This is a genomic window from Streptomyces sp. NPDC089919 (genome assembly GCF_040684615.1).
Taxonomy (GTDB): domain Bacteria; phylum Actinomycetota; class Actinomycetes; order Streptomycetales; family Streptomycetaceae; genus Streptomyces.
The window spans coordinates 1-56,597 of sequence record NZ_JBFBGK010000030.1 but is presented as its reverse complement, the minus strand read 5'-3'; the positions used below and the strand labels follow the sequence as shown (position 1 = coordinate 56,597).

The window sequence follows — 56,597 nt, the reverse complement described above, 5'->3', positions numbered from 1 at the left end:
CTGGGTCATCGGCAGCCCGTGGCAGGGCCGGGGCATCGCCACCGAGGCCGCCCGGGCCCTGACCGACCGGCTGCGGGAACAGGGCGTGGCGGAGATCCGGGCCCATGTCCACCCCGACCACCACGCCTCCGCGGCCGTCGCCCGGGCCGCCGGGCTCAGCCCCACCGCCCACCGGCAGGACGGCGAGATCCGGTGGGCGTGGACCGCGGCGGGGTGACCGGGGTGGCTTTGGTGGGGTGGCCGCGCCAGGGTGGCCGCGGCCGGGTGGCCTCGGCCCCGTGCTCCGTAGGGACCTGAGGCCAGGTCAGGCGCGGGTACTCAGAGGCGTCTGAGTACCCGCGCGCTCCCGGCCGGCCGGCGGCGGGCGGCAGGCTGGGGGCATGAACCAGAGCCGACTCAGCCCCGCCGCCCTCCTCCTGCTCGCCCTCGTGCCCGTCGCCGCCTGGGCCGGCTGGCTCGGCTGGGACCAGCAGCGCGACCTGCACCCCGACGGCTCCGTCTCCGGCCCCTACGAGGCCTGGCAGGTCATCGGGCTGGTGCTGACCTTGATCGGCTCCGTGTCCTGGGCGGCGTACCGGCGCCACTCCGTGGAGGCGGTGCTCGGTACGTCCGTCGCGCTCGGCGCCGCGGCCTGGTACGACTGGTCGGACGACGCCAGCGGGCTGTTCGTCGTGGGCGTCGGCATGATCGGGATGGCCACGCTGGCGGCGACCACCGGGCTCTGCGCCTTGATCGGGTGCGTACGACGCGGCGCCTGACCCGAGGGCGCGCACGGCACGAGGACGGACACATGACCGCGAAGGGGACCGGGGGACCGGCCGACGCCCTCAGGGCCGAACTGGCGGGGCGGGCCGACCCCGTCCGGGCCGCGCAGCAGCGCGCCTACCTGCACAGCGACCTGCACCACCTGGGGCTCTCCGTCCCGGACGTCCGCCGGTGCGTGACCGGCACCCGCAAGGCCCTCGGCGCCCTGCCGGCCGCGCAGGTCACGGGCCTCGCCCGGGAGCTGTGGGGCCCGCCGCCGGGCGCCGCGGGTCCGGTCTTCGAGCACCGGCTGGCCGCCGTGGAGCTGCTGGTGCAGTACGTGCGCGCGCTGCGCACCGAGGACCTGCACCAGGTCGAGGAACTGCTGCGGGAATGCCGCACCTGGGCCCTGATCGACCCGCTCGCCGTGCACTGCGCCGGAGCCGTCGCCCTGCGCGAGGAGGCCGCGGGCGCCGTACTGGACCGGTGGGTCGCGGACCCCGACTTCTGGCTCCGCCGCTCCGCCCTGCTGGCCCTGCTGCCCGGCATCCGGGCCGACCGCCCCGACCTCGCCCGGCTCACCCGCTACGCCGACGCCCTCGTCGAGGAGAAGGAGTTCTTCCTCCGCAAGGCCCTGGGCTGGACCCTGCGCGAACTCTCCACCCGCGACCCGCAGTTCGTCCTCGGCTGGGTGGCCGAGAACGACGCTCGCATCGCCCCGCTCACCCGCCGCGAAGCCCTGCGCCGCATCCAGGCGGCGTGACCACGCCCGGTCAGAGGGCGATCAACCCGGCCGCCGTCTCCCGGAATCCGCAGGCCTCGAAGTAGAAGGGCCCCAGCCCGGCCTCGAAGTCCACGTGCAGCCAGGCGCACCCGGCCGCCCGGGCCCCTTCGACGGCCGCCCCGACGAGCCCGGCCCCGATCCCCCGGGACCGGTGGCCGCGGGCCACGACCGTGTCCAGCACGAAGGCGTGACTCCCGCCGTCCCAGGCGACGTTGACGAACCCGACCAGCACCCCGTCGGTCCGCGCGCACACCCATCCCAGACTGTGCCGCTCGACCCGGGCCCGCCAGCCGCCCGGCCGCACCGGAGGCCCGAAGCCGTCGGCGTGCAGGACGTCCAGGGCCTCGTCCTCGAAGGCGCCGCGCCACTCGTACGTGATCGTCATCCGGCGATCGTAGGGCCGGCACGATCCTCCCGGCGCGGGAGTTTCGCCGCCGCGAACAGCAGCGCGGCGGCCAGGGTGGCGGAGGCGACCACGAAGGCCGCCGGAGCGGCACCGGCCTGGATGATCCCGGCCCGGTCCGCGGCCTCGTCGTTCGCGGCCAGGACGAAGGCGCCCGCGGTCGCCAGCCCGACCGCCCCGCCCAACTGCCGCAACGTCTGCCGCAGTACGGAGGCGTCGGCCCGCTTGTGCGCCGGGACCACCCGCATCAGCTCGGCGCTCAGCGCCGGCACCGGCATGCCCATCCCGAGCCCCGCCAGCACCATCCCGGGCACCTGCCAGGGGTACCCGCGCGAGGAGAGCGCGGCCGTCCACAGCACCGCGCCCAGGGTCGCGATCGCCAGTCCGAGCAGCACCGGCAGCCGGATCGACCGGGAGCGGTCCAGCAGGTACCCGGACAGGAACGTGCCCGTCGCCAGCGCCGCGACCAGGGGCAGCAGCGCGAGCCCGGTGCCGAGCACCGACAGCCCGACCGCCTGCCGCAGGAAGAGGGTGCCGTGCACCAGCACGATCAGCTGGGGCGCCTGCACCAGGAACGTGACCGCCACCGCCACCGCGTACGGCCAGATGCCCAACAGCCGCAGGTCGACCAACGGCTGACGGGACCTCAGCACCAACCGCACCGCCACCGCCAGCGCCACCGCCCCGGCCGTCAGCGCCGTCCAGGTCCGCAGGTCGGCCGGGCCCCAGTCGCCGCACCGGTAGAGACCGAAGACCAGCACGGCCAAGGCGAGGACCACGAGCAGCGGTTGGATGGCCGTGAGTGGCCCGCGCTCCGCCGCCCGGTCCCGCTGCACCCCCGACACCACCCACAACGTCACCGCAGCGACCGGGACGTTCACGAGGAAGACCGCGCGCCAGCCCAGGAACTCGGTCAGCACCGCCCCCACCACGGGCCCGGCGACGAAGAACACCTGCGCCAGCCCCGCGTAGACCGCCAGTGCCCGGCCCCGCTCGTGGTCCTCGTACAGCTCGGTGATCACCGTCGTCGCCACCGGGATCATCAGCGCGGCGCCCGCGCCCTGGACGGCCCGGACGGCCAGCACGAACGGCTCGGCGGCGGCCCCGGCCGGGGCGAGCCCGCAGACCCCGGACGCCACGGCGAAGAGCACCGTCCCGGCCCGGAAGGTGGCCGGCAGCCCGAACCGGCGGGCCGCCATCCCGCCCACCGGCGCGAAGGCGGACAGCGCCAGGATGTACACCAGCACCACCCCGTGCATCACCCACGTCGTCAGCCCCAGGCCGCGGGCCATCGGGGCGAGGGCGACCGCGACCACGGTCTGGTCCAGCATCACCATCCCGCCCGCACACGCCATGGCCGCCAGGACGTACCGGCGCCCCGACGGGTGCCTCACCGTGGTCGCGCCGGGGCCGCGGGCCCGAAGCGGACCACCGCCGTGCGGCCGGGACTGGACAGGGTGCCGGCCGCCGGGCCGGTCAGCAGCAGGGCGTCATGGCGTCCCAGTAGCACGCTCCGGCCGCCGGCACCGCCCCCGGAGCCGCCCCCGGCACCGGCCGGTGCCACCTCGGCGGCACCCTCCAGGGCCACCACCAGCAGCACCTCGTCCGCGGCCGCGGCCAGCGCCAGCGACCCGCGGACCACGGCCGTCCCGGCGCGCACCGCGCCCCGCCGGTACATCACGTTGAAGTTCACCACCGGCCCGCCCAGCAGCCGGCACTCCGTCGGCGCGTCACCGGGCAGGTCCAGCGGCACGTACCGCTCGTCGACCAGCCGCCGCGCCCCGGCCACCGTCAGCTCGAGACCGTCGCCGGCCACCACCGTGAGCGTGCGGTCCACGCCCGGGAAGACGGAGTACGGGCCGTCGGACCCGACCTCGGCCAGGCTCACCCGCCAGCCGAAGTCACCGGTCCCGGCGTCCTCGGGCCAGGCGGCGACCTCCCGCGTCACGCCGCCGCCGTTCTTCCACGGCACGGCCGCCCGCCCTTCGGCCCGCAGCACCCGCGCCCGGCCGCCGTCCGGTCCCGCACTCCACTGTTCTCCCATGCGCCCCATCCTGCCCGAGCGGGACGCCTGGGCCCGGCGGCCCGGCCTCAGCGCGCGAAGGTGAACTTCTGGACGGCCCGCAGGTCGCGGTTCCAGAAGGTGGCCAGCGGGTTCGGGCCGACGTCCACGAAGGGGGCCCCGGTCGGCATCGGCAGGGCGATGGGCCGTCCCGACTCGGCGCCGGTGTCGGGGTCGAGGAGGCTGACGGACAGGGAGGTGACCTGGTCCAGCTGCTCGCCGACCCGCCACAACAGCACGCCCGCATACGCCTTTTCACCCGGGGCGAGGAGGGCGGGCGAGGCCGGCTTCGACTCCATGGGTCCGCCGAACGGGTGGCTGCCGTCGCCGAACACCACCTCCGGGTAGCGGTACAGGGTGCAGCTCCGGCCCCCGGCGTTGGTGGCGGTGAGGATCAGGTGCTTGACCGAGTCCATCCGCTCCACCGACGTGGTGATCCTGACGGCGGTGGGGTCGCAGGGCTCGTGCCCGGGCTTCGGCCCGCCCGCGGACGGGTCGTTGCCGGGTGCGCGGGAGGGCCCTGTGCCATCGCCCGACCGCGCGGTACCGGTCGGCGCCGGGGTGCCCGTCGCTTCCGGCGCCGCGCTCGGACCGGGCGCCCCCGGCGTGGCCGCGCCGGCCGACCCGGAGGGCGTGCCGCCCGCCTTGTCGTCCGCGCCGTCGGCATCACAGGCGGCGGTCGACAGCAGCGCGGCGGTCACCGCGATCCCGAGGATGTACGTCTTCCAACTGCCGCGGTGCGTACGCATGATGGCCCCCGTGTGCCTGCGTGGCTCGAATGGTGTGGCGGAACGTACGGTCGTTGTGCCCAGACCGCACGCCCCAACCCACCTCCCGGGCCCACCCGTTACGCACTCAGGACGCGTAGGTCATGGTTCCGTCTTATGGGGGCTCCCCGAGGTGAGGTCAGCGAGCCCTGAGCTCCGGCGGGTGGGAAGCCAGCCAGTGCCGGGCGATCTCCTCGCGGGTGGCGAGCCAGGCCCCGCCGCGCCGGGCGACGTGGTCGAGGAAACCGTCGAGCGCCCGGATCCGCCCGGGCCGCCCGCTGATCCGGCAGTGCAGCCCGACGCTCATCATCCGGGGCCGGTCGGCGCCCTCGGCGTACAGGGTCTCGAAGGTGTCGACCAGGTACCCGAGCATGTCGTCGGCGGTCGTGAAGCCCTGCACGATCAGGAACTTGAAGTCGTTGGCGTCCAGCGCGTACGGCAGCACCAGGTGGGGCCGGCCGGCCGCCTCGACGTAGTACGGCAGGTCGTCGGAGTAGTCGTCGCTGTCGTAGAGGAAGCCGCCCTCCTCGGCGACCAGCCGCCGGGTGCGGGGACTGGTCCGGCCGGTGTACCAGCCGACCGGCCGGCGTCCGGTGAGCCGTTCGACGGTCGCTACCGTACGCCGGACGTGGTCGCGCTCCACGTCCTCGGGCACGTGCCGGTAGTCGATCCAGCGCCAGCCGTGACCCGCCACCTCCCACCCGGCTTCGCCCATCGCCCGCGCGGCCTGCGGGTTCCGCTCCAGCGCCTGGCCGACGGCGTACACCGTCAGCGGGGCCCGGTGGGCGGTCAGCGTGCGGTGGACGCGCCAGAAGCCGGCCCGCGCGCCGTAGGCGAACATCGACTCGACGTTCAGGTCCCGGCCGCCCACCACCGGCGGTGCGCCCACGATCTCGTGGAGGTACCCCTCGGAGGCCGGATCGCCCTCGAGGACGCTCTGCTCGCCGCCCTCCTCGTAGTTGAGGACGAGGCTCACGGCGACCCGGGCGCCGCCGGGCCAGGCGGCGTGCGGCGGCCGGCCGCCGTGGCCGACGAGATCACGCTGGTGCTCGGACACGGCGGCACCCTACCGGCGGGAGCGCCGTGGGCCGCCGTGACGGGGCCGTGGGCCGGAACCCGAGCCTCGCCATCCCGCCATCAAATTTACTGTTCAACCAACACCCCCCGATGCAAGGATGATCTTCATGACGACTACGCGTGTGATCATCCAGCGGGCCATCGGCGGTTCCGACGTACTCGAACTGGCCGAGGTGCCCCTTCTGGCGCCCGGCCCCGGCGAGGCGCTGGTCCGGGTGCGGGCCACCGGCATGAACCCGGCCGACTGGAAGGTCCGCGTCGGCAAGGTCGACTTCTTCGGCCCGCCGCCCTACGTCCTCGGCCACGAGTTCAGCGGCACCGTGGAGCGGCTCGGCGAGGGCGTCGACCGGTTCGCGGAGGGCGAGGAGGTCTACGGCTGGACCGTGCCGCCGCACGGCAGCCACGCCGACCACGTCGTCGTCCCCGCGGACCGGATCGCCCCCAAACCCCGCACCCTCGACCACGTCGGCGCCGCGGCCCTGCCCATCTCGGGCTTCACCGCCTACCAGGCCCTGGTCACCCTCGCCGACGTGGGCCCCGGCCACCGGGTCCTGGTCCACGGCGCGGCCGGCGGCGTCGGCCACCTCGCGGTCCAGATCGCCAAGGCCCGGGGCGCGTACGTCATCGGCACGGCCAGCGCCGCCAAGCACGACTACCTGCGCGGCCTCGGCGCGGACGAGCTGATCGACTACACGACCGCCGACTTCGGCGAACTCCGCGACATCGACGCCGTGGTGGACACCATCAGCCACGACTACGGCCCGCGCTCCCTGGCCACCCTCAAGCCCGGCGGCATCCTGGTGGACGTGGTCGGCGTCGGCGTCGACCGCACCGAGGTCACCACCCGCGCCGCCGAACTAGGCGTCCGCTTCGTGGAGTTCTCCCTGGAACCGACCCCCACCGTCCTCACCGACTTCGCCACCCTCATCGACACCCACACCATCCACCCCACCATCTCCCAAACCCTCCCCCTGACCGACGCCGCACAAGCCCACGACCTGAGCGAAACGGGCCGCGTCAGGGGCAAGATCGTGCTGGTGCCGTAGGACGGGGGCGACTGGGGGCCGTCGTGGCACCCCTCGGTGACGGCACGGGACGCGGACCGCTTCGGGGGGTGTCATGCCGTGCAACCCCGTCTGTCAGTGGAGCTCGCCATTATGGGGACATGACCGACTCGAACCTGACCACGGGCAGTATCTGGCGGCTCCACCGCGGGGACCAGGAGATCGCGCAGTTGACGGTGAACGGGGCCGACATGCCCTGGACCCACGGTGAGGTCAGGCCACTGCCCGGTTTCGAAGAACTCCGTCCGCTGTTTGCCGAGCAGGAGCGGGCCGTGGCAGACGAAGACTGGGTACAGGCCGATGCCTGCTACACCCGGATCCGCAGTGCGCTGAGCATGACCTTTCCCGACGGCAGCCCGGTCGCCGAGTTCATGCTGCACATCCACGAGGACGGCACCGCCGGCTGGCGCTGGCACGACGAGCCCTTCGAGGCGGCGGCATCGTGACCCGGTGGCTCCGCTGCTTCTGGGACGAGGAAGCCATCTGGTTCTACTTCGAGCTCAACAGCGAAGGGGACGTGATCCGGCAAGTCGAGCTCCAAGAGCCCGGAGGCACGGCCTTGCCGGCTGCCTCGCTGGCCGAGTCGGAAGAAGCCCAGAAAGACGGCCGGTTGGCCGCATACGAGAGCGTCTACGGTATGACCGCGGACCTGCCCTTCTCCGACTGGGAAGGGCACGATCCGAAGTGGCTGTCGGCGGATGAGTTCGAGATCGTCTGGTCGATGGCGCGTCGACAGCTTCGGGGCCGGTAACGGCAGCTGCCTCCCGAATCGCCGGTTGGCCGGGAGAGAGGGGACGGCGGTCCGGCCTACGTCCCCATCGCCTCGCGGAGCCGGGCCACGGTCGCATCCGCCGCAGCCCGCAGCTGCTCGTCCTCAGCCTGACAGGCCGTCGCCCGGAGGAGCACGACGGCCGCCTGGAGGTCGCCGACGTGAACCGGTACGGCGGAGAGTGCCGCGAGCGCGGCGGCCGCCTGTTCGGCGGGCGCGGACGGGGACGGGGGGATGAGCTGGGCGACACCTCGGCCGAGGCCGCGGTCGCGTGCAGGAGCTGTCACCCGGGAAGTGTCCTGCGTACGAGCCGAAGCACCCAAATCCGCCGCCGTACGAGCGACTACCCCCGCCGCACTTCGATGTGAGCACAGGCACCGGCTTCGCGGAGTTCGCCGACCAGCGCGGTGGCCATGCCATCCGACTTTGGGGTGAGCGGGGCGTCGAGCGTTGCCGCGGGCTACCTCCAACGCCACCGCAGGAACGAGGAGGGCGGCGCAGCCAGTGAGTAGGCCGATCAAGGCCCACGCATCCCAGCCCGGGCTTGCGGCACCGTCAGAACCAGTCGCCCCAACCGAAGGTGATCAGGTACGCGCGCTGGAGTGCGTGTCGGCCGTGGTCGCCGTCCACATACGTCCAGGTCAATGCCGCGCTGAACCAGAGCAGGAAGCCGCCGCTGACCACGGCCAGGGCGATCGGCTCGCCGAACCAGCCGAGAAGAGCCAACGCGAAGGCCGTGATGGCCGCGCCGAGGTGGGCGCCCCGCAGATCGAGCCGTGCAGCCCTGCGGGCAGCGCGACGGCGGGCGCGCTCCGCGGCCCAGCGCTCCTCCCGGACGGATTGCGGTTCGTTCTCGTCGAAGGTCACGTCTTGCCCCTGGTGAAGACGGCGGTCATTCGCCGCGCGGTCGCCAGGCGGCCGCCTGGCGTACAGAACTGGATGAGGCCCACACCCAAGCACCGAGTCCGATAGCAGCCACGGCGAGCGTGCACTCGGCCAGCAGGCTGTCGGTGATGTACGAGGCTCCGCCCGCGGTCTTCGGGAAGGCCAGCCAGACACCGATCGTGCAGCCGGCCAGGCCCGCCAGGGCAAAGGGCACGAAGATCGTGAAGGCGGCCGTGGACCAGTAGACGCGGTGGTTGCCGGCCAGACTGGTCAGCGGGGCGAGGGCACGCCCTTGGCGCAGGAACTCCGCCAGGGAGCTAAGGGCTGCAGCCGCTCCCAGGACCGTGATGCCGCACAGGCCGAAGAGCGTAATCCAGCGGCCTTGGAGCCCGTTCACCGAGGCTGCGGTGAGCCATTCGCCGCCGATCGTGTCGACGTCCGCACCGAAGGGGAGCAGGCGATAGGCGAGTTGCTTGGTGTCGGCGACCGAGAGGTCCCCGCCGCTCCGGGAGACCAGCGCGGTCTGGGTGAGGCCGCCCTCGGCGGCCCGCTGGTCGACGGGATCGGCCTGCTCGACGGTCACCTTGCCCCCCGGACCCCCGTACCAGCCGAGCAGTTCACGCAGGCGCGGGTCGTCCGGCACCCCGTCCAGGACAGTGGGGGAGCCGGGGCAGCCGACGCGCAGAGTCCGGAGGACGGGGCACCGGCCCCGCAGGGTCACGGTGCCCTCCTCGGGGGAGACCGTCAGAGCAACCATCTGCGTGTCCGACGGAAGGGCCCGGGTGAACTCCGCAAGCTGCACCGCGGTCGCCGTCCGAGGCCGTACGACCAGCGCACTCTCGCCGATCCGCTCCACAGTCGCCTCGGCGGCGCGGGCCGCTTCCCCGAACTGCCCCTGCCAGGCCACGACCTGGAGCAGGAGCCCCAGCGCGACCACCACGCCCGCCGTCATCCGGGCCACCGGGCCAGGATGGGCAGCCGCCCGGCGCCCGGCCACCAGCAGCCCAGGCCTGCCCCAACGGTGGCCGGCCCGCCCGAGGACACGTCCGAGCGCGGCGGTGACCACGGCGATCGCCGCGGGGAGCGTGGCCAAGGTGCCGGCCACCCCGACCCAGTTCGTCATCACGTACCCGGTCGTACCCGGCTCCAAGAGATCCGGCCCCCGCACCGCGATCAGCAGCAACACCGGGCAGGCCACCGCCCACCGCAGAGGTGACCTGCGCACCCCCCGCGGCCGGTTGCCCCCAGCACGCCGCCGACGCCCGAAGCGGTCGGAGAGCACCACGACGGCCAACACCGCGAACACCGCAGCCAACACCGCCGACACCAGCGCCCACCACCGGTCGGCAAGATCCGAGGCCACGACCACATGCCCGGTCCAGGGCAGCCGCAGATCGACAGCACATGAGAGCGCGACGGCGCCCAGGGCCACGAGAGCGCCGACGGCCGCCGGCGCCAAGGCCTCGCCGAGGACGACCCAAGCACGGTCACGTCGTGTGCCGCCCAGCACCTCGATCAGCGCGGTACGCCGGTCCCGCTGATGCGCCCCGGAGCGCGCCGCCACCGTCAAGAGCACGAACGCCGGCAGCAGGAGCAGCAGCAGCGGCATGACCTGGAAGGTCCACTCCGCCTTTGCATAATCCGTCTGCCCCAAGAAGTAGGAGACGGGCCCGTTCTCGGGCCCGTACCCCACGATCGGCTTCCCACCCTGCCCGGCCGGCACACGGGCCGGCCGGACATAAGCCAGCAACTCGTCGGGCGACTGGAGGGCCGAGCGCTCGATCGTCCCGACCACACGCCCATACCGCGCAGCGAGGCCGTCCGCCGTGTGCTCGCGCAGCGCGGGGGAGAGGACCGCCTCACCAGGCCCCGGCCACGCCCGCACGCCAGGAGGCAACGGCGCATCCGCCGTCAGCGGCACGATGAACTGCAACGTAAACGGACCGCTCCCGGCCACCGAGTCGTTGGCAACGCTCCACAACGCACGGGCCGGCCGACCGGGCGCGTCCTCCTTCAACACGGGCGTGCGGGCGAAGCCGCGCGCCGCCTGCCCCTCGTACGTCGCATGAACGGCGACCAGCGAAGCCAAGCCCACCGCCACCGCCACAGTCGCCAACAGCAGGGCGACGAACCGGATCCGGCCCGCCTCGGCCCGCCGCCCGGCCTGCCGGCCCGTCCTCAACAACTGCCGACTCAGACCACGCGCGCTCATCGCAGAGCCCCCACCGAACCGCCGGCAGGCCGCAGCCCCCCGTCGGACAGCTCCAGCACCCGGTCCGCACGCCGCGCCACCGCCGGATCGTGCGTGACCACCAGCAGCCCGCACCCGTGGCGGGCGGGCATGCCGAACAACACGTCCGCGACCCTCTCCCGAGTCTCCGCATCCAATGCACCGGTCGGCTCGTCCGCCAACAACAAAGCCGGCGAATTGATCAGCGCCCGGGCCACCGCGGTCCGCTGCCGCTCACCACCCGACAACTCCTCACTGGACTCCGCCTCCGGCACACCCAGTTCGGTCAGCAACTCCCTGGCACGCGCATACGCCTCCCGCCGCCCGACACCCGCCAACAGCGCGGCCAGGGCGACATTGTCGACGGGGGACAGCTCGGGCAACAGCTCCCCGAACTGGAAGACCATGCCGATGCTGTCACTGCGGTGGCGCGCCAACGCCTTCGCCCGCAGCCGCAACACGTCCGCCCCGGCGACCTGCACCGTTCCGCCCTGCGGACGCACCAGACCCATGACACAGGACAGCAACGTGCTCTTCCCCGACCCGCTGGGCCCCGTCACCGCCACCGACTCACCGGCCCGCAGATCCAGCTCCAACGACCTGAACAACACACGGCCCGCGATCGCGTGCTCCAAGCCCTCGATCCCCAGCACCGACTCACCCACGGCGCACCCACCCCCAACAGCCGGGCATCACGCCCCCCGGCCCACAGTTCCCACCCCGGCACGACACAGGGGCGGCACGCAGAGCGCACCGCCCCTGTCAGAAGTCAATCACCCAGACCGGCCCGCCGATCAGCGCCGACGGCAAGCCGAGCACGCATCGGGCCGGAAGCCGACGGCCACGCCCGGATTCAGCCCCCGGACACGATCCCGCAGGGGCAGCCGTGCAGCCACAAGAGTGGCCAGCGGCGAAGAGGCAGTAGCCGCCGCGGCATTGCCCGGAGGCCAGCCCGATCCGTGGGCGCAGACCGTACCCCCGCCGTCAACCCCTCCCACCGCGAGGCGATCGCATCACCGCCCCAGGTCGGCGGGGAGCACCAGCTGCCGCGCTCCCCCCCCCAGCCCGTCGATGCCGCACCGCGTCGGCTCGGCCATCGCGGTGCTTCCGGCGCGCGTCGTCCGATGCCTCCCGGACCGCCGACGGGAACCCACCGCCCAAGCGCCGCGGTCGGGCCCCGACCACAGCGATGTCACTCCCGGCTGAGCCCTGATCGGCTGAAGAGCTGACAAGCCTCCTGAGATGCCCCCCGCCTACCTGGGATCGTCGCTTTCCCACGGATAGACGAAGCGGCCGGGCTGGACGCCCCGGGTGTTGAGCACTCTGCTCAGCTCGGACTCGTCCGAAGCATCGGCGGACTCGATGAGGCTGCACCAACCCACCCGCAACCACTCGGAGGAAATGTGGCAACTCCCACCTTCTGCCCGACGTCTGCTGTCCGACGACGGATTCAGCCGCGTAGTCCGCCTCGTGGTGCGGTGCGCGGCAACGACGGCATCGACGAAGCGCTCGCGGCACGGATCGTCGACGAGGCCCTGCAGTTCGTGACGGCCGCCCCTACGGCCACGAGTCGGCGCCTGCGCCCCCCTCCGAAGCCGTGGACATGGCTGGCACGCGCTCATCCTCCACAAGGCCATGTACCGCTCCCTGTGTGCGGAGCTCGGCGGACCACCTCCGCTCCCGCGGAGAGCACCCGTACTCGCTGGCGGTGCAGTTGCGGCCCTCCGGACCACCTCCGCTCGCGCGGAGAGCACGACTCGTCCTGGGCCTGTGCAGACCTGGCCAACGGACCAGCTCCGCTCGCGCGGAGAGCACACCGGCTACGCCTTCATCGCCCTCGACCCCACCGGACCACCTCCGCTCGCGCGGAGAGCACAGGGTGTTGTTCGGGTCCTGCTGAAGCGCGGACGGACCACCTCCGCTCGCGCGGAGAGCACGCGCGCATGCAGACCATGACCAACCCGAAGGGCGGACCACCTCCGCTCGCGCGGAGAGCACGTGGCCACCCTGACCGACTCCGCGACCGGAACGGACCACCTCCGCTCGCGCGGAGAGCACGCCTTCGGTAGGTAGAGGGTGGCGTGGTCGACCGGATCACCTCCGCTCGCGCGGAGAGCACGCGGTGGCGCGCGCGTTGGCCCGCCACGAGTTCGGACCACCTCCGCTCGCGCGGCGAGCACCCAAGCTGGCCCGCCGTGAGCGCCTTGAACTGCGGACCACCTCCGCTCGCGCGGAGAGCACGCGATCACCTGGTCCAACATCTGGATCGGGCTCGGACCACCTCCGCTCGCGCGGAGAGCACAAGTCGGGGGACGCGACTGAAGCAGTCGACGCCGGACCACCTCCGCTCGCGCGGAGAGCACTCCACCGACTTCCCGAAGCGATAGCGATCGGTCGGACCACCTCCGCTCGCGCGGAGAGCACCCGACCGACCTCCCCGGACAGGTCGCCGAGACCGGACCACCTCCGCTCGCGCGGAGAGCACCTGATGGCGAGGCCGCGCACGTACTCGGGGTTCGGACCACCTCCGCTCGCGCGGAGAGCACCACCTGCGGGCCCCGCTGATGCTTGCCCTCGTCGGACCACCTCCGCTCGCGCGGAGAGCACGGCGCCACGCTGCCCTGCTGGTCCGAGACCGCCGGACCACCTCCGCTCGCGCGGAGAGCACGGCTCCGGCAGCCCGACGCTGTTCGTCGGGGACGGACCACCTCCGCTCGCGCGGAGAGCACGTCTGGAGGAAGTGGGCCAGCGTGTCGGTCACCGGACCACCTCCGCTCGCGCGGAGAGCACGGCGGGGTCTTCGGCGGGTAGGTCGGCGGAAGCGGACCACCTCCGCTCGCGCGGAGAGCACGTCTTGGCCTTGTCCTTCCGGCTGGCCTCCGGCGGACCACCTCCGCTCGCGCGGAGAGCACGTAGCGGCGCTCGCGCCGGAACGTGCCGAGGGTGGACCACCTCCGCTCGCGCGGAGAGCACTTCCGCCGGTAGAACAGGCCGGTGTACGTGGACGGACCACCTCCGCTCGCGCGGAGAGCACCTGCGTCTGAGCCTCCAGCGCGGCGCGTTCGGCGGACCACCTCCGCTCGCGCGGAGAGCACACTTCCCCACTGGCAGGCCGGCTTCCCCACTGCGGACCACCTCCGCTCGCGCGGAGAGCACGATCGCGGTGCGCGTGGCGGTCAGGAAGCGGCCGGACCACCTCCGCTCGCGCGGAGAGCACAGGTGGAGACAACGGGGCCCAGGTGCCCTACGCGGACCACCTCCGCTCGCGCGGAGAGCACACCATCCAGGCCGTCGCGCTCAGGAGCAAGGGCGGACCACCTCCGCTCGCGCGGAGAGCACGCTGGGGAACCCGGCAGGTCGCCGACTATCGGCGGACCACCTCCGCTCGCGCGGAGAGCACGGGCTGGTGCCGCCGGGTGAGCCCGGGCGGTGCGGACCACCTCCGCTCGCGCGGAGAGCACTACGCCCGTCCCAGAATGCCGAGCCGTGAAGAAGGACCACCTCCGCTCGCGCGGAGAGCACGATCCCCTTGCGCTTGACGGGGCGTACCAGTCCGGACCACCTCCGCTCGCGCGGAGAGCACAGGGTGGCCCCCTGCTCGACCGCGCGGTAGGCCGGACCACCTCCGCTCGCGCGGAGAGCACTGGTCACCGGCGACCGTGCTGGAGACGAACATCGGACCACCTCCGCTCGCGCGGAGAGCACGGTTGCCGAGGCTGACGGCGAGGTTGTTGCGGCGGACCACCTCCGCTCGCGCGGAGAGCACTCCGAGGTCGTCCCAGAACCGATCCGTGCCGACGGACCACCTCCGCTCGCGCGGAGAGCACCCTTCGCGACCTGCGACGTCAAAGCGGGTTTGCTATTTCATTGCCGTCGAAGTTGTACGCGATCAAGGTCAGGCCGTCGAAGTCGATAGGGTGGCGCTTTCTCGTGCCTGCGGTTTGGAGGGTGAAGCCCTGTTCGGTGTCGCTGGGGTGGATGAGGACGGCGATGCCGTCGCCGATGGATTGGGAGACGGCGGTCCATAGTTCGTTGCGAACGCGGGCGGAGAGGGTGCCGACGTACAGCTCGGGGGTGACTTCCAGGAGCCAGCGGGTGAGGGCTCCGCGGACGTGGGCCGGCACGGCGGAGGCAGAGATGACGGTCATTGCGGGCACGGGTGGGCGTCTCCGGTCTCAGGCCCGGATGCGGCGCCGTGGTTGAGGCCGCCGGGTACCGCTCCGGCCACCGGGTCCCACAGGTCCACCAGCTGCTCCGAGGGGTCTGGCACGTCGCGGGAGCGGTCCTTCGACGGGTCCAGGAGGTCTTGGATGTCGGCGACGATGCGGGGCAGCAGCTTGAACAGGCGCAGGCCGTCACGGAACGACCGGCGGGCCTCGCCTTCCGGGTTGTGGGACGCGTGCAGGCTGAAGGCGAGCGGGATGGTGAGCTCGGCTTTGTACAGGTCGGCGACGTCGTAGACGAAGGCCTGCTGGTTGCCGCTGTGCACGAAGCCGAGTGCCGGCGAGCAGCCCAGCGCCACGATGGCCGCGTGGACGATGCCGTAGAGGCAGGTGTTCGCCGAGGAGAGGGCGAGATTGACGGGGTCCTGACTGTCCCAGGCAGCGGGATCGTACGTGCGGCGGAAGCGCCCGATGCGGTACTGCTTGGCGAGGAGCTGGTACTGGGCCTTGACGCGGTGGCCCTCGAGGCCGCGCAGCGTTGCCAGGTTGCTGCCCGCCGGTGCCGTGCCGGTGCCGAAGCGCTTCTCGTACATGGCCTTCGCGACCGCGAGACGTGCCTGGTCGTCGGCCCAGGCCCTGGCCTGGCGTTCGAGCCAGACGGTGCTCAGGGAGTCCGGCTGCGCGGCCGCGTAGGTGCGTACGCCGCCGGCACCTGTCACCACCACGGTCGTTCCGTGCCGGGCGAGCGTGGTGAGGGCTCTGGCAGTGATGGAGGTGCCGGGGCCCAGGAGTACGCAACTCAACGCAGCCGTGGGCAGGTAGACGGTCTGGGTGCCGTGGCGCTCGCTGGTGACCTCGGCGAGGACTCCCGTGTCGTCCTGTTGGACGCGGACGATGTCCAGGTAGAGGAAGGACAGGGAGTCCGCGACGCGCGGCAGCATGGCGACGGTGGGGGCGGCGAGCCGGCGCCGGGCCCCGGACGGGGTCGCCACGGCGCCGGCTGCCGGCCGGTCGGGTCGGGCCATGGGGTTCACCGTCGGGGCGGGGCGATGGTGAGGAGCCCGCAGCCGTAGGCCTTGCCCCGTCCGATGCCGTCGAGGAGTTTGGTGCGGAGCTCGTCGGCGTCGACGATGGTGGCCGTTCCGTCGAACTGTGTGCGGGCGTGCTGGAAGCGCTGCGGTGTACCCGGTCCTGATGCGGCGCGCTGGACGAGTGCGGTGTCCAGGGGCCGGGAGCTGACCGTCTGGGGTTGCAGGCCGGCGGCAGCTGCCTGGCGGACCCACCATTCGTCCGCTGCCGCGCCGCTCAGCGGTACGGCCGCGGGCAGGTCGTACAGGGCGCGGGTGGTCCGGCCGGGCTTGCGCACGGGGCTGGCCACGCACCGGTACTGGACGGTCAGGCCGGGGCGCAGGGCGTCCAGGAGTGCGTCGAGGGGCTTGGAGGCGCTCTGGCCGTAGCCGGCGGGCAGCTTGGCCAGGTCGGGGCGTTCGCTGCTCTGGATCAGCAATTGTGAGCCGGTGGGGGAGTCCTCGGTGCGGTACAGGACGTGGAAGCGGGCCCGCGGGTCGGGGCCGGCGTGCTCGGGGAAGAGGGACATGATGCGGCGGTGCATGCCGGTCGCGCTGCCGTGGTCGCGGCGGACCTCGTGCGCGCGCGGGTCCGGGATGATGCGGGTGAGCCAGGCGGGCACGTTCTTACTCCTGGATGGTGTTCTGGTTCTCGTGCAGGTAGGTGCTCAGGGCGTGCAGGTGCGCCGCTCCGAGGCCGTCCTCGAACTGCCGGGCGGGCAGGGGGAGCGTGCGGCGGTACAGGGGCCGGCTGCGATAGCTGCGCTGCGTCTGTCCGAAGGAGAGGGGCCGGTCGTTGACCGTGCTCGTCGCAGGCAGGCCGTCGTCTTCCTGTTCGGTACCTCCGTCCGGCAGGCGCAGGCCGTCCAGAGGCGCGCTGGACAGGAACGTGACGGGCGTCGTCGCCGAGTCGTCGCCCCCGTGGTCCGGGCGTGGGGCCGCGATGGGCAGAGCGACCAGGTGCGTCAACGCCTGGCTGGTCCGGCCCAGTAGAAGCGGCCCCTCGGGAGGGCAGGAGCGCCGGCCCAGGTACAGCGGCCACCGGGGCCGGCGCAGCGCGGTGGCGCAGGCCTCCAGCAGCCGGGCATCGGCTTCGTCTCCTGCCCGGCCCGTGACGGCGCAGGTGAAGACGGCGTCGGCGAGGTAGGTGCGGTGGCTGAGGAGGGTCGTGGTGGAGCCGCTGCGTTTCTTGCCCTCGGCGGTGGTGACGGTGCTTGTGGCCGGCAGGCCGCCGCCGACGGTGTGCAGGTCCCGCAGCAGGACACCGGGCCGGTCCACGCGCACCGTCAGCGACAACTGCGCCAGGTCCTCGATGCTCTCGCCGCGGGCGCGCCCCAGGGCGCCGGCCAGCAGGCCGACGACCCCGGAGAGGGTGGGGAACGCCGCGGTGTCGCGGTCGTTGAAATGACTGCGCTCGCCCCAGGACTGCATGGGCCCGGCCAGCCGCAGCAGGAGCCCCGGCTGCGTGGTTGCGGGCGCCGACACGGCAGGGCTGGAGGTCATGCCGAGACCCCGTCGGCGCCGGCCGCGAACGCCGTGGTGAGGGCGGAGTCCACCAGTTCGTCGTAGGAGTCGAAGTGGCTGCCCAGGCCCTCCAGGTCCTTGGTGTCGATGCTCGCCCACCCGGCTCCGAGGATGTGCCGCTCCCCGAGCAGCTTGTTCGCAACCCGCGCGTATTCGGTCAGGGCCGTACGGGAAGGCGCTGCGAAGCCGCCGCGGTCCGCCGCCCGCACCGGCGCTTCGAACGCGGTCGCGAACGACAGCGGCCGGTCTGCCCGGACGGCCAGGTGGACGAGATCGGGGATGGTGTGCGGCGCCGTGGAGTTCTTCTTCGCCTGCGGGAGGGACCGGATGACGGCGTGCACGAACGCCGCTACCAGCTCCCGCGCAGCCTTCACGTCCCCGCCGATGTTCGCCGCCAGGTCCTCGAGGTCGATGGTGGCGAACCGGTAGAACGTCCCGGCGCTGAACTCGGCGTGCCCCATGTGGCCGCTGCCCGTGGCGTCACCCCACAGCTGGGTGATGTCGTCCACCGCCGAGAAGTAGTCGGTCTCCACGTCCGTCTCGTGCGTGGTGAGCGCATGGGCCACCTGCACCGCCCCGTCGACGCCCGCATCGTCGATCTCGGCCAGCATCCGCCCGAACACGTTGATCACGCCGTTGCGCGTCCGGAGGATCGCCTCGACCCGCTGCCCGGGCAGGACGCTCTTGTCGGTGGGCTTCTTGATGTCCTTGGCGCTCTCCAGCGTCGCCCGGTGCTCCTCGGCGAGCGCGGCCAGTTCGGCGACCGCGGCTTCCGGTACGTAGACCAGGGCGTTGGTCAGGACCTTGTTGGGGACCACGACCGGGGCGGCCTTGTCGCCGGCGGCACGGTCCCTTTCCTTGGCCAGTTCGAACTTGATCCCGCTGGCCGCCGCCAGGTGCGCACCCGCGCGCTCGGCCAGCGCCGGCGGCCAGCCCCGGCCGGCCAGGTCCTGGGAGACGCGCTCACCGATCCGGCGCGTACGCAACGCGGCCTGGCCGATCAACGCCTCGAAGTCCGCGCGCGCGGCGCGCTTCCACGACTGGCTGCTGACGCGGGTCCGCAGCGCGTTCCCGTAGAGCACGGTCTTGACGGAGTTGGTGTCGTCGCGGTTCAGGTTGGCGAACGGGACGCTCTGAAGAATGTGGATGTCGATGAAACGGGCGGCTGCGGACATGCTCGGTGGATCTCCCTCTACATACGAGTGGTGACTACATGCGAGTGGTGAACGAAGCGCCGGGCTCGGCGCGGGCCGGTCCCTCCACGGGAACCGGTCGGAAAGGGGGCGGCGCGGGCCGGTCAGGACACGGCAGGCGCGCCCTGTACCTGGGCTGCCTGGCTTGCCTGGTCTTCCTGGTCGCGCTGGTCGGCATCGGCGCGGCGTTGCCTGTCCCGCAGCCGGTAGTAGTCCTGCAGCCAGCGGCGCGCGATACGGGGCTTGGAACGCCGCCAGAAGATCAGATCCCCGAGGAGCTGGCCCCAGTCGACCTCCACGTCCAGGTCCCGCAGGTAGCGCACCGTCCCGGGCAGGTGACGGTGCAGGCCCGGCACGCTCTGCCGGGTCAGGAGGTTCAGCCGGCTCTCCGCCGTGCCCTCCCGCATCTCCCGCTCCCGGCCCGGCCCGGACGCGACCGCGACGGCGAACGCCGCGCCCAGACTCGTCCCGTAGCGGCCGGCGCTGACAGGGCTGCCGACGGGCTCCTGGACCTGGTCGCTACCGGACGCCGCTACGGATGCCACCGACGGCTCCGCGTCTGAGTCGGAGCCGGGAGCGCCGGCAGGGTCGGGGGAGGGGGTGGCCCCTTCCTCTGCCTCCTCAGGGAGGTCCTGGCTCCGCCGGGTGGTCGCGGCGATCATCGACGCCACGGCGTAGTAGGCCCACTCCGTGTCCTCGGTCATCGGCTCGCCCTCGGGCAGCCACCGGGCCACCAGCCGGTCCATAGCCCGCAGCCTCTTGTCGTTGACCGGGCGTCCCAGCCCGCCGCGTAACGCTGCCCGCGCCCCGGGATCGGCCGCGCACAGCGAGGCGACGTGGGTGGTGAACGCCCGCCGCCGGTCCTGCCCCTGTAGGCCGTAGGGCACGGCCTCTTCCTTTGTACTGGTCATCGAACTCTCTGTGCTCCTTGATTCTTGTTCCATGGGTCGTTGCCGGTCACGAGACGTCGGCGCCCTCGAGCGGTACCTGCTGTCCGCTCCGCGGGGAGGGCGTCTTACGGGGCCGGCCGTACAGGTCGAGGCGGGCCTCGAAGACGGCCTTGGCTCCTCGCTGCGTGCCGGTGACCGGCCCGGTGACCGTGTCGAACGCCTCCTCGGCCAGCCGCAGGAACGCCCGCCGGGCCGCGACCGCGTCGAACCCGGCGTCGTCACGGGTCCCGGAACGGTCCAACAGGTGGAAGCGGTGCCAGAACTCGTCCGCCGCCTGCGGCCAGTACCGGGCGGCCGCCTGAGCCGCCCAGGCATCTCCGTTGGCCTTCGCATCCCGGGTGTAGTCCGCGAACGCCCGCCGGACTGCCTTGTCCAGGCGCCACCCGAACATCTCGCCCAACTGCCGTGCCCGGGCGATGGCGGGGGCCGCTCGCGCCGCCTCCCGCTCGGTGAACCCGAGGACCGGGGGAGTGGAGGCGTCGATGAACTGGGTGTCCTTGGCCTGTCCGTCCTGCTCGAACCCCAGGGCCCGCACCCGCAGGTCCTCACCGACCTCATGGGCCTCGAGGAACACCATCGGCCGCTGCGGCTGGGAGGATCCGGCAGGCTCCTTCAACAACAGCGCGTCCAGGTCCCGCCACAGCGCCCGACGCGAGTCCGCCGGCCGCGGATAACGGTTGCCCTGCTGGCTGGTCTGCCAGATCAGGTAGTCGTCGGCACGGGGTAGGCGCCCGGACCGGTAGGCCCACGTGATGAACGCGTCACTGACCAGCGCCCCGTCCGTGTCCGGGTCGGGTACGAGCAGCAGGGCGTGCTGGGAGCAGGCCGTCAGCCGCGAACACGGCCCGGACGGCGGCCGTTGAGCCGCGTCGGGGTCGGGGAGCGCATCCCACTCCCACGGGCACAGGTCATCGGCACGGCGGACGACGGCCGGCGGACGGACCAGGCCGGCGAGCAGCGTCTCGAAGAGGGTGTCGCCCTCGGGGTGGTAGGACATGGCCGTCCGCAGCGGGCCGGCCGTGACGTTCGAGCCCTTCACTCCGGCCACCTCGCGGGCGGAGCAGCGGCCCGAAGGTCCGTAGTAGTGCCACACCAGCAGGTTCAGTGCGGCCTCGGACGCGGTCGGCAGGTGCGGTGAGACATCGCTGCCGTGGCGGCCGAACCAGGCGTGGTTGTTCCCGGAAGGCCTGGTGACGATCAGTTTGTTCACGCCCGCGGTCTTGGCCGGATCACACTCTGCGCGCAGCCGGGGGTCCTGCATCCACGGCCGGCCGCCCTCAGCGTCGTAGAGGAAGAACCGGTCCCGGTACCCCTCCAGATAACCGGCCACCTTCTCAGCCGGCAGGCGGCCCTTGTCGAGGGCCACCAGCCGCCGCTCGCCCCAGTCTCCCGGGCCCGCTTCGTCCAAGCCCGCCACCCGTAACGTCAGGGCGTACAGGATCCGCAGCAGCGCCGAGTGCGCAGGTGGCGAGGCCACCGCGAGGCCGGCGATGAGATGGCTCTCGACGAACAGCTCCCTCAGCCCGACCCGGTCGGGTAAGCGGCCCCGGTCATCCACGGCGGCGACGGTCCAGGTCACCGGGATCCACGGTTCGTCGATCAAGTTGTACGTGCCCATTGACAGAGCGCTCCTGAGTGCGACACACAATTGGTTCGGGCTTCCTTGCAGACGCGAGGGTGATCCGACGGCCGCTTGGAACGACAGGCCGCCCAGCCCTGATCTACTCGCGCAAGCGGGTGGGCACCGCCTCCGCGCGGCCGGTGACCGCCAGCGCGCCACCGACCGCGCGGAGTGGCACCACGCTAGGCCGCCAGATCTGGAAGACGGCAGCTTGTAACCGGCCACAGTTGAGAGCGGAGTCATGGCCTCTCCAGCCCCACCTCCGACAACAGCACCACCCGTCCCCCCAACTGCCCACTCCACACCCCCTCCCCAGCCGGGCGCATCCTGACCAGCGTCAACTCCCGCAGCAGCGGCTTGTCCCGCCAGCCCGCCGGGGGAGCCTCCGCCTCACCCGTGCCCTGCAGCCACCCGCCCGGGACCGGCGCGACGCGCAACATCACCGCCGCCACCTCGTCCCGGGACGGTCGGCCGCCCGGCACCGCCACCTCACCGCCCGGATCCAGCGAGAACACCCCGCCAGGCTGCTCGTACAGACACACCACACGGCCGCTGTCCGCCCCGAGGCGCGTGGTGAGCAACTCCTGCGTGACACCCGCCTCGCGCAGGCTGAGCCGCTGCAGGTCACCCCCGACATCCTCCGGCGAACAGATCGTGACCAGTGCGGCCAGCTGTGACTCCGCCATCGCCCCGGCTTGCCGGACCACGTCCATCCGCATGAGCTCCCGGCCCGCCGCCGCATCGAGCCCGACCGTGAAGTCCGCCGTGTACACGGCATCCACCAGCCGCTGCACACCGTCCGGTACCTCGATGCCCTCGCCGGCCTCCGCGGCGAGCAGCAGGGCCGTACGCCGCAACAACCCCGGGTCGTACACCGTCCCCCAGCTCCGCGGTACTGCCGTCACACGGTCACCGTCCACCGGCTCCAGTACCACCAGCCGGGGCCGGTCCTCCGGCCATGCCCAGGGCGGCCGCCCCTGCGGGCCACGGGCATGTCGCCGGCCACGTCCGGCCCGCTGCAGCAACTGGGCGAGAGGCGCCAGATCACTCACCACGAGATCGAAATCGAGGTCGAGGGACTGCTCCACGACCTGGGTCGCCACCAGCACCGAAGCCGGCCGCACCGCCGCCCCCTCGCGGCCCGGCTTCCCGTACGCTGCCTTGCACTCACCGGTGATCCGGGCCCGGACGTCCGCCGGGAATCGCGAGTGCAACAGCCGGAGCCCACCGGCCTGCGCCGCCAGCTCGGGAAACGCCGCTTGCAGGTCCCGGAACGTCTGCTGCGCCTCGGCCACCGTCGTACAACACACCAGAGCGCAGCCACCCTGCTCCACGACCGGCAGCAACTCTTGCCGCAGAGCCTCCCGCCGCCCGCCCGCAGCGACCGCCCCATCGGGCGACGCGCAATCCCATGCCACCCGCCGCAGCGCGACATCAAGCTGTCGAGGACGCTCACTGACCACCGCCCGCGGCTGCGACACCTCGCCCGTCCGCGCCGGCACGAACAGCCACCCCGGATACCGCGGCTGCACCCCGCACGCCTCGGGGAAGCCCGCTCCCCGGCGGTACGCGTTGACCAGCGAACTCGCCGACTCCCCGGTCAGCGTGGCCGACAGCAACACCACCGGTGTTCCGAAGGCCCCCAGCCACTCCAGCAGGCGCACGAGCAGGAAGTGCATCCAGGGTCCGTACGCATGAGCCTCGTCCACCACGAAGACCTTGTCCGACAAACCGAACAGGCGGAGCACGTTGAACGGCAACGGCAGCACCCCGGACAGGACCTGATCGATCGTCCCCACACCCAGCGGCGCCAGCAGACCGCGATGCCGCCCTCGCAGCCAGACCCCGGCCTCCAGCGCGGTCGCCGGATCAGAGCTGGTCCCACCCCCACCACTGGCGGCGGCCTCACCCACATAGACAGGGCTCAACCACGCCATCGAATGCAACAGGGACATGGCCCGACTGCCGCCCACAGCGGCCTCCACCCACTGCCGCAACCGCGGGAACATCGCATCCGCCGTCGCCATCGTCGGCAACGCCACGAACACCCCGCGCGCGCCACTCGCACGCCCCAACACCGAGGCACTGTGCAGCGCGGCCTCCGTCTTCCCGTCTCCCGTCGGCGCCGTGACCAGCACCAGCCCGGCACCACCGCTCTCCACGAGCTTCGGCAACTGCTCGGCGAGGTCCGCCTGAAGGGGGTTCGGAGAGAACGGGAACACCTCTTCGAACGCGCCCTCCCCGAACTCGGCCCGACCCAATTGAGCCGCAGCCACCGCACCCGGAGCAGCCTCACACGCCCGCCGCCAGTGCTCGTCAAGGTCCGCCGCCGTCCCCTGCCACCCCACTGCCGGCAGCAACGGCCCGATGAAATCCACCTGACTGGCCAACCAGTCGGCGACGATCACCAGCCCCGCAACCACCACCGCGAGCTCCGCCGGCAGACCTCCGGCAGGCACCTCCCGCGCTCCCGTGACCCGACGGAGCTCGGCAAAATGCACCCGCCGCTGCTCGGCCCAGCCCGCGCCCCCCAGACCCGGCTGGTAGACACCCGCAGCGGCAGCCTCACGAGGCTGCAACACCCGCCCGAAGCATCCGTGGTGCCCGCCCAACATCTGCGCCACCTGATGGCTCACGCCCAGTCGCATGATCCGGTGCTCGCCGTACCCCGCCTCGGCCAACAACCCCGCCAACGCCCAATGCGTCGCCATCTCATGCCGAAGGCCCCGTTCCCCCTCAGCCCCTGGAGCAGACCCATACCGAGGCTCCGCCCGCACAGCACGGAACGCCTCCGGCACCTGGGCCTGGAACGGCGGACTGATCTTCCCCAGATCATGCAGACCGGCCCAGAAACACACCATCGCCCGCGCCTCAACAGCGGGAAGCCCCAAGCAATCACCCACACGGGCGCGCACCGACTCCGACAGCAACACATCCCACAAGGCACCGAAAACGGCCGCGGTGTCGATCAGATGGCAGACCACAGGATAGGGACGCGGAAGCCCATGCTCCTTGCCCCACATCCGGGCATCGAGCCGGGCTAATCCAGAACCAGCAGACTCAGAACTCGTCATGCCCCATCGATAGCACCCCCCACTGACAATGCCCCTGACCAGCAGATTCCCTCTGCCACTCGCCCGTCGCCGAGCTATCCCCATCCCTGCCGGCCCCCGACAGCCAGCCTGCCACGGCTCCCAAACGATCCTTCGGCACCACGACCGGGCCGACCGTGCGGCGGGCCCCGACCGGACCACCTCCGCTCGCGCGGAGACCACGACGCCTCGTGGGCCGCCTTGAGGTGGCCGGCGGAACACCTCCGCTCGCGCGGAGAGCACTCGGGCCCAGAACGCGGGGCTTCTTCCCGCCCCGGACCACCTCCGCTCGCGCGGAGAGCACACGGACTGGCGTGCGGTGCCGGCGGCGGCGACCGGACCACCTCCGCTCGCGCGGAGAGCACGACTCGCGACACCGGTCCCCCGTAGCCCAGACCGGACCACCTCCGCTCGCGCGGAGAGCACTCGGCCGAGTTGAGCAGCGCGGCGTTCGCCACCGGACCACCTCCGCTCGCGCGGAGAGCACAGCCAGCGTCGTGATTTCACCTCGCTCACCCGCGGACCACCTCCGCTCGCGCGGAGAGCACCCCCGTGCCCCCCGTGCCCCCCGGATTTTCGCCGGACCACCTCCGCTCGCGCGGAGAGCACGCCACACCCCGTTCGGGGACGCAGGCTGGGCCCGGACCACCTCCGCTCGCGCGGAGAGCACTCAAGCAGGTCTCCTACGCGGACCCGCGGATCCGGACCACCTCCGCTCGCGCGGAGAGCACCACCCGGGCAACATCGCGGCCCAGGCGGCCTACGGACCACCTCCGCTCGCGCGGAGAGCACCTTCTGACCCCAGCCCGGTAACAGTTGATCCGCGGACCACCTCCGCTCGCGCGGAGAGCACTCCTGCTGTACGCGTCGCTTCTCGGGGTTGGCCGGACCACCTCCGCTCGCGCGGAGAGCACGCCCGGCCGCACCTTCGAGGAGAAGGACACGGCGGACCACCTCCGCTCGCGCGGAGAGCACGTGGCCGAGGACGCGCTCGCATGCGGTGAGGGCGGACCACCTCCGCTCGCGCGGAGAGCACTCTTGCCCTGAATCGCCCTGGTCTGCGAGCCGCGGACCACCTCCGCTCGCGCGGAGAGCACCCAATTGCCTGCACGATATCGACCGATGAACCCGGACCACCTCCGCTCGCGCGGAGAGCACGGGGATCAGCGCTGCATCGCCCCCCGGGGGCTCGGACCACCTCCGCTCGCGCGGAGAGCACCGCTTGTAGACCGCGCCGCGCACAGCAAGGAGCGGACCACCTCCGCTCGCGCGGAGAGCACTCGTGCTCATGCCGGGCCAGGTTCTCGGCAAGCGGACCACCTCCGCTCGCGCGGAGAGCACCGCTGCCTCGTTGGCCTTTGCCGCGTCCGGCCCCGGACCACCTCCGCTCGCGCGGAGAGCACCCCTTCATGACCTGCGCTTCAATGAGCCCTTTGCCGATTCATTGCCTTGCCTGAGTGCGTCACAGCGTCAGGTTACCCCTGGGCTTCCAGCGGTCTGTGTGCGTTGAGGTAGGAGCTGGGATGGCTCGCCGTTGGTCGTGGTCCGGTGTTGGACGGGTCTGCCGTGGCGGACGGGGGGCAACAGCTGGGTATCGGCCTCGCAGGACCGCGCCGTGGAGTTCGCAAACGCCCGGGGTGTGTGGGCGTTTGGCAGTTCGCGAATGATGGCGCGGATCGCGGCCCGGTCGCGGACTCCCCCCTGAATGGCGTGATCACTCCCACCCCATCGCGCAGCCCAGAGCACCCGCTGACCCCTCGACCGACCCGGAACCGCAGCTTCGACTACTCATCAAGGCTCTTGAACTGCGAGGCCGCTCCTCCGAACCGGAATCCACCGATGAGGAACAGGACGCGACTGCTCGAAATGACACGCCTTGGATCGAGCGGAACCAGGCGATCGGCCGAAACCCGGTCACGGCGGCGCCCCGGGCAGCCGCGGACGAGTGAGGACCCCGGCGCAAAAGCAACCAGGGGCACTCCGCCGTCCGGCTGTCAGTCCCCCTCTCTACTCTCTGGCCCCTCCTCACCCGAAGAGCGGTGAGCCCAGCGAAGGGAACAGCCAGTGCCCCGTACAACCCAACGCCGCCTTAGCGTTGACCTGCAGGAACTAGTCGACCACATGCCTGCCAGAGCGGCGGAGAAGGGGCTGAAGCCGCTGCCCGCAGTACCGGAAGGAGCGAGTACCCAGGTACTCCTCACGGATGACGTGGTCAACGCAGCAGAGTTCCTGGACCTCGCCAGCGAGCTCCAGGCGCGGATCCTGTACTTCGACAGCACCACCTTCACCGCGGAGGGGTTCGCCGTCCTCGATGAGGAACTGGATCCCGGCATCGACAAAATGAACCTGACGGCTCAAGACCGACGCGAGCTTGGACTGCTCCGCGGCGACGCACACACCCGAGACGGGCAGATTTCCGAGGTGGAGATGTGCTTCGTGGCCGCAGGCATGAACCACCGTTGGGTCAAGGAAGCCCCCTGGCACGCTGACCTGCAGGCCCGCTGGAGCGGGTTCCTCGAGGACCTTCACCTCTCTGCAGCCATGCGGGCTCAGGACGCCCACACCCGTGCCAAGGCCGAAGCAGGACGCATCGCAGCCCTACTCGCCGAGCGACCGGATTTCCGGGCCGCGACGAAGCGGTCCCGCTTCTACGGGATCGCCGACGAGGCGTACCCGCCCCCCTCCACAGGCAACGCCGAGCAGCTACACCAGCACCGGATCACCATCGACCGGGCAACAGACCAGGCCATGGCCCTGGTCGACACAACAGCCCACCGGATCTACACCGGCTACGAACGGGATTTCGACGCGTTGACCGACGAGATCACACAACAGGACGTCCTTGCCGCCGCTGGCACCGTGGCCGCACGCAACCTGCTCCTCCGCGAGTACCTCACACGGAAATCGGGCGGATACCCGCCACCGAAGAGGTTCATGGAACTGCTGATGCTCCATCCGCAGCTCCGACGCCCACGGCAGACCCAGACGGCGCTCGCCTGACCACAGTCATCGGCTCTGATCCATGTGCCCGTACCAGTGACGCACGCACAAGAAGCCGGCGGCGGAGAGGCGGCACCCACGCAGCGCGGTCCGCGAGCAACCCACCCCGCCAACGCGGACCGTACCCCCGCCGTCGACCCCTCCCGACACGAGGCGACCGCACCACCGCCCAGGGCCGGCGGGGCGCACCAGCTGCCGCGCTCCCCTTCAACCCGCCAAGGTCACTCCGCGTCGGCGCGGCCATCGCGGTGCCACATGCGCGCTTCGTCAGATGTCTCCCGCTCCGCCCAGCGGACCCACCGCCTGAGCTCCGCGGGCGGGCCGGCCGAGCACGGAGACGGAGGCAGACAGACGGACGCCTAACTCGTCCAGCGCATGGTGATCTGCACCCGGTGTGCGCGCGGAGGCGGGGTCAGTACTGGTCAGCCGGGTCCTTGCGGGTGATCGGTCGACACTTCGGGTCCCCCTGGGAATGCGCATGCTGGTTCGGGCGGGCCCCGGATACCGAGTCAGGCACGATGACGCGGGCCGGCCCGAAGACCACCCGCTGGCAGTAGCAACAGATACGCACGGCCTCAATGCGCCCTCTGCCAACAGAGCACCGGGTCATGGCGCACCCCGACCCCGCCCGCACAACGGGCGCAGTGCACGACGGCGCAGCCGAGCACCCGCCGCAATGAACCCGGCCCCTGGCAGAGCAGGCACCGCACCGCGGTGACACGGCAGACGCCCCCTGGATGCGCCGCCGAGCACTGGACGTCGAGCCCCAACCCGACGACGAACAGACTGACCGCCTCATCCTCCATCCGGGCCAAACTCCGCCACCCACTCACCGGGCGGCCCGCAGGGCGCTGGGCGGAGCTGTGAACTCTTTGTGGTCGTCCCCGCGTACGTACGCCACCTGCGCACCGTCCTCGACGAGTACAGCCTGCACGGTGCCCTCGCCGAGAGAGCGGGTGTCGACAACGCGGCGGTGCAGCAGCACGTGGTCGATCGAGGTGAACTTGAGCAGCGATTTGTCCATGGGCGGCGCTCCCCGTGATCGTCAGCGACTGGTAGAGAACCCTGCCGGTCGCTTCCCGGCCGATCCGCTGCCGCGTCCTATAGGGCCGCCCTATATTCGAGGGATGGAGCCTGAGCTGGACGTCTGGGCACACCCACACCTGCGCGCCGCCGCGGCGAACGAGGACTGGCCGGCACTGTTGCGCACCTGGCGGAAACTCACCCGCAGCAACCAAAGCAGGCTCGGGGCGCTGATCGGGCTGGCGCAGCCGGACATCTCCGCGATCGAAAACGGTCGGCGCACCGTGACCTCGGTCGAGGTGCGCCAGCGCATCATCGACGGCCTCGGCGTCCCGCTTGAACTCCTCGGGTGCCTCCAACGCGAGGACCTGCCTCTGCCCTCGCTCGTGCTGCCCGGGGTCGTCTCCGAGGCGGACACGGAGCGGCTGAGCGCAGTGCGGCGTGGCGGTGTCCGCCTCGACGTCGCTTCCATGGACGCCATGGACGCACTCCTCGCCGCGCACCGCCGTGCCGAGGACACTGTGGGCTCCCGGACGATCGCACCGCTGGTCCAAGCGCAGTTTGAGGAGGTGGCCGCCCTCTACGGGCAGGCGCGCGGCCCACTGGCGGACCGAGTGGTGAAACTCCTCGCCGAGTACGCCCAGTTTCTCGCTTGGATGGCGCAGGATCAGGACAACGGCCCGGCGGCGCTCGGATGGTTCGACCGCTCCTACGACTGGGCGTTGGAGTCCGGGTACGGCGACATGGCCGCCACGACCATGAGCATGAAAGCTCATCTCGCGTGGTCACAGGAGAACGGGCGGCGCTGCGTGCGGCTCGGCGAGGCAGCGGCCTCAACCCCGGGAGCGAGCGAGGCTACGCAGGCCATGGCCGTGCAGATGGCCGGCCGCGGCCATGCGCTGGAGGGCGACGCGGACGGCGCGTACCGCAGGCTGGACCAGGCTCAGCAGATCATCGCCGCCGCGACCGACGCCCCGCCCTGGCTGTACTTCTACGGAGAGGCCTGGTTCGCGGCGCAGCGCGGCATGGCCGAGGTGCACCTGAAGCATTGGACCAGCGCCGTCGAGAACCTGACCGTGGGGCTGGAGGGCTTCGACCGGTCCTACCGCAGAGACCGAGCCTGGTACGGATCCTGCCTGGCCCACGCGTATGCCGGGGCCGGGGAGGCGGAGGCCGCTCTCACCACAGCGTTGAGCATCGTCCACGACGCATCCGAAGTCGGCCGCCCGCACGCCTGGGCTGAGCTGCACAAGGTCGCTGGGTTGCTCCTGCGGCGCGGAGCGTCAGAAGGGCGGCAGCTGGTGGACTCGCTGGCTGCGATGGACTGAGAAAGCGCAAAGTGCCCCTCCCGGCCGCAGGTCGAGAAGGGCCGTTGCCGTTCTGGAGGGCCCGTACGACTGAGATCCCCAGCCGGTTTTGATCAGGCTGGTGGACTGCGTGGCCAGGTCAAGCGTGTCGAGCAGTGAGGTCTGGCCGGTGGCCGGCATGTGCGAGTGCCACCCCGTGATGCCGAAACCGGTGGACGTGAGGGGTAGAGGCCTGTGAGATAGCAAGCGGGCCCCGGATCCGACACCCACTGCTCCGATCCAGGGCCTGGCGGTACAGCTCATACCACCTCCGCTCGCGCGGAGGACACACGATCCCGGCCGCCCACGGGCCCTTCCCTGATGGACCCCCTCCGCTCGCGCGGAGACCACCAACTCGCGGAACGACACCATCTCTGGCCCTCCGGAACACCTCCGCTCGCGCGGAGACCACGTGTCCAGGAGGTCCTCCGCATTCGGGCCGAGCGGAACACCTCCGCTCGCGCGGAGACCACATCCGGCCCGAGCTGCACATGAGGGACACGAGCGGAACACGTCCGCTCGCGCGGAGACCACCCCAGCCTCGGGCTGGCGATGGACGCAGCGATCGGAACACCTCTGCTCGCGCGGAGACCACGCCGTACCCGCGTCTCCGACCTCCAGCTCCTCTGGAACACCTCCGCTCGCGCGGAGACCACGCCGGTTACCCAGAGCAGGGCCGCCTGGACTCCGGAACACCTCCGCTCGCGCGGAGACCACACCGGCAACACCCGCAAGGCTCTGGCCGGAGCCGGAGCACCTCCGCTCGCGCGGAGACCACCTGGGTACGGCGGTGATCCTGTCCCTCGTAGCCGGAACACCTCCGCTCGCGCGGAGACCACATGATCAGGGGGGATGCCCCTCCGGGGTGATCTGGAACACCTCCGCTCGCGCGGAGACCACCCCGGCCCCCACCCACGGGCCCGCCTGATCACCGGAACACCTCCGCTCGCGCGGAGACCACAATCTGCGGGGGCTGACCTTGCCGGGGACTCCCGGAACACCTCCGCTCGCGCGGAGACCACGAGTCCGGCCAGGAAGCCGGCGTCTGGGGCGGCGGAACACCTCCGCTCGCGCGGAGACCACGGCCTTGCCGGTGCTGTGCCGGCTGATGCGGCCGGAACACCTCCGCTCGCGCGGAGACCACATCGCGTCCGGTGACCGGGAGGCCGCGGAGTCCGGAACACCTCCGCTCGCGCGGAGACCACTCTTCGGTCATCACCTGCCGGACGGGGAAGGGCGGAACACCTCCGCTCGCGCGGAGACCACCCGCCCCGCACCCCGTAGGAGGTTGCTGTGTACGGAACACCTCCGCTCGCGCGGAGACCACGGTGATCCGCTACAACCTGGCCGCCCTGTGCTCGGAACACCTCCGCTCGCGCGGAGACCACTTGGGGTCGCCGAACAGCCTGGCGAGGAGACCCGGAACACCTCCGCTCGCGCGGAGACCACGGCCCCGTGGATTCTCCGCGGGGCCCCGACGACGGAACACCTCCGCTCGCGCGGAGACCACTGAACCCACTCGACCCGGACTACTGGACGAACCGGAACACCTCCGCTCGCGCGGAGACCACGACAACCAGGCCAACGTCGACGGCAACCGCTACGGAACACCTCCGCTCGCGCGGAGACCACTTCGGGTTGATGTAGGTGGTGCCCTCCGTCGCCGGAACACCTCCGCTCGCGCGGAGACCACACTTCGTGACCTGCGCTTCAGTGAGCCCTTTGCCGATACATTGCCTTGACTGAGCACGTCACGTCGCCAGGTTACTCGGCCGGAGGGGCAGGTGGGATCGGCCGGGCTGCGGCTCAGCAGCGAGGCTATCCGCCCGGCAGCACCGCGCCATGGAGTTCGCGTACGCCCGGGGTATGGGGGTGTCGTTCGGACAGTTCGCGGATGATGGCGCGGATCGCGGGCCGGTCGCGGACCTCGCCAGGGCTGGCCCGGTAGGCGTCCAGGAGGGATCGGGTGGTTTGTTCGGGACGGTTCCATGCCCACCAGGCGCGGGCCATGTCGGTGTTCATGCGGGCCTTGCGTTCGGCGGTGTTGAACTGGCCGGCACGCAGGTTCTTGCCCGCCTCCAGGGCGGCGCCGGCGTCGCCGAGGGCCCAGTGGACGCCGACGGCGTAGAGGTCCACGGCGGCCGGGGTGACGGGGAAGAGGCGCCCGGCCGGCACCGCCTGCGGAAGGCGGCGGGCGGCACGGCATGCCTCCTCGATCATCGCGAGGGCGTCGGACCGCTGTCCGCCGCGGGCGGCGGTATAGGCGAGGGTGCACAGCATCTGCGCGTAAGCGGCCGTTGCCGCGTCGGTGCGAAGGCCGGTGGTTTCGACGTCGCCGGCGGCCCCGGTCATCAGGCGTTGAGCGGCGGCGTTCTGGTCCTGATGGCGCAAGACGATGGCGAGTTCGCGGGCGGCGGCCGCGGCGGCCAGGGGGGAGCCAGAGACCTCGGCCCAGGTGCGAGCCCGGTCGGCGGTGATACGGGCGCGGTCGTAGGCGCCGAGCTTGCTCAGGACGGCGGAGGTCAGGCTGTAGACGGAGGACAGGCGTGCCTGGTCAAGGTCGCGCCGGGAACGGGCGGCGTGGTGCGAGTCGGCGATAAGACCGGGCAGCTCCGTCAGGAGGCTGCTGTGGACGCCCCTGTCGTAGAGGTCGCGGGCGGCGACAAGGCGTCCGTCCAGCGGACCGGCTCCGGTCGGTGACGGAGTGGCGGCCAACGCTTCGTCCAGACCTGCCAGGAGGCCGGCCGGGCCAGCGGCCACCGTGGCGGTGAGCAGCGTACGGCGGCGCATCTGGTCCTCCTCGGCCTCACGCGAACTGGCCGTCACTCTAGTGGCCGCGGGCAGTGGAACCAGAGAAGCGGCGAGGACGTGTTGGGGGAGGCCTACCGCGAGGGCTGCCCGGTAGAGGAGCTGGAGGTCGGAGACGCGGGTACGGCGTTCCAGGCGCGAGACGGTGGCAGGGGAACAGCCCAGGCGGTCCCCCAGTGCGGCCAGCGTCCACGAGCGGTGTTGCCGGCCGAGGCGGATGAGCGCACCGGGGCGCCGCTGATCGGTGAGCAGGCGTGCTTGCCTGCTGTTCCAGAGCGGGTCAACGGGCACATGTCCCTCCCACACCGCAGCACATGGGACCTCAACGGTAGGCCGGTGTACGGGGTAGGTCGAGACTCCTTTCACGATGTGCAACGTGCTTGCAAAGCAAGCAGGTTGACAGCTGATCGCGGCAAGGTACTGGTGCTATGGAGGAGGCGCTCCGATCCTCGGCGCCCCGTCCAAGGGAGGCACCATGGCAACCACCCTCGCATCCTCGGTCAACGACCCACTGCCCTCGAGCCGCTCCGTCCGGGACGTCGTACCGGCGGACCTGTGGGACAAGCAGGCCGGGCTGCTGATGCGCGACTACCCCTACGACTCGGTGATGGCCGCGCGAGTGCTCGGGCAGGGGTACGCGTACCTGCTGACCGCGATGGCGCACCGGGGCGAGCAACTGGGGCTCGCGCCGAGTGCCCTGGTGGATATCGGTGTGCACATGATCATCCTGGACACCGTGGCCTACGCCGAGCTGTGCGAGCGGTACAACGGCGGGCACTTCCTGCACCACGTGCCGGACATCGAGTTCAAGAACGACGGCTCCGTACTGAAGACCGCGCACCGCGTGGCGGCCGACGGCTGGGAGCTCGATCTGCCGCTGTGGTCGGACGCTGCCCAGTGCGGACCCTGCCACCCCGGCAACGACTCGCACTGACGGATTTCGGCCGGGTCCGGGTCGCCCAGGATGACTCGCACCCGGCCGGGTGAGATTGCGCCGAACCGGCCCGCGGCGGGAGACCGGCCGCCAGGATGAGGCGGGTGACCACCACCACCTCAGACCTCTGGCACCACTACGGCCGCACTCGCGCCGCAACGGACCGTGCTGTTCCCGACAGTTTCTACTGGATCTGGAGCCAGGACGGCGGTCCCGGTACGGAAGTCCTCGGTGACCTGGCCGGCCGGCGAGTGTGCGATCTGGGAGCGGGGGCTGCCCGGCACGCGGCCCACCTGGCGGTCCATCACGGTCCGGAGCGCGTCGCCGCGGTGGACGGCTCACCAACCCAGCACGCCATGGCGACCGATCTGTACGGCGGCAGGGTGCTGGCTCTGGAACTGGTCGCCGCTGAGGTCGTGGAACATCTGCGCGGGGCTCGCGGCAGGTACGACGTGATGTACAGCGTTTTCGGCGCCGTCGACTTCACTGATCCCGAGGAACTGCTGCCAGCCGCTGCGGCGGCGCTGCGACCTGGCGGACGACTGGTGTTCTCCACGCTCGCCCACTACCTCACCGGGGCACCCGCCGAGCCCGACGTCACGGCGGCGGACCTGCCGGCCAAGACCTCGGAGGGGGAGCCGGCGACGATGCGCCGATGGGTCCTGCAGGAGCAGGTGTGGACCAAGCTGCTCGCCGAAGCAGGATTCACCGCGATCACGGTGGAGCGCCTGCCTGCTCGAGGCGTCGGGCCGCGTACGGCGGACACACTCCTCGTCACGGCCGAGACGTCGGACAGGGAGTGACGACCACCCACGGTGGTGCCCTTTCATCCGCACGAATGACCCCAAGGATCTACCTCTTTGCGTGCTGCTCCAGGCGCGGCGTCAGCGCTCGAGGTTCGGGACGTAGCAGTTTCTGCGTGCGATCACGTGCCGCGGCGTGCTGAGGGGTTGGTCGCGGCGAACCGTGCCGCGCGCAACGTATGGAAGGAGCGACCAGCGGAGCCCCCGCCGCCCGGCCTGGCGGGCGACCGGCGGCGGCCCCGGATCGCGTCTAGGGTCCGTCCGGCGGATCTTGTGACTGTCCGACGATGTGATCGTTGTTCTGGTCGTGGGGCGGGGAGATCTGACCAATGACGAGTGGATGCGGCTTGAGCCGCATCTGCCGACGTCCGGTGGTCGTGGTGGCCGGTGGTGCGACCACCGTGCGGTGATCAACGGGATTTTGCTCCGGGTCCGCACGGGAGCGCCGTGGCGGGACCTGCCCGATCGCTTCGGGAGCTGGAAGACCGTCTACGGGCGACATCGACGGTGGTCTGCGGACGGGGCCTGGGACCGGATCCTCCAGGCGGTCCTGGCCGACGCCGATGCCAGCGGTCGGATGGACTGGAGCATGGTCAGCGTCGACTCGATCTCGTACCGGGCCCACCAGCACGCGGCTGGAGCCCCGCGAAGGACACCGCGAGTCCCGAAAAAGATCAACGCCTCGGCAGCACCGCGCTGACGAAGGACCGGGACGCTCCCGGGGCGGCCTGACCTGCAGAAGCCACCTCGCCGGCGCAGGCGGACGGCGTCCGCTGGCTCTGCTGATCACGCCCGGCCAGTGGGGTGACAGCCCGCAGCGGATCCCGGTTCTCGACCGGATCCGGGTCAAGCGGCCAGGTGGCGGGCACCCGCGGACCCGTCCCGATCACCTGGGCGGGGATAAGACCGATAGCTCTCGCCGGAACCGGCGCTACCTGCGCAGACGCCAGATCAAGCACACCATCCCCGCGCCGAAGGACCAGCGGGCCAACCGACGGCGCCGAGGCAGCCGCGGCGGCAAGCCGGCCGGGTTCGACAAGGAGATGTACAAGCGCCGCAACGAGGTCGAGCACACGATCGACCAGCTCAAGCACGCCAGGGCCGTGGCCACGCGCTACGACAAGCGTGCCTACGTCTTCACGGGCACCGTGACCGTGGCCTCGATCCGCTGATGGCTCAAGGCCTGATGGTCTAGTGCATCAGCGGGCGTCCAGCTCTTCGGCACGCTGTGTGAGTTCCGCCGCGATGTCGTCCCAGTCGGGACCGTGAAACGACAGGCTGAGGGCGGCCTCCCGCAGAAGAGCTGGCTGGTCCGGCCGTTGCAGCAGCACGAGCCGATAGGCGAGGTTGCGAATCCGAACCGGGAGCTGGCCGTCGACCACGTTCGGGGAGAGCTCTCGCAGCATCGAGAGGATCGCGTCCGCATCAGCGAAGGTCAGCTCTTCAATGAAGTAGTGCTCGTCGTGTTCTCGACTGCACGCCGGTGTCGGACGGTACTCATCTCCGTAGAGACATCGGGCGTGCTCGGTCAGCGTGCTGTGCATGCGCTGCAGCCTACGACGTCGGGATCCGCCGGACAGAACCTGGTGACCTGAGTCGGAGGTTCGCTGCCAGTTCGGCATGAGTCGTCCAACCCGAAGATTCCGCCGGTGTCGGTCGCTGATCCCCAGAGGGCGGTGCTGGAGGGCTGGTTACGGCGCCGCACGACGGTTCAGGCTCTGGCCCTGCGGTCGCGGATCGTGCTGGGGTGAGCCGAAGGCCACTCGATCATGGAGGTGTCCCGGTGGCTGCGGATCGCTGCGGACACCGTTCGCACCTGGCGTCGACGCTTCATCGAGCGGGGCTTGGACGGCTTGTGTGACGACCCGCGGCCGGGTGTCCCCCGGAAGATCACCGACGCCGAGGTGGAACGAGTCATCGTCAAGACGCTCTAGGAGACCCCGAAGAACGCGACCCACTGGTCGACCAGGTCGATGGCCGCGGCCACAGGCATGTCGCAATCGACGGTCTCAAGGATCTGGCGGGCATTCGCCCCGAACGCCGCAGCCACGACTACGTCCGGGCCGGCACCACCACCCTCTTCGCAGCCCTTGAGGTCGCCACCGGCAAGGTGATCGGCTCCCTCCACCGCCGCCACCGGGTAGCGGAGTTCAGGAAGTTCCTCGCCAAGCTCGACAAGGAAGTCCAGGCCGATCTCCAGGTTCATCTGATCCTGGACAACTACGCCACCCCCAAGACACCCGACAACAAGCGGTGGCTGCTGGCCCATCGCCGGTTCCGCCTGCACTTCACCCCCACCAGCGCGTCCTGGCTGAACCTCGTCGAGCGGTGGTTCACCGAACTCACACAGAAGAAGCTCAAGCGCGGCGTCCACCGCTCCGTCCAAGCCCTCGAACGCGACATCCGAGCCTGGCTCGCCGACTGGGACGAAGACAGCCGACGAGATCCTCGACAAGGTCGCCGCCTACTGCCGACGAATCTCCGACTCAGATCACTAGGCCTGCGCCGGTGGACCACCGCTCACGCGGAGTCACGAGCGCCGCACCACCTCCGCTCGCGCGGAGACCACAGGAACTGGACGTCCGGCATGCGCCTGGCGAGCGGACCACCTCCGCTCGCGCGGAGACCACGTGAGCGTGCAGTGGCAGGCCCAGGATCGCGGCGGACCACCTCCGCTCGCGCGGAGACCACGGTTCCGGCCGGCCGGCGGCGGGCCCGCCGCCCGGGCCACCTACGCTCGCGCGGAGACCACCGCATCTCACCTGGTAGCGACGATGCTGGCCACGGACCACCTCCGCTCGCGCGGAGACCACTACCAGGACCGGCCGACCAGCAGCTCGCCTGGCGGAACACCTCCGCTCGCGCGGAGACCACAACCTCGGCGTGCTGCTCGTGGCCTACTCCTACGGAACACCTCCGCTCGCGCGGAGACCACCGGCGACCGAGTTCGAGGTCCGATACGTAGGACGGAACACCTCCGCTCGCGCGGAGACCACAGCATAGGCGCGGGCAATCGTCGCCGGCTTCGCGGAACACCTCCGCTCGCGCGGAGACCACACCCCCAGGGATTCGACCTCGCCGACGGCCGCCGGAACACCTCCGCTCGCGCGGAGACCACGCTCATGCGGCGGTCTCCGTGAGGTAGCCGGCCGGAACACCTCCGCTCGCGCGGAGACCACACCGGTACGGAACTCCCAGGAATGCCGCGGCCCGGAACACCTCCGCTCGCGCGGAGACCACGTCAGGTACTCCTCGTATGCGGGGAGTTGCGCCGGAACACCTCCGCTCGCGCGGAGACCACGAAGGCTCATTGGCCCAACTTCCGTCCCAGGGCGGAACACCTCCGCTCGCGCGGAGACCACCGGACCCGCTAGGCCACGTGGTCCCGTCCCCACGGAACACCTCCGCTCGCGCGGAGACCACGCCGAAGCCGACTGGATCAACACCCTGCACGCCGGAACACCTCCGCTCGCGCGGAGACCACGGGTCCCCGGTGACCGCCGGGGCTGAATGATCCGGAACACCTCCGCTCGCGCGGAGACCACCGCGTGGACGTTCCGATGTCGTACCAGGTGAACGGAACACCTCCGCTCGCGCGGAGACCACGGGAGCTACCCTCTCCCCCCGGGCGGGCCCACCGGAACACCTCCGCTCGCGCGGAGACCACCCTTCGGGACCTGGGCTTTAGTCAACCCTTTGCCGATTCATTGCCTTGAATGAGGGCGTCATGGCGCCAGGCTACCGTGACCATTCATATGGAAATTCACTCAGGACCGCCTCTGCTTTCGGCCTCTCAGTTCGTCCACTCGAACATCGGAGGCGTGGGACTGTATGCGGGCGGCCGCCGCTCGACATCGAAGGATTGACCACAGCGTGACCGAGGGCCCCCGATAGGGAATGGCGGCCCGGGGTGCCCAGCCAGTTGCCTATCTGGACGGATGGGCCACCAGCCGACCCGGACCCACGATGGGCCCGTGGCGCTGGAAAGCACGTGGCCTCTCCTGCGACTGCTGAGCAGCAGCGACCTGTATTGGTACGGGTACGTGGGACAGCGCCGCCATGCCCTCCGGAACACCTCCGCTCGCGCGGACACGACCCTTCACGGGCTGTGCTTGGGTGCCTGCCTTGCCGTTTCATCGCCCTGCGTGAGGGGCCGGTCCTCCGGCTACCCCGCGGCCGTTTCTCGGGGAGGGTGCTCCGGGGCGCCTCCCTCTGCTCGGTGGTGGTTTGGGACGGCGGGTGTTGAGGGAGTGGGGCGTCGGATGTGGGCGTCGGACGCCGGGTGGCCTTGTACCACGTCCGTGGGGGATTGGGGGTGGCCTTGGGTGGGTCCGGGGTGTTCGGGTGGGGTGGTCGGTACCGTGGGTGGGACGGGTGCGTTGGGCGGGGAGGGGTGGGGCGGATGTCCACCACGGTGATCGGGTTCCGGCTCGGCTGGGATGCCAAGGGGCGGCAGGCCACGGTGCTGCTCACGCAGGGCGGGGTGCTGCACCAGAGCAGTGGGCAGCTCGGGCTCGCGCCGCGGCCCACCCGGCCGCACGCCCCGGCCGCCCCGGACCCGCATCCGGTGCCGCGGCAGGCCGCGACCCTGCGCAAGCTGTACGCCGAGCTGATCCACCGCGGGTACACCCGGGAGCTGATCGCGCCCGCCTGCGTCCGCCTCGACGTGGACGAACACCCGCTCCACCCGCGCCCGTACGGTGACCACGCGCCGCGTGCGCACCCGGAGTTGATCCGGGACTTCACCGGGGCCGCCCCGGCCGGTCACGGCTCGCTCGAGGAGGCGCTGACCGACTTCTACACGGCCATCGGACTCGCTCCCCGCCCGCGTGCGGCCCGGCCGGGCGGTGCGCCGCCGGCGGTGCGCGAGGGCCAGCGGGCGCTGGCCGAGGGCCGGGCGCTGACCGGGCGGCTGCGGCGGGGGGCCGGCTGGACCGTGACCGCCACCGGTGTGCGGCTGCACGTCGGACCGGCGGGGGAGAACCTCACCCCGCGCGAGGTGGCCGACCTGCAAGCCGCCCTCTCCGCCTGGCTCCGCCATCAGCGGCAGCCCGAACCGATCCGGGACTGACCGTAGTTCGCCGTACCGGTACGAGAACGGGGCCGCGGCCCGAGATCGGCTGCGGCCCCGCTGGGTTCGGATCCCGGGTCAGTGCAGGGCCGGGATCACGTCCTGCGTCTCGTCGACCGGCGTCGCCGGCGCCCGGTGCCGGGCCAGGGTGGGCGGCGGTTCCTCGTCCGTGCAGGCGGTGTTGCGGGCCGGCAGGGCCAGGGTGGTCAGGTAGTCGTTGACCAGGGCGCTCACGCAGGCGCTGCGGTTGTAGCCGGTGTGGCCCTCGGCGTCGAAGGTCAGGAGCCGGCCGTTCTCCAGGGTGCCGGCGAGGGCCACGGCGTCCTGGTAGGGGGTGTCGGGGTCACCGGTGGTGCCCAGGACCAGGATCGGCGCGGAGCCCGCCGCGCGGTACGAGCCCTCGTACCGGCTCGGCCGCTCGGACGGCCACTGGACGCAGGTGGGGGCGTGGTTGTGGTCGTAGGTCGGCGGTCCGAAGCCGATCGCCGGACCCAGCAGCGGAGCGGTGGCGACCTCGGCGCTGACCAGGGCGCCCATCAGCAGCCGGCTCGTGGGGTAGACGCGGTCGGCGCACTCCACCGCCATGTTGACGTTGAGGAAGTCGAAGGAGGCGGGGGAGGGCGGCGAGAGCAGGAACGAAGTCCGGTGCTCCTGGGCCGCCTTCAGGGCCTCGCCGAAGGCGGGCCAGATCTCCTTGCCCGAGTTGATGTTGAACATCAGGCGGTAGGCCAGGGTGTAGCCGGTGGCCGGCCGGCCGTTGGGCGTGATCACGGGGTCGGCGTCCAGCGAGCGCTTCAGCGCCTCGAAGGCCTCCCGGGGCCGGCCGTCGCCGAAGCCGCAGGCGGTGGCGTTCTGCGCGCACCAGTCCAGGAAGCGGCCGAGGGCCGCGTCCAGCGCCTTGAACTGCCCCGCGTCGTAGGCGTAGGGCACGTCGGCGTACCGGCGCGGGTCGTAGGCGCCGTCCAGGACCATGGCCCGGACCCGGCGCGGGAACTGTGCGGCGTAGACCGTGCCGACGTAGCTGCCGAAGGAGCGGCCGTAGAAAGAGAGTTGCTGCTCTCCCAGGGCCTGGCGCAGCAGGTCGAGGTCCTTGGCGTTGGAGGCAGTGCCGATGAACGGCACCAGGTCGGCGGAGCGTTCCGCGCAGGTCCGGCCGAACTCGGCGCCCTGGCGCACCGCTTCGCGCAGTGCGCCCGGTCCCGGCATCCCGCGGGCGGCGTCGACGGCGGCCGAGTACTCCTGGTCGTTCCAGCACTCGACCTGTCCGCTGCGGCCCACGCCCCGCATGTCGTACCCGATGACGTCGAAGCCCTCGCGCAGCGCGGCGGGCAGCGCGGCGTAGCTGTTGCGGGCGAAGCTCACGCCCGAGTTGCCGGGTCCGCCGGGGTGCAGCACCAGCACGCCGGTGCGGTGCGCCGGATCGGCGGCCCGGCGCCGGGTCACCGCGATGGGCAGGGTGCGGCCCGTGGGCTCCCGGTAGTCCAGCGGGACCTGGGCGGTGGCGCACTCGAAGCCGTCCGCGGCGCCGTCACACGGGCCCCAGGACAGGACGGGCACGGGCGGTGCGGCGGGCGCCGCGGCGGTGGCGGCCCCGGGCGCGGTCCCCATCAGGGCCCCGGCTGCCAGCACCGAGAGGGCGGCTCCCCACGCGGTGCGCAGGCGCGCACCAACAAGCATTTTCCTATGCATATGTGATCCCCCGTCACGGACGTAGTCCAACGTCGACGTCGGCCAACGTAGCCGCAGGCCAGCGGTGCTGCCAGGGACCGGCCGGGGTTGTAGCGGCTCGGTCACACAAGGCTCCGCGGCCGGGGACGCGTCAGGGCCCGTGCCGGAGCGGCACGGGCCCGGTCGGAATCCGAACGACGCGGCCTGGCTTGTCCGGTGCAGTGGTCGACGACGCCGAGGGCGTCTGCGTGGGCTCGGGCGTGAGGTCGGAAGGTGACGCGGAGGCCGGCGGCGTCGGGGCGGGATCGGACGCGGACCGCGACGCCTCGGCCGGCTGCGACGCCGCCGAAGGGGTGGCTCCTGGTTTGAGCCGGCCCTGGAAGCGGTAGGGGCAGCCGGGCTCGTGCTCGGCAGGCTGCGCAAAGGCCCGGACAGGATCACTGTCGACAACGGACCAGCACCGGTCCGACGCCGGTCAGACGATGTCGAATTCGTTGCCCTCGGGGTCCTGCATGGCGGCGGCGTAGAACCCCGCATCCGGCTCGTCCTTGATCCGCAGGACGGTGGCGCCGACGTTGACCAGCCGCTCCACCGCAGCCTTGACGCGCCGTGTCCGGACGTCCAGGGGGACGTCACGGCCCCCACCGACCTTGAGGTCGAAGTGCCACCGGTTCTTGGCGACCTTCGGCTCCGGAACCTCCTGGAACCACACCCGTGGCCCGTGCCCCTCGGGGTCGACGATCGACTCCGGAACGTCCCCGGCGCCCGTCGGCAACTCTTCCTCGGGCACCCCCGACGCCACCCAATAAGCACGCCACGTGGCATGCCCGTCGGGCGCAGGCTCAGGCACGTAGCCCAGGGCCTCGGACCAGAAGGCCACCATCTTTTGTGGATCGGAGCAGTCGATCGTCAGCTGCACTGTCATTTCCATGCGCGGAGCCTGCCAGACGCGTCTGACAGACGATGCGCCTTCGCAGCAGGGCCCTAGCCGCGGTGGGCCGGGGCCGTCGGTGCCGGGGCCGTCGGTGCGGGGGCCGGGGTGTGCGGGGCCGTGCCGGGGGTGGCCGGCTGGGCGGCGGCCGGGGTGGGGGTGCCCGGGGTGGGGGAGGGGGACTGCGGGACGCAGACGACCTCGTCGCGGGGGGTGTAGTGGGTGGGGTAGGTCTCCCGGCGGACTTCCTGGCCGTTCTGGACGAAGATCCGGTCCACGGTCACGTCGAAGCCCTCGAGCGGGGTCTGCGCCTCGCAGTCCGGGCCGGTGGCGGTCACCTTCGCGGGCGGCACGACATTGGTCCGGGGGCCCTTGGCGCTGCGTATCTCGTCGTACTTCTTCGTGCCCAGCATGGTGATCGTCACGGACTTGTCCGTGGAGCGGGCCTCGATGTACAGCGGGTGGCCGGTGTCGTTCTTCCAGCGCAGGTCGAGGGTGCCCCAGGCGACGGTGGCCTCGCGGCCTTCCGGGTACCGCTCGATGTAGAAGGAGTGCGCGCCGTGCTCGACCGGCTGCACGCCGGCGAAGAAGGCCGCGTTGTACATGGTCGTCGCCACGGCCGAGACGCCGCCGCCGGGTGCCTTCACGTACCGGCCGGCGTCGATCATGATGCCGTCGACGAAGCCGTGCTCCGCGGTGCGCTCGCCGACCGTGTTGTTGAAGCTCCAGGTCTCGCCCGGCATGACCAGCGAGCCGTTGATCAGCTGGACGGCGCGGCCCACGTTGGTGGTGCGGTACGGCGCGGTCGGGAAGGCGACGGTGAAGGAGGAGATCTTCTCCATCCGGCCCAGGCGTCGGGCCTCGTCGAGGGTGGCGTGACGCTGCGCGGAGGCGTCCGTGCGGGTCCCGGCCCCGGCGCCGGGGGAGACGCGCTCGATCCGGTCGCCCATGGCCGGGCCCGGCTGCTGGGCGGCGACGGCGCCGGTGGCGCCGATGCCCGACAGGCCGAGTACGGCGGCTCCGGCGATCAGGGGCAGGGTGATCCGCCGCTTGTCCGTCCGGCGGTGTGCGCGTCGCATGTCTCTCCTGGTGGCTGGGCGTGCCCGGCGCGGTGCGGGCGCCCCGAGGGGCGTCCGTACGCCGGGCCGCACACCAGAATGGAGCAATTCGGACAATTAATGTCGAAAACGTGACAGTCCTCACGGTGGTGGGGCCGTCACGGCGAGTGACGGAGAGGGCGCCCCGGCCGGGTGGCCGGGGCGCCCGCCAGGGCTGTGATCAGCGAGGACGGAGCCCGCTGGCCCGGTCCTCCCCGTCCCATACGACGTCCAGGACCTGCACCACGGCGTCCCGGTTCAGCGGGCCGAAGAGGTGCGGGAAGAGGGTGTCCGCCGGTACTCCCGGCGGCGGGGCGGGCACCGCCGCCTCGGCCTCCACCCGGGCCGTCACCCGCGCCTCGTCGATCAGCAGCGCGACCAGCGGCCGGGGCGCCTCGCGGTAGAAGGCGTTCACCACGGCCAGCGTGGTCGCCTCGTCCGGCGAGCAGTGGATGAACCCCTCGTCCTCGAGGGAGGGGGTGACGTAGGGCTGCCCCGGCTCGGCATCCCATTCGGCCAGCGGTACGGCGTGGTAGATCATGCTCCGGTTATACCCCAGGCGTCCGCGGGCCCGGCTCGGGGCGGGTCCCGGCCAGCCAGGGGATCTCCTCGGCCGCGTAGCGGTAGGCGCGGAAGACCGAGTTCTGGGCGCCGCGCGAGGACTCCAGACCGACCCCCTCGCCGAAGGCCCCGAACTCGGGGACCACGAACTCCCACACCACGTCACCCTCGGGGGTCACCTCGAAGAGCCGGCCGAAGGACCCCTCGGCGATGAAGGTGTTGCCGTTGGGCAGCCGCTGGGCGCTGGACATGTACGGGCTGTAGAAGTTCTGCGGCGGGTTGTCCTCGTAGGCCCACACCTCCGCGCCGGACTCCGGGTCCAGCTCCAGGACCCGGGAGTAGGGGACGGAGGTGGTGTCCCGGTAGGTGCCGTTGTCGAAGACGAGGACGGTACCGCCGGGCAGTTCGTGCGGGTAGTGCTGCTGGGCCAGCACCTCCGGCCCGATCCGCCAGCGCACCGAGCCGTCGGCGCGGTCGACGGCCACGGTGGTGGAGGCGCTGCGGAAGCCCACCACGATCCCGCCGTCGGCCAGTTCGTTGACGGTGTTCGCCATCGGCCAGTGCTCCCGGGCGAAGTGCGGGTTGAGCGGCACCTGTTCGGGGTCGAGGTGCTCGATCGCGGCCCACCGCCAGACCACTTCGCCGCTCCAGGTCAACTCGTAGACGACGTCCCCGTAGACGATCCCGCCGGGCGCCTCCGAGCCGGGGATGCCGCCCCGGATCCGGGCCGCGTCCGCCGGGTCCAGCGCCTCGACGGCGAGGACGATCAGGTTGCCGTTGGCGAGCACCGAGGCGTCGTGGTGGTGGAAGGGGTGCCGGGTCTCGCGCACCACGCTCCCGTCGGGGGCGATCTCCTGGAAGACGCCGCCGTGGTAGACGTCCCAGATCGGGAAGAGGGTCGGGCCCGAGGTGTCCTTGCCCTGGTAGAAGAGGTTGCCGTTCGGCAGCAGGCGGCCGTGCCGGCCGGGCGGGTGCGGGGAGGTCCAGGTGTGTACGACCTCGCCCTCGATGTCGACGAGCCGGACCTCGCCGGGGCCGGCGATCGGGGTGTACAGGGTGTACCCGCCGTAGCTGCGCGCGGGGTCGTGGGCGCGCAGCCCGAGGCCGCGGCGGCGCAGGGTGTTCTGGTCGACGGTCATGATCGGGTGGTGCTCCTGTCGGTGGCGGGTGGCGGGTGGCGGTACGGCGGTGGGCCGGTGGGGTCAGGGCAGCGTGACCGCGGCCGGGTCGGCGGCCGCGAGCGGGGCGGTGTCGACGTGGCCGCGCAGGGCGGCCCGGCCGGCGTCCCCGGGCAGCTTCTGGGCGGCCTTGGCCCAGGCCGCCTCCGCGGTGAGCTGGTCCAGCAGCGCGGGCGAGAGGCTGGTGCCGTACGTGTACTTCGGGGCGAACGCGGTCACGTATGCGGGTTGCAGGGCTCCCTTGGCCCCGGCCACCACGGCACGCCGGGCGCCGGTCGGGTCGGCGGCCAGCTCCTGCCGGGCGCGCACCAGGGCGCGCAGGACGGCCGTGGTGCCGGCCGTCCGGGCGGCCGGGCCGGCCACCAGCAGGGTCCTCGCCGTGTAGCCGGTGAAGGGCACCTCCGCGTAGCGGCCTCCCAGGGCGGTGCGGGCGGCGTCGTAGAAGCTGGGGAAGGTGACCCCGGCGTCGACGTCGCCGCGGGCCAGGGCGGCGGCGACCTGGTTCGGGGCCAGGTTCACCACCGTGACGTCGGCGGCGGTCAGGCCGGCCGAGCCCAGCATCCGCGACAGCGCGTACTCGACGTTGGTGCCGCGGGGCACGCCGACCTTGTGGCCCTTGAGGGCGCCGAAGCCGGTGATGCCGTGGTCGGTGCGGGTCAGCAGGCGCCAGTCGGAGAACCGGGAGAGTTCGGCGACCACCCGGACGTCCCGGCCGCCGAGGGCGGCGGTGACGGCCGGCAGGTCGCCCACCACCCCGAGCTGCGCCTGGCCGCCCAGGACGGCGTTGAGCGCGTCGCGTCCGGTGGCCAGGGCGGTGATCCGGGCGTCCACCTGCTGGGCGGACCACAGCCGGCGTTCCTGGGCCACGTGCACGGCCGCGCCGCCGAGGTGGTCGCTGGTGGCGAGGGTGACCGCGGTCCGGCCGTCGGCGGACGACTCCCCGCCGTCGGCCGAGCAACCGGTGACGGTGGCGAGTACGGCGGCCAGCACTGCGGTGGCGAGGACGTGGGGTCTGGCACGGTGAGGGGACACGCGGGGCGGTCCTTTCGGGGCTGGGGATGGCGGAGGTGGGGGTGGCTGTCCGGGGCTCAGGTGGCGCCGAGCCGGTCGGCGATCGCGGCGCGCAGGCCGGGGGTGACCGGGCCGGGCGGCACCGCGTGGTCGGCGAGGACCCCGCCGGGCGGGCCGCCGAGCACGACCACGCGTTCGGCCAGGGACAGGGCCTCGTCGATGTCGTGGGTGACGAACAGCACGGTGAGGCCGGTGCGTTGCCACAGCCGGCGCAGCAGGTCCTGCATCCGGGTCCGGGTCAGGGCGTCCAGGGCGCCGAACGGCTCGTCCAGCAGCAGGACGTCGGGCTCGGCGGCGACGGCCCGGGCGAGCGCCACCCGCTGCTGCATCCCGCCGGAGAGCTGGGCGGGGTACTTCTCGGCGCCGTCGGCGAGCCCGACCTCGGCCAGCGCGGCCAGCGCGCGCCGGCGCCGTTCGGCCCGCTTCAACCCGAGCCGCTTGAGGGCGAATTCGACGTTGCCGCGGGCGGTGCGCCAGGGGAAGAGCGCGTAGTGCTGGAAGACCACCCCGCGGTCGGGCCCGGGGCCGGTGACGGGGACGTCGGCCACGGTCACCCGGCCGGCGGTGGGGCGTACGAAGCCGGCGACCGCACCGAGCACCGTGGACTTGCCGCAACCGCTGGGGCCGAGCAGGGCGGTGAAGGATCCGGCGGCCAGTTCCAGGTCGAGGCCGTCCAGCACGGGGGTGGCGGGTGCCCGCCGGGAGCCGCCGTACGCCACCGTCAGGCCCGCGATGCGCACCGGGCGGCTCATGAGGTGCCCCAGTGCGCGAAGCGGCGTCCGGCCGCGGCGAGGAGCAGGTCCACCGCGACGCCGAGGAGGCCGAGGACCAGCAGGCCGGCGAACATCCGGTCCACCCGCAGGAACTGCCCGTCCACCTGGAGCCGGTAGGCCAAGCCGGCGTCGGCGCCGCCGAGTTCGGCGGCGACCAGGGCGAGCAGGGCCACCGAGGCGCCGTACCGCAGGGCCGCCAGCAGGGCGGGTGCCGCGGCCGGCAGCAGTACCTCAGAGAAGCGGCGGTGCAGCGGGGCGCCGAGGGTGCGGGCGGCCCGCAGGTGGGTGGCCGGCACCCGGGACACCCCGTCGTGCACGTACAGCCACACCGCGAGGAGTACGGCGTAGGCGATCAGGAGCCGCTTGGCCGTCTCGCCGATGCCGAACCAGGCCGTCGCCAGGGGGACCAGGGCGATCGCCGGGATCGGCCGCAGGAAGGACACCAGCGGGGTCACCGCCGCCGACAGCCGCGGCAGGTAGCCGGTGGCGAAGCCGAGCGCGGAGCCGGCCAGGGCGCCCAGGAGGAAGCCCTGCGCGGCCCGGGACAGGCTCGCCGCCAGGTCGGTGGCCAGGGTGCCTTCCCGGGCGGCCGCGACCAGGGCGGACAGGGTCTCGCCCGGGGTGGGCAGCAGCCCCGGGGCCACCGCTCCCGAGCGGGCCAGCAGGTGCCACAGGGCGAGCGCGGCGGCGGCCGCGCCCAGGGCGGGCCAGAGCCGGCCCGGGGCGGCCGGGCCCGGTGGGGAAGGGGTGGCGTGCACGGGGGAATCTCCTCGGTCATCGATAAGTGAGGTCAATAATTGACGACGTCTATGAACGAGGTGTTGCAGCAGTACGAAACGTTCCGGCGCCCCGCAGGGGCCCGGTGCGGATGAGGTACGTTCACGATCGTGTCCCGCCCCGAACCCACCCCCGAAGCGATCGAGGTCGGTCGGGTGATCCGCGCCTGCCGGAAGCAGCGCGGGGTCGCCATGGCCGCACTCGCCGCCCGCTCCGGCCTCTCCCAGCCCTTCCTCAGCCAGTTGGAACGCGGCCTGGCCACGCCCAGCCTCAGCTCCATCTACCGGATCGCCGAAGCCCTGGACGTGACCCCGGGCACCTTCCTGCGGCCCCCGGACCGCCCCGGCGCCGTCAGCCACCAGAGCGACCCGCAGGTCATCCGGGTGAGCGAGGCCGCCGGCCAGATCGCCCGGGTGCTCATCCCGGGCGGTACCAGCGGCCTGATGGAGGCATACGAGCACCACTTCGAGCCCGGCCGGGGTGAGCGGGGCTGGTTCGAGCACCCGGGCGAGGACTTCCTCTACGTCCTCAGCGGTGCGGTCGTACTGGAGTTGGAGGGGGAGGAGCCGCTGACCCTGACGGCCGGTCAGAGTGCCCACCACCGGGGTGAGATCCCGCACCGCTGCCGGTTGGCGGGGGACGAGGCGGCCCGCACCCTGCTGGTGACGGCCAGCGCCTGACGGTCCGTCAACCGGCGGGCAGTGCCTGACGGTCCGTCGACCGACGGCCGGACGCGCCCCCACCGGTCGGCGGGACCGCGTCCGGTGGCCCTTCAGCGTCCGGTGGCCGTTCAGCGAGTGGTGGCCGGTCAGCGCGTGGTGAAGCCGCCGTCGATGGCGAGGGCCGCGCCCGTCACGAAGGACGACTCGTCGCTGAGGAGGAAGGCCACCAGCGGGGCGATCTCCTCGGGGCGCGCGATCCGGTTCACCGGGTGCAGTGCGGCGATCTGCGCGGCCGCCTCCTCGCTGGTGATCATGGTGGTGCGGGCGAGCGGAGTGTCCACGCCGCCGGTGGTGATGGCGTTGACCCGGACCCCCTGCTCGGCCACCTCGAGGGCGGCGGCCTTGGTCAGTCCCACCACGGCGTGCTTGGCGGCCACGTACGGCGCCACCCCGGCGAAGCCGACCACGCCGAGGTTGGAGGCGTTGTTGACGATGGAGCCGCGGGTACGGGCCACCGCCGGCAGCTGGTGCTTGAGGCAGTGGAAGACGCTGGTGGCGTTGTGGGCCAGCTCGGCCTCCCAGGCCGAGGCCTCGATACCGGCGAGCGGGCCCCCGGCGTTGATGCCACCGGCGTTGTTGAAGGCCCCGTCCAGCCGCCCGAACTCGGACTCCGCCGCGGCCACCAGGGCCGCGGCGTCCTCCTCGACGGCCACGTCGGCCGCGACGAACAGGGCCCGCCCGCCGCCGGCGCGGAGTTCCGCGGCGGCGGCCTCTCCGACGTCCTTGCGGCGGGCCCCCAGGACGACGGCGGCCCCCTCCGAGACCAGGCGGCGGGCCACCGCCAGGCCGATGCCGGAGGTGCCGCCGGTGACGATGAAGACCTTGGAGTCGAGGCGTGCGGAAAGGAGTGCGGACATGAGTGGTCCTTCGTCGGAAGTGCGCGGGAGACCCGCCGGATGCGGTGCCGCCCGCCCGGCGGGCGGGGCGATCACCGGACTCAGACTGCGCGATCCGAGGGGCCCGGGCTGGCGGGATTCCGACCTCGCGTTTTCGGTCCCGGGGCGGCGGGAGGACGATGGACGAAGGGGGGCACGGCACCACCACGGCACAGCGCGAGGAGACGTCATGTTGGCAGCGGACAAGGCCTTCAGCGGGTACTCGGTCGACAGCATCGACGCGGCGAAGGCCTTCTACGGCGACACCCTGGGGCTGGACGTGTCCGAGGACCACGGCATGCTCTTCGTGCGGCTGGGCGCCGCGCGCCTGCTCATGTACCCCAAGGACGACCACCGGCCGGCCACCTTCACCGTGCTGAACTTCCCCGTGGACGACATCGACGAGGCCGTCGACGCACTCGTGGCGCGCGGTGTGGTCATGGAGCGGTACGAGGCGTTCGAGCAGGACGCGAAGGGCATCGTGCGCTCCGGCGAGGGTCCGGAGCCCTCCGTCGCCTGGTTCAAGGACCCGGCGGGGAACGTCCTCTCGGTCCTGCAGGACGGCTGACTCCGGCGCCGCGGCGAGGGCGGGGCCCCGGTCCGTTCGCGATTGCCAAACGGAGGGGTCTCCGTTTAGTCTTCCGGTCAGGTGGGGACGTCCCCACGTCAGCCGTACTCACAGGGGGAGACGGGGCATGTCCGGAATCCACGGCAAGGTCATCGCCATCACCGGCGCCAGCAGCGGCATCGGCGAGGCCACCGCGCAGCACCTCGCCGCGCACGGCGCCCGGCTGGTCCTCGGGGCCCGGCGCGCGGACCGGCTGTCCGCCGTGGTGGACGGCATCGGCGCGCGCGGCGGCGTCGCCGACGGCGTCCTGGTGGACGTCACCCGGCGCGCGGACCTGCGGCGGCTGGTGGACACAGCCCTCGAGCGGCACGGCCGGCTCGACGTGCTCGTCTCCAACGCGGGCACCATGGCCGTCTCGCCCTTCGACGAGCTGCGCCAGGACGACTGGGACGCCATGGTCGCCACCCACGTCACCGGCCTGCTCAACGGCATCGCCGCGGCCCTGCCGGTCTTCCGCCGGCAGGGCTCGGGCCAGTTCGTCAACGTCGGCTCCACCGCGGCCCACGTCGTCACCTCGCCCCAGGGCGTCTACGCCGCCACCAAGACGGCGGTCAAGGTGCTCACCGAGGGGCTGCGCCAGGAGGCCGGGCCCGACCTGCGCGTCACCCTGATCTCGCCCGGCTTCACCCACACCGAGGGAGTCGGCAAGGGGGCCGGCCCCGAGATCGCGGCCGCGCTGACCCGGCGGCGCGACGAGATCGCGATGCCGCCCTCGGCCGTCGCCTCCGCCATCGGGTACGCCATCGAACAGCCGCCCGGCGTGGACGTCGGTGAGATCACCATCCGCCCCACCGCCCAGGCCTGACCGGATCGCCGGGCCGGGCGGGCCGGGAGGCGGGCGGGGCTCAGGCGGTGCCGAGGCGGGTCCGGAGCGCTTCGAGATCGGGCAGGAACCAGGTCTGGGTGCCGCGGTTGCACTCGCGCACGAAGTCCTGGAGCGCCGAACTCGCCTCCGTGTGCCGGGAGATGTCGCCGAGGACGACCAGGCCCACCCGGTAGTTCACAAACTTCTGGATGATGTCGCCGGCGACCTTGGTACGCAGGCGGAAGAAGTCCTCGGCGAACCGCCCCACGGGGACTACCACCCAGCGGGCCCCCTGCCAGGCGGCGTTGCCCACCAGGTCCAGGGCGTCCTGCTCGCCGGCGATCGCCTCGCCCTCGGCGGGGCACATCATCACGGACACGTCGTGGATCTGCTGGAACTCGCTCATGAGGATCGAGACTAGGTGCTGACAACCCCCGCGGTCGACGCCGTTCCGGCTCGTCGGCGGGGGTTGTCCGCTGTCCGGGCCGAGGTCCCGGCCCGGTGCTGCGGACGTCCTCGCGGACGGCCGCGGCGCCCGGGCGCGGGTCAGGAAGTGCGCTTCAGCGTCCAGGTGTTCGGGTTGAGGCTCGGCACCGAGGAGTACTGGCAGCCGCTGGAGAAGTAGGTGCTGACGATGGTCCAGCCGGCCGGCGGCCAGGTGGACGCGCAGGCGTTGACCTGGGTGCCGACCGGGTAGCCCCGAAGGTCCTTGATCTGCTTGCTGTTGGGGTTGAAGCCCGAGCCGCAGGCGCCGCTGTTCCACCACTGCACGTCGACCCAGCCGTCCGGGGTGAGCGTGCTGGAGCAGATGTTGCGCGTCTCGCCGGCCGCGGCGGAGGCGGGGCTCGCGGTGATCGCGAGGGCGGTGAAGGCCATGGTGGCCAGCGCGGCGGCGTAACGGGTGCGGATCATGAGGGGTTCCCTTCGGGACGCGCTGGACTCGCCGCCGACGGTCGGCGGAACCGTCAGGCGCCGGGTCAATTGGTATCCGACCAGGTCAGGCGGCTGACAGTCGCGTTTTGGGCATAACTGTCCGCTCATTTAAGGCCGTTGACCGACCCGCGCGAGTTCGTCCGCCGGGCCGCCCGCCGCCTCCCCAGCCGTGTCGCGCGGCAGTTGCGCAGGTGGGGGCCGCGATTCCCCAATCGGAGTGGAGCTCTCCGCAACTTTCGTTGAACGTGCAGGTCAGAGGCGGTTCTGGACGGGGACTTGCGTTCCGCTCGAGGCCGCCGAGGTTCCCCTTTTCCTCGGCCGGGGCTGCGTCCAGGCTGTGATCCGCCGCCAGGGGGACCCCACTGGCGGTCGACCGATATTCCGCCAGCTTCCTGGCAATCCGTTCGGCCCCCACCGCACTCGGGGTCCATCAGCCGCGCCCGAAACAGGAGTTCACGTGTCCCAGCAGTCCGCCGTGTCCCCCCAGGCCACCGCTTCCGCCCTGCCCGCCGCCGCGCCCCGCAAGAACGGTCTGCGCCGGCTGATGACCTCCGCCCTCGTGACCATGGCGGTGGCCCCGGCGCTGATGTTCACCGGCGCCCAGTCCGCCTCCGCCAGCGTCGGCTCCAACATCGTCGCCATCGCCGAGGCCAACCTGGGCAAGGGCGCCTGCGACACCAACAGCGCGGGCGGCTCCGGCTACTACACGAGCTGCGGCGAGTCATGGTGCGCCGACTTCGCCAAGTGGGTCTGGGCGCAGAACGGCGTCAACGTGGCCGGCCTGACCCCGGCGGCCGGCAGCTTCGGCAAGTACGGCTCGGGCCTGCACTCCACCCCGCACGTCGGCGACGCCGCCGTCTTCAACTACAACGGCGCCGGCTACGCCGACCACGTCTCGCTGGTCACCTCGGTCAACTCGGACGGCTCCGTCGGCACCATCGGCGGCAACCAGAGCGGCAAGGTCACCCGCGGCAAGATCACCGCCGCCGGCTACTACGGCTCGCAGAAGATCAGCGGCTACGCGTCCCCGATCGGCGGTCGTGGCGGCGACGTCGGCGGGGACCTGGGCCGGGTGCGGTGGGCGGACTGGGACGGGGACGGCAAGTCGGACTACATCACCGTCGAGGACAGCGGTGCGGTGAAGGTGTACGTGAACAAGGGCGGTGACGGACACGGTGGTTGGCAGGAGTTGGGCCAGGTCGCGACCGGCCTGACCAACGACCGCAACAAGGTCCGCTTCGCCGACTTCGACGGCGACCGCAAGGCCGACTACATCGTGATATCCGACAGCGGCGCGCTGACCGTCTACCTCAACAAGGGCGGCGACGGCCGCGGCGGTTGGGAGAACATCGGCCAGGTCGCCACCGGCACCACCCGCAACGCCGACCAGGTCCGCTTCGCCGACTTCGACGGCGACGGCAAGGCCGACTACCTCACCGTCGCCGACAGCGGCGCGGTGGAGGCCTACCTCAACCGCGGCGGTGACGGGCACGGCGGGTGGGACGCCCAGGGCCAGATCGCTTCCGGCCTGACCTCCGATCGCAGCCGGGTCCGGTTCGCCGACTTCGACGGTGACGGCAAGGCGGACTACGTGGTGATCAACGGGAACGGCTCGGTGGTCCCGTACTTCAACCGCGGTGGTGACGGCCACGGCGGCTGGGACAGCCCCGGCCAGGTCGCGACCGGCCTGACCACCGACCAGGACCAGGTCGCGTTCGCCGACTTCGCGGGTGACCGCCGGGCGGACTACCTGTTCACCAAGTCCGGTGGAGGTGTCGAGGCATCGGTCAACAACGGCGGTGACGGCCACGGCGGTTGGCAGAGCCTGGGACAGATCGCCGCCGGCGCCTGACCCCTGGTACCGCACCGGCCGGGAGCGCGAGGCCCCTTTGGGCCCGCTCCCGGCCGGTGACGCCCGCCCCTTCCGCCTTTGAGCCTCCCCGCGGCCGTGCGCCCGGGGTTACCCGAAAGAGAGTCAGACGTGAGCAGGATCTCCCGCCGCAAGGCCACCGGTTCGCTGTTGGCAGGCACGGCACTGGCCGGTGCGCTCGTCGCCGGCGGGGCCGCCGGCACCGCGAGCGCCGCCTCGGTGGCCACCTGGGACAAGGTCGCCGCCTGCGAGAGCGGCGGCAACTGGAGCATCAACACCGGCAACGGCTACTACGGCGGACTGCAGTTCTCCGCGAGCACCTGGAAGGCGTTCGGCGGCACCGCCTACGCCGCCCGCGCCGACCTGGCGACCAAGCAGCAGCAGATCCTCACCGCCGAGAAGGTGCTGGCGAGCCAGGGCCAGGGCGCCTGGCCGAGCTGCGGCCCCGCGGCCGGCCTGGGCGCCGACCACGCCAACCCCTACCCGACCACGCCCACCGCCCCCGGCGGGGATCTTGGCCGGGTGCGGTGGGCGGACTGGGACGGGGACGGCAAGTCGGACTACATCACCGTCGAGGACAGCGGTGCGGTGAAGGTGTACGTGAACAAGGGCGGTGACGGGCACGGTGGTTGGCAGGAGCTGGGCCAGGTCGCGACCGGCCTGACCAACGACCGCACCCGCATGCGGCTGGCCGACTTCGACGGCGACGGCAAGGCCGACTACATCGTGATATCCGACAGTGGCGCGCTGACGGTCTACCTGAACAAGGGCGGCGACGGCCGCGGCGGTTGGGAGAGCATCGGCCAGGTCGCCACCGGCACCACCTCGCGTGCCGAGCAGGTCCGCTTCGCCGACTTCGACGGCGACCGCAAGGCCGACTACATCGTGACCGCCGACAGCGGTGCCGTGACCGTGTACCTGAACCGCGGCGGTGACGGGCACGGCGGGTGGGACGCGCAGGGTCAGGTCGCCTCGGGTCTGACCTCGGACCGGAGCCGGGTCCGCTTCGCCGACATGGACGGTGACGGCAAGGCGGACTACGTGGTGATCAACGGGAACGGCTCGGTGGTGCCGTACTTCAACCGCGGTGGTGACGGCCACGGCGGCTGGGACAGCCCCGGGCAGGTCGCGACCGGTCTGACCACCGATCAGAACCAGGTCGCATTGGCCGACTTCGCGGGTGACCGTCGGGCGGACTACCTGGTCACCAAGTCCGGTGGCGGTGTGGAGGCCTCGGTCAACAACGGCGGTGACGGCCACGGCGGTTGGCAGAGCCTGGGACAGATCGCCGCCGGCGCCTGACCTCCCGTACCGAGCATCTTCCGTACCGGCCCGGGCGGCTCCGCACCTCTGGCTCCGGGCCGCCCCGCCCCGCTTCCCTACCGAGAAGGACCATCCCAGCGATGAAGCGCACCACCGCAGCCGGTCTCGCCGTGCTGTTCTCCCTGGCCGGCCTCGGTGCCGCCGCCGGTCCCGCCGCGGCCGCCACCGCCCCGGCCGCGCCCCCGGTCAAGGTCATGCCGCTCGGCGACTCGATCACCGCCGGATCCGGCAGCTCCAGCGGCGCCGGATACCGGCTGCCCCTGTGGAACGCGACCGCGGCCCAGTCGCGTTACACGATCGACTACGTCGGCTCGGGCAGTTACGGGGCGGTGGCCGACCCCGACAACGAGGGCCACGGCGGCTTCATGATCGACCAGGTGCGGGCCGGCATCGACGGCTGGCTGACGGCGGCCGACCCCGACGTGGTCCTGCTGCACCTCGGGATCAACGACCTCGACCGCGGCTCGGACAAGGAGCACGCCGCGGACCGGCTCTCCGCCCTCGTCGACCGGATCTTCGCCGACAAGCCCGGGGTCACGGTCCTCTTCCAGGGCCTCATCCCCACCACGGGCGGCCTCCAGGGCCCCGTCCAGGACTTCAACGCCAAGGTCCGGGCCTTCGAGGCCGGCAAGCAGGCGGCCGGGAAGAAGTTCCGGTACGTGGAGCCGCCGGCCCTGCGCGCCAACGAGATGTCGGACCTGCTGCACCCGAACGACCTGGGCTACGGCCGGTTCGCCCAGGCCTTCAGCGGGGCCCTGACCAAGGCCGTCAACGACGGCTGGGCCGGCACCCGGCGGGTGTCCCGGGCCGGTACCGAGTCGGGCGGCACCGGCCGCACCCGCTGGGCGGACTTCGACGGCGACGGGCGCGCGGACCTGGTCACCGTCGCCGACGGCGGGGTGGTGTCCGTCTCCCTGAACCGGGGCGGTGACGGCCACGGCGGCTGGCAGGAGCTGGGCCGGGTGGCCACCGGCACCACCACCGACCGCAGCCGCGTGCACCTGGCGGACTTCGACGGCGACGGCCGGGCCGACTACATCACCGTCGCGGACGGCGGTGGGGTGAGCGTCTACCTCAACCGGGGCGGCGACGGCCACGGCGGCTGGGCACCCCTGGGCCAGGTCGCCACCGGCACCACGCCCGACCCGGCGCAGGTCCGGTTCGCGGACTACGACGGTGACGGGCGGGCCGACTACGTCACGGTCGCGGACGGCGGGGCGGTGAACGTGTACCTCAACCGGGGCGGTGACACCCGGGGCGGCTGGGCCGGCCTGGGCCAGGTGGCCACCGGCATCACCACCGACCGGAGCCGGCTGCACTGGGCCGACCTCGACGGCGACGCCAAGGCCGACTACACCGTGGTCAACGCTGACGGCTCGGTCAGCGCCTATCTCAACCGCGGCGGTGACGCCCACGGCGGCTGGGCCGACCCGGGCCGGTTCGCCACCGGCCTCACCACCGACCACAACCGGGTCCGGTTCGCCGACATCACCGGCGACGGCCGCGCCGACTACCTGCTGACCGACCCCGCCACCGGTGCGGTCGCCGTCTGGGCCAACAACGGAGGCGACCCGTCCGGCGGTTGGACCACCTACGGCCAGATCCTCGCCACGTCCTGACGGCCCCCGCCGCTCTCCGGGCACCGCTCGCCACCCCCTTGGCGGGCGGTGCTCGGCCGTCTGCTGCATCCAGCCCCGCCGTCCCCCTTGCCAGCCTCGCCGGCGTTTGAGGCGACCGTCGCGGAGCGGCGGTGCCGGGGCTCCGGGGGCGGAGCCCGCCGTATCTTCCAGCCTCGCCGGCGTTTGAGGCGATCGTCGCGGCAGCGGCGGTGCGGGGGTCGGGGCGTAGCCCCGCTGTCCCCTTACCCAGCCTCGCCGGCGTTTGAGGCGCGGGGGTCCGGGGGCGGCGCCCCACGGTTTCGGGAAGGGGCGGGGTGGGGTCTGGCTCCGCGCAGCGGCCGGGCGCGGGCCCGGGAGCCCCGCCAGGTGGGGGGAGCCCACAGCGT

48 protein-coding genes, 2 pseudogenes and 4 CRISPR repeat arrays (1 of these 54 running past the window's edge) are annotated in these 56,597 nt (G+C 72.1%); of the genes and pseudogenes, 19 read left to right on the top strand and 31 right to left on the bottom strand.

Features of this window, described 5'->3' with window-relative positions; all coding sequences use genetic code 11:
- The 3 genes from AB0O40_RS15425 to AB0O40_RS15415 form a co-directional block, all read left to right on the top strand.
- On the top strand, positions 1 to 217 hold the 3' end of the coding sequence (locus AB0O40_RS15425) for a GNAT family N-acetyltransferase (protein WP_365040636.1). Its footprint begins 329 nt before the window's first position; the window shows 217 of its 546 coding nt (coding positions 330-546); the start codon falls outside the window, past its left edge; its stop codon occupies positions 215 to 217.
- Between the two features lie 163 nt (positions 218 to 380).
- Positions 381 to 758: a hypothetical protein gene (locus AB0O40_RS15420; protein ID WP_365040633.1), complete on the top strand. Its 378-nt coding sequence runs from the start codon at positions 381 to 383 to the stop codon at positions 756 to 758.
- A gap of 32 nt (positions 759 to 790) precedes the next feature.
- A complete protein-coding gene (locus tag AB0O40_RS15415; protein WP_365040630.1) occupies positions 791 to 1,507 on the top strand; it encodes a DNA alkylation repair protein in 717 nt (238 codons plus the stop codon).
- Positions 1,508 to 1,517: 10 nt separating this feature from the next.
- On the opposite strand, the gene AB0O40_RS15410 is transcribed toward AB0O40_RS15415, so the two are convergent.
- From AB0O40_RS15410 to puuE, 5 genes are all read right to left on the bottom strand, one after another.
- Positions 1,518 to 1,913, bottom strand: coding sequence for a GNAT family N-acetyltransferase (locus AB0O40_RS15410; RefSeq protein ID WP_365040627.1), 396 nt, complete (start codon positions 1,911 to 1,913; stop codon positions 1,518 to 1,520).
- Positions 1,910 to 3,286 (bottom strand): MFS transporter, encoded by a 1,377-nt coding sequence (locus tag AB0O40_RS15405; RefSeq protein WP_365040624.1) that lies wholly within the window; start codon positions 3,284 to 3,286, stop codon positions 1,910 to 1,912. The genes AB0O40_RS15410 and AB0O40_RS15405 overlap by 4 nt, the downstream gene beginning before the upstream one ends.
- A 35-nt stretch (positions 3,287 to 3,321) precedes the next feature.
- On the bottom strand, positions 3,322 to 3,975 hold the full coding sequence (locus AB0O40_RS15400) for a HutD family protein (protein WP_365040622.1): 654 nt from the start codon (positions 3,973 to 3,975) through the stop codon (positions 3,322 to 3,324).
- 47 nt (positions 3,976 to 4,022) lie between these two features.
- Positions 4,023 to 4,742, bottom strand: a complete 720-nt coding sequence (locus tag AB0O40_RS15395; RefSeq protein ID WP_365040619.1) for a DUF4232 domain-containing protein — start codon at positions 4,740 to 4,742, stop codon at positions 4,023 to 4,025.
- Between the two features lie 157 nt (positions 4,743 to 4,899).
- Positions 4,900 to 5,817 carry an allantoinase PuuE gene (gene puuE, locus AB0O40_RS15390; RefSeq protein ID WP_365040616.1) on the bottom strand — a complete coding sequence of 306 codons (918 nt, stop codon included), beginning with the start codon at positions 5,815 to 5,817 and terminating at the stop codon, positions 4,900 to 4,902.
- Between the two features lie 127 nt (positions 5,818 to 5,944).
- On the opposite strand from puuE, the gene AB0O40_RS15385 reads away from it, so the two are divergent.
- From AB0O40_RS15385 to AB0O40_RS15375, 3 genes are all read left to right on the top strand, one after another.
- Positions 5,945 to 6,883 (top strand): NADP-dependent oxidoreductase, encoded by a 939-nt coding sequence (locus AB0O40_RS15385; RefSeq protein ID WP_365040613.1) that lies wholly within the window; start codon positions 5,945 to 5,947, stop codon positions 6,881 to 6,883.
- Positions 6,884 to 7,002: 119 nt separating this feature from the next.
- A complete protein-coding gene (locus AB0O40_RS15380) occupies positions 7,003 to 7,347 on the top strand; it encodes a hypothetical protein (protein WP_365040610.1) in 345 nt (114 codons plus the stop codon).
- Positions 7,344 to 7,652, top strand: a complete 309-nt coding sequence (locus AB0O40_RS15375) for a hypothetical protein (protein WP_365040607.1) — start codon at positions 7,344 to 7,346, stop codon at positions 7,650 to 7,652. Before AB0O40_RS15380 ends, AB0O40_RS15375 begins: the two co-directional genes overlap by 4 nt.
- Before the next feature lie 56 nt (positions 7,653 to 7,708).
- On the opposite strand, the gene AB0O40_RS15370 is transcribed toward AB0O40_RS15375, so the two are convergent.
- From AB0O40_RS15370 to cas3, 12 genes are all read right to left on the bottom strand, one after another.
- Positions 7,709 to 7,957: a hypothetical protein gene (locus AB0O40_RS15370; RefSeq protein WP_365040604.1), complete on the bottom strand. Its 249-nt coding sequence runs from the start codon at positions 7,955 to 7,957 to the stop codon at positions 7,709 to 7,711.
- A 268-nt stretch (positions 7,958 to 8,225) separates the two neighbouring features.
- The gene (locus AB0O40_RS15365) at positions 8,226 to 8,537 is read right to left on the bottom strand and encodes a hypothetical protein (protein WP_365040601.1); all 312 of its coding nucleotides are present in this window, start codon (positions 8,535 to 8,537) and stop codon (positions 8,226 to 8,228) included.
- A 25-nt stretch (positions 8,538 to 8,562) separates the two neighbouring features.
- On the bottom strand, positions 8,563 to 10,767 hold the full coding sequence (locus AB0O40_RS15360; protein WP_365040599.1) for an FtsX-like permease family protein: 2,205 nt from the start codon (positions 10,765 to 10,767) through the stop codon (positions 8,563 to 8,565).
- Positions 10,764 to 11,450 carry an ABC transporter ATP-binding protein gene (locus tag AB0O40_RS15355; RefSeq protein WP_365040596.1) on the bottom strand — a complete coding sequence of 229 codons (687 nt, stop codon included), beginning with the start codon at positions 11,448 to 11,450 and terminating at the stop codon, positions 10,764 to 10,766. The genes AB0O40_RS15360 and AB0O40_RS15355 overlap by 4 nt, the downstream gene beginning before the upstream one ends.
- A 999-nt stretch (positions 11,451 to 12,449) precedes the next feature.
- Positions 12,450 to 14,612: direct repeats of the CRISPR family, unit length 28 nt; unit sequence GGACCACCTCCGCTCGCGCGGAGAGCAC.
- Between the two features lie 18 nt (positions 14,613 to 14,630).
- Positions 14,631 to 14,942, bottom strand: a complete 312-nt coding sequence (gene cas2e, locus AB0O40_RS15350; protein ID WP_365040593.1) for a type I-E CRISPR-associated endoribonuclease Cas2e — start codon at positions 14,940 to 14,942, stop codon at positions 14,631 to 14,633.
- Positions 14,930 to 15,889: a type I-E CRISPR-associated endonuclease Cas1e gene (cas1e, locus tag AB0O40_RS15345; protein WP_365040685.1), complete on the bottom strand. Its 960-nt coding sequence runs from the start codon at positions 15,887 to 15,889 to the stop codon at positions 14,930 to 14,932. Before cas1e ends, cas2e begins: the two co-directional genes overlap by 13 nt.
- Positions 15,890 to 15,978: 89 nt before the next feature.
- Positions 15,979 to 16,638: a type I-E CRISPR-associated protein Cas6/Cse3/CasE gene (gene cas6e / locus AB0O40_RS15340; protein WP_365040590.1), complete on the bottom strand. Its 660-nt coding sequence runs from the start codon at positions 16,636 to 16,638 to the stop codon at positions 15,979 to 15,981.
- Between the two features lie 4 nt (positions 16,639 to 16,642).
- A complete protein-coding gene (gene cas5e / locus AB0O40_RS15335) occupies positions 16,643 to 17,518 on the bottom strand; it encodes a type I-E CRISPR-associated protein Cas5/CasD (protein ID WP_365040587.1) in 876 nt (291 codons plus the stop codon).
- A complete protein-coding gene (gene cas7e / locus AB0O40_RS15330) occupies positions 17,515 to 18,714 on the bottom strand; it encodes a type I-E CRISPR-associated protein Cas7/Cse4/CasC (RefSeq protein ID WP_365040584.1) in 1,200 nt (399 codons plus the stop codon). Before cas7e ends, cas5e begins: the two co-directional genes overlap by 4 nt.
- Positions 18,715 to 18,836: 122 nt before the next feature.
- A complete protein-coding gene (gene casB, locus AB0O40_RS15325; RefSeq protein ID WP_365040582.1) occupies positions 18,837 to 19,643 on the bottom strand; it encodes a type I-E CRISPR-associated protein Cse2/CasB in 807 nt (268 codons plus the stop codon).
- A gap of 46 nt (positions 19,644 to 19,689) precedes the next feature.
- Positions 19,690 to 21,300 (bottom strand): type I-E CRISPR-associated protein Cse1/CasA, encoded by a 1,611-nt coding sequence (gene casA, locus AB0O40_RS15320; RefSeq protein WP_365040579.1) that lies wholly within the window; start codon positions 21,298 to 21,300, stop codon positions 19,690 to 19,692.
- A gap of 242 nt (positions 21,301 to 21,542) precedes the next feature.
- The gene (gene cas3 / locus AB0O40_RS15315; RefSeq protein WP_365040576.1) at positions 21,543 to 24,377 is read right to left on the bottom strand and encodes a CRISPR-associated helicase Cas3'; all 2,835 of its coding nucleotides are present in this window, start codon (positions 24,375 to 24,377) and stop codon (positions 21,543 to 21,545) included.
- Positions 24,378 to 24,549: 172 nt separating this feature from the next.
- Positions 24,550 to 25,798: a CRISPR direct-repeat array (repeat unit 29 nt; unit sequence CGGACCACCTCCGCTCGCGCGGAGAGCAC).
- 718 nt (positions 25,799 to 26,516) lie between these two features.
- Between cas3 and AB0O40_RS15310 the strand changes: the two genes are divergently transcribed.
- Complete coding sequence (locus tag AB0O40_RS15310) at positions 26,517 to 27,395, top strand: hypothetical protein (protein WP_365040574.1); 879 nt, start codon at positions 26,517 to 26,519, stop codon at positions 27,393 to 27,395.
- Positions 27,396 to 28,224: 829 nt separating this feature from the next.
- Here the strand turns inward: AB0O40_RS15310 and AB0O40_RS15305 are convergent.
- Positions 28,225 to 28,419, bottom strand: a complete 195-nt coding sequence (locus AB0O40_RS15305; protein WP_365040572.1) for a hypothetical protein — start codon at positions 28,417 to 28,419, stop codon at positions 28,225 to 28,227.
- Between the two features lie 103 nt (positions 28,420 to 28,522).
- On the opposite strand from AB0O40_RS15305, the gene AB0O40_RS15300 reads away from it, so the two are divergent.
- Entirely contained in the window at positions 28,523 to 29,746 is a 1,224-nt protein-coding gene (locus AB0O40_RS15300; protein ID WP_365040569.1) for a helix-turn-helix domain-containing protein, read from the top strand.
- Between the two features lie 279 nt (positions 29,747 to 30,025).
- Positions 30,026 to 31,457: direct repeats of the CRISPR family, unit length 29 nt; unit sequence CGGAACACCTCCGCTCGCGCGGAGACCAC.
- A 125-nt stretch (positions 31,458 to 31,582) separates the two neighbouring features.
- On the opposite strand, the gene AB0O40_RS15295 is transcribed toward AB0O40_RS15300, so the two are convergent.
- The gene (locus tag AB0O40_RS15295; RefSeq protein ID WP_365040566.1) at positions 31,583 to 32,863 is read right to left on the bottom strand and encodes a helix-turn-helix transcriptional regulator; all 1,281 of its coding nucleotides are present in this window, start codon (positions 32,861 to 32,863) and stop codon (positions 31,583 to 31,585) included.
- A gap of 184 nt (positions 32,864 to 33,047) precedes the next feature.
- Between AB0O40_RS15295 and AB0O40_RS15290 the strand changes: the two genes are divergently transcribed.
- The 3 genes from AB0O40_RS15290 (at position 33,048) to AB0O40_RS15280 (ending at position 35,481) form a co-directional block, all read left to right on the top strand.
- Positions 33,048 to 33,506 (top strand): hypothetical protein, encoded by a 459-nt coding sequence (locus AB0O40_RS15290; RefSeq protein WP_365040563.1) that lies wholly within the window; start codon positions 33,048 to 33,050, stop codon positions 33,504 to 33,506.
- A 104-nt stretch (positions 33,507 to 33,610) separates the two neighbouring features.
- Entirely contained in the window at positions 33,611 to 34,309 is a 699-nt protein-coding gene (locus tag AB0O40_RS15285) for a methyltransferase domain-containing protein (RefSeq protein WP_365040561.1), read from the top strand.
- A 307-nt stretch (positions 34,310 to 34,616) separates the two neighbouring features.
- Positions 34,617 to 35,481 (top strand): IS5 family transposase gene (locus AB0O40_RS15280; RefSeq protein ID WP_365040683.1). Its coding sequence is split into 2 segments (ribosomal slippage): positions 34,617 to 34,978 and positions 34,977 to 35,481, totalling 867 coding nucleotides; the frame shifts between segments, so codons are not numbered across the junction.
- A 27-nt stretch (positions 35,482 to 35,508) separates the two neighbouring features.
- Here the strand turns inward: AB0O40_RS15280 and AB0O40_RS15275 are convergent.
- The gene (locus AB0O40_RS15275; protein ID WP_365040559.1) at positions 35,509 to 35,853 is read right to left on the bottom strand and encodes a hypothetical protein; all 345 of its coding nucleotides are present in this window, start codon (positions 35,851 to 35,853) and stop codon (positions 35,509 to 35,511) included.
- A gap of 96 nt (positions 35,854 to 35,949) precedes the next feature.
- On the opposite strand from AB0O40_RS15275, the pseudogene AB0O40_RS15270 reads away from it, so the two are divergent.
- Positions 35,950 to 36,807 (top strand): annotated as a pseudogene (locus AB0O40_RS15270) (IS630 family transposase).
- Positions 36,808 to 36,854: 47 nt separating this feature from the next.
- Positions 36,855 to 37,976: a CRISPR direct-repeat array (repeat unit 24 nt; unit sequence CACCTCCGCTCGCGCGGAGACCAC).
- Positions 37,977 to 38,711: 735 nt separating this feature from the next.
- Positions 38,712 to 39,380, top strand: a complete 669-nt coding sequence (locus tag AB0O40_RS15265) for a hypothetical protein (RefSeq protein ID WP_365040557.1) — start codon at positions 38,712 to 38,714, stop codon at positions 39,378 to 39,380.
- A 78-nt stretch (positions 39,381 to 39,458) separates the two neighbouring features.
- Here AB0O40_RS15265 and AB0O40_RS15260 read toward each other — a convergent pair whose 3' ends face one another.
- The 8 genes and pseudogenes from AB0O40_RS15260 to AB0O40_RS15225 all read right to left on the bottom strand — a co-directional run bounded on the left by AB0O40_RS15260 (position 39,459) and on the right by AB0O40_RS15225 (position 47,417).
- Positions 39,459 to 41,057, bottom strand: a complete 1,599-nt coding sequence (locus tag AB0O40_RS15260; protein WP_365040554.1) for an alpha/beta hydrolase — start codon at positions 41,055 to 41,057, stop codon at positions 39,459 to 39,461.
- 466 nt (positions 41,058 to 41,523) lie between these two features.
- Positions 41,524 to 41,979 carry a VOC family protein gene (locus AB0O40_RS15255; RefSeq protein ID WP_365040551.1) on the bottom strand — a complete coding sequence of 152 codons (456 nt, stop codon included), beginning with the start codon at positions 41,977 to 41,979 and terminating at the stop codon, positions 41,524 to 41,526.
- A 53-nt stretch (positions 41,980 to 42,032) separates the two neighbouring features.
- Positions 42,033 to 42,842 (bottom strand): annotated as a pseudogene (locus AB0O40_RS15250) (VanW family protein); the annotation flags it as partial.
- A gap of 415 nt (positions 42,843 to 43,257) precedes the next feature.
- The gene (locus AB0O40_RS15245; protein ID WP_365040549.1) at positions 43,258 to 43,617 is read right to left on the bottom strand and encodes a DUF952 domain-containing protein; all 360 of its coding nucleotides are present in this window, start codon (positions 43,615 to 43,617) and stop codon (positions 43,258 to 43,260) included.
- 7 nt (positions 43,618 to 43,624) lie between these two features.
- Positions 43,625 to 44,776 carry an aryl-sulfate sulfotransferase gene (locus AB0O40_RS15240; RefSeq protein ID WP_365040546.1) on the bottom strand — a complete coding sequence of 384 codons (1,152 nt, stop codon included), beginning with the start codon at positions 44,774 to 44,776 and terminating at the stop codon, positions 43,625 to 43,627.
- Positions 44,777 to 44,839: 63 nt separating this feature from the next.
- A complete protein-coding gene (locus tag AB0O40_RS15235) occupies positions 44,840 to 45,847 on the bottom strand; it encodes an NrtA/SsuA/CpmA family ABC transporter substrate-binding protein (protein ID WP_365040543.1) in 1,008 nt (335 codons plus the stop codon).
- 56 nt (positions 45,848 to 45,903) lie between these two features.
- Positions 45,904 to 46,638, bottom strand: a complete 735-nt coding sequence (locus AB0O40_RS15230) for an ABC transporter ATP-binding protein (protein ID WP_365040540.1) — start codon at positions 46,636 to 46,638, stop codon at positions 45,904 to 45,906.
- Positions 46,635 to 47,417, bottom strand: a complete 783-nt coding sequence (locus AB0O40_RS15225; RefSeq protein ID WP_365040538.1) for an ABC transporter permease subunit — start codon at positions 47,415 to 47,417, stop codon at positions 46,635 to 46,637. Before AB0O40_RS15225 ends, AB0O40_RS15230 begins: the two co-directional genes overlap by 4 nt.
- Positions 47,418 to 47,546: 129 nt before the next feature.
- On the opposite strand from AB0O40_RS15225, the gene AB0O40_RS15220 reads away from it, so the two are divergent.
- Positions 47,547 to 48,116 (top strand): XRE family transcriptional regulator, encoded by a 570-nt coding sequence (locus AB0O40_RS15220; protein ID WP_365040536.1) that lies wholly within the window; start codon positions 47,547 to 47,549, stop codon positions 48,114 to 48,116.
- Positions 48,117 to 48,244: 128 nt separating this feature from the next.
- Here the strand turns inward: AB0O40_RS15220 and AB0O40_RS15215 are convergent, their stop codons facing one another.
- Positions 48,245 to 49,015: an SDR family oxidoreductase gene (locus AB0O40_RS15215; RefSeq protein WP_365040533.1), complete on the bottom strand. Its 771-nt coding sequence runs from the start codon at positions 49,013 to 49,015 to the stop codon at positions 48,245 to 48,247.
- Between the two features lie 208 nt (positions 49,016 to 49,223).
- On the opposite strand from AB0O40_RS15215, the gene AB0O40_RS15210 reads away from it, so the two are divergent.
- Positions 49,224 to 49,601: a VOC family protein gene (locus AB0O40_RS15210; RefSeq protein ID WP_365040530.1), complete on the top strand. Its 378-nt coding sequence runs from the start codon at positions 49,224 to 49,226 to the stop codon at positions 49,599 to 49,601.
- 127 nt (positions 49,602 to 49,728) lie between these two features.
- Entirely contained in the window at positions 49,729 to 50,466 is a 738-nt protein-coding gene (locus tag AB0O40_RS15205; protein WP_365040527.1) for an SDR family oxidoreductase, read from the top strand.
- Between the two features lie 40 nt (positions 50,467 to 50,506).
- Here the strand turns inward: AB0O40_RS15205 and AB0O40_RS15200 are convergent, their stop codons facing one another.
- The gene (locus tag AB0O40_RS15200) at positions 50,507 to 50,872 is read right to left on the bottom strand and encodes a DUF4180 domain-containing protein (RefSeq protein WP_365040525.1); all 366 of its coding nucleotides are present in this window, start codon (positions 50,870 to 50,872) and stop codon (positions 50,507 to 50,509) included.
- Between the two features lie 140 nt (positions 50,873 to 51,012).
- Positions 51,013 to 51,378, bottom strand: coding sequence for a hypothetical protein (locus AB0O40_RS15195; RefSeq protein ID WP_365040522.1), 366 nt, complete (start codon positions 51,376 to 51,378; stop codon positions 51,013 to 51,015).
- 478 nt (positions 51,379 to 51,856) lie between these two features.
- Here AB0O40_RS15195 and AB0O40_RS15190 point away from each other — a divergent pair, with 478 nt between their 5' ends.
- The 3 genes from AB0O40_RS15190 to AB0O40_RS15180 all read left to right on the top strand — a co-directional run bounded on the left by AB0O40_RS15190 (position 51,857) and on the right by AB0O40_RS15180 (position 56,211).
- The gene (locus tag AB0O40_RS15190) at positions 51,857 to 53,251 is read left to right on the top strand and encodes an FG-GAP-like repeat-containing protein (protein ID WP_365040519.1); all 1,395 of its coding nucleotides are present in this window, start codon (positions 51,857 to 51,859) and stop codon (positions 53,249 to 53,251) included.
- Between the two features lie 129 nt (positions 53,252 to 53,380).
- Positions 53,381 to 54,571 (top strand): transglycosylase family protein, encoded by a 1,191-nt coding sequence (locus tag AB0O40_RS15185; protein WP_365040516.1) that lies wholly within the window; start codon positions 53,381 to 53,383, stop codon positions 54,569 to 54,571.
- A 101-nt stretch (positions 54,572 to 54,672) separates the two neighbouring features.
- Complete coding sequence (locus AB0O40_RS15180; protein ID WP_365040513.1) at positions 54,673 to 56,211, top strand: FG-GAP-like repeat-containing protein; 1,539 nt, start codon at positions 54,673 to 54,675, stop codon at positions 56,209 to 56,211.
- Positions 56,212 to 56,597 lie beyond the last annotated feature (386 nt).

What these genes read in the sequence shown, in the direction of transcription:
- AB0O40_RS15420 (WP_365040633.1), top strand. Translation starts at nt 381, where the DNA reads ATGAACCAGAGCCGACTCAGCCCCGCCGCCCTCCTCCTGCTCGCCCTC.
- AB0O40_RS15415 (WP_365040630.1), top strand. Translation starts at nt 791, where the DNA reads ATGACCGCGAAGGGGACCGGGGGACCGGCCGACGCCCTCAGGGCCGAA.
- AB0O40_RS15410 (WP_365040627.1), bottom strand. Translation starts at nt 1,913, where the DNA reads ATGACGATCACGTACGAGTGGCGCGGCGCCTTCGAGGACGAGGCCCTG.
- AB0O40_RS15405 (WP_365040624.1), bottom strand. Translation starts at nt 3,286, where the DNA reads ATGGCGTGTGCGGGCGGGATGGTGATGCTGGACCAGACCGTGGTCGCG.
- AB0O40_RS15400 (WP_365040622.1), bottom strand. Translation starts at nt 3,975, where the DNA reads ATGGGAGAACAGTGGAGTGCGGGACCGGACGGCGGCCGGGCGCGGGTG.
- AB0O40_RS15395 (WP_365040619.1), bottom strand. Translation starts at nt 4,742, where the DNA reads ATGCGTACGCACCGCGGCAGTTGGAAGACGTACATCCTCGGGATCGCG.
- AB0O40_RS15385 (WP_365040613.1), top strand. Translation starts at nt 5,945, where the DNA reads ATGACGACTACGCGTGTGATCATCCAGCGGGCCATCGGCGGTTCCGAC.
- AB0O40_RS15380 (WP_365040610.1), top strand. Translation starts at nt 7,003, where the DNA reads ATGACCGACTCGAACCTGACCACGGGCAGTATCTGGCGGCTCCACCGC.
- AB0O40_RS15360 (WP_365040599.1), bottom strand. Translation starts at nt 10,767, where the DNA reads ATGAGCGCGCGTGGTCTGAGTCGGCAGTTGTTGAGGACGGGCCGGCAG.
- cas1e (WP_365040685.1), bottom strand. Translation starts at nt 15,889, where the DNA reads ATGCTGCCGCGCGTCGCGGACTCCCTGTCCTTCCTCTACCTGGACATC.
- cas5e (WP_365040587.1), bottom strand. Translation starts at nt 17,518, where the DNA reads ATGACCTCCAGCCCTGCCGTGTCGGCGCCCGCAACCACGCAGCCGGGG.
- cas7e (WP_365040584.1), bottom strand. Translation starts at nt 18,714, where the DNA reads ATGTCCGCAGCCGCCCGTTTCATCGACATCCACATTCTTCAGAGCGTC.
- casB (WP_365040582.1), bottom strand. Translation starts at nt 19,643, where the DNA reads ATGACCAGTACAAAGGAAGAGGCCGTGCCCTACGGCCTACAGGGGCAG.
- casA (WP_365040579.1), bottom strand. Translation starts at nt 21,300, where the DNA reads ATGGGCACGTACAACTTGATCGACGAACCGTGGATCCCGGTGACCTGG.
- cas3 (WP_365040576.1), bottom strand. Translation starts at nt 24,377, where the DNA reads ATGACGAGTTCTGAGTCTGCTGGTTCTGGATTAGCCCGGCTCGATGCC.
- AB0O40_RS15310 (WP_365040574.1), top strand. Translation starts at nt 26,517, where the DNA reads ATGCCTGCCAGAGCGGCGGAGAAGGGGCTGAAGCCGCTGCCCGCAGTA.
- AB0O40_RS15305 (WP_365040572.1), bottom strand. Translation starts at nt 28,419, where the DNA reads ATGGACAAATCGCTGCTCAAGTTCACCTCGATCGACCACGTGCTGCTG.
- AB0O40_RS15300 (WP_365040569.1), top strand. Translation starts at nt 28,523, where the DNA reads ATGGAGCCTGAGCTGGACGTCTGGGCACACCCACACCTGCGCGCCGCC.
- AB0O40_RS15290 (WP_365040563.1), top strand. Translation starts at nt 33,048, where the DNA reads ATGGCAACCACCCTCGCATCCTCGGTCAACGACCCACTGCCCTCGAGC.
- AB0O40_RS15275 (WP_365040559.1), bottom strand. Translation starts at nt 35,853, where the DNA reads ATGCACAGCACGCTGACCGAGCACGCCCGATGTCTCTACGGAGATGAG.
- AB0O40_RS15265 (WP_365040557.1), top strand. Translation starts at nt 38,712, where the DNA reads ATGTCCACCACGGTGATCGGGTTCCGGCTCGGCTGGGATGCCAAGGGG.
- AB0O40_RS15260 (WP_365040554.1), bottom strand. Translation starts at nt 41,057, where the DNA reads ATGCTTGTTGGTGCGCGCCTGCGCACCGCGTGGGGAGCCGCCCTCTCG.
- AB0O40_RS15255 (WP_365040551.1), bottom strand. Translation starts at nt 41,979, where the DNA reads ATGGAAATGACAGTGCAGCTGACGATCGACTGCTCCGATCCACAAAAG.
- AB0O40_RS15245 (WP_365040549.1), bottom strand. Translation starts at nt 43,617, where the DNA reads ATGATCTACCACGCCGTACCGCTGGCCGAATGGGATGCCGAGCCGGGG.
- AB0O40_RS15240 (WP_365040546.1), bottom strand. Translation starts at nt 44,776, where the DNA reads ATGACCGTCGACCAGAACACCCTGCGCCGCCGCGGCCTCGGGCTGCGC.
- AB0O40_RS15230 (WP_365040540.1), bottom strand. Translation starts at nt 46,638, where the DNA reads ATGAGCCGCCCGGTGCGCATCGCGGGCCTGACGGTGGCGTACGGCGGC.
- AB0O40_RS15215 (WP_365040533.1), bottom strand. Translation starts at nt 49,015, where the DNA reads ATGTCCGCACTCCTTTCCGCACGCCTCGACTCCAAGGTCTTCATCGTC.
- AB0O40_RS15210 (WP_365040530.1), top strand. Translation starts at nt 49,224, where the DNA reads ATGTTGGCAGCGGACAAGGCCTTCAGCGGGTACTCGGTCGACAGCATC.
- AB0O40_RS15205 (WP_365040527.1), top strand. Translation starts at nt 49,729, where the DNA reads ATGTCCGGAATCCACGGCAAGGTCATCGCCATCACCGGCGCCAGCAGC.
- AB0O40_RS15200 (WP_365040525.1), bottom strand. Translation starts at nt 50,872, where the DNA reads ATGAGCGAGTTCCAGCAGATCCACGACGTGTCCGTGATGATGTGCCCC.
- AB0O40_RS15195 (WP_365040522.1), bottom strand. Translation starts at nt 51,378, where the DNA reads ATGATCCGCACCCGTTACGCCGCCGCGCTGGCCACCATGGCCTTCACC.
- AB0O40_RS15180 (WP_365040513.1), top strand. Translation starts at nt 54,673, where the DNA reads ATGAAGCGCACCACCGCAGCCGGTCTCGCCGTGCTGTTCTCCCTGGCC.